Genomic DNA, 57671 nt, shown 5'->3' with positions numbered 1-57671 from the left:
TCACAGGTGGCAATGTCCTTGTTAAAGGTGCTGTTCCTGAGCATATAGCTTCATTAATTGCAAAGATGGCAGAAATGGGCGTCACAATTCGTGAAGAAGCAGACGGCGTACGCGTCATCGGGCCTGAAAAATTAAAGGCTGTCGATATTAAGACAATGCCGCACCCGGGCTTTCCAACTGACATGCAGTCACAAATGATGTCTTTACTGCTCAGAGCAAAAGGAACAAGCGTGATTACTGAAACCGTTTTTGAAAATCGCTTTATGCACGTTGAAGAATTTAGAAGAATGAACGCTGAAATTAAAATAGAAGGCCGTTCCGTGATCGTGAACGGACCATCCGATCTGCAAGGAGCAGAAGTTGCCGCAACCGATCTTCGCGCAGCTGCCGCTTTGATCCTGACAGGACTTGTAGCAGATGGAATGACCCGTGTCACAGAACTGAAGCATCTTGACCGCGGCTATGTCAACTTCCATGATAAATTAGCGTCGCTCGGAGCTGACATCGAAAGAGTCCGCGACGCAGACGAAACGACTGTGCTTGAAGAAAAAATCATTTCTGATATGAACGCATAATACACGAAGCCGGGAACTATCTCCCGGCTTCTTCATTGTTTTGCGGCATGCGCGCATAATCCAGTTGCGAAACTTTCCGATGTGTATTGCGCTCGTAAATGAGCGGTCGTGGTCATGATGTAGTTTCGCTCGTAAATCGAAGGACATTTCCCTGGCTCACATAGCTCATCTTGTCCTTCATAGCCTGGATGAAGGACATTTCCCTGGCTTACTTAACTATTTTTGTCCTTCATTATCTGGAGAAATTCCGCTCGTAAATTTTGAGATCCGCGAAAAAAACTCCAATACCCCGTTCTAAGGTCAGGAACATTCAAACTAGTGAAACCGACTCCCACTATGAAGCAGCCATTCACTCATGAACTTATCAAGATATATCTAATACACGTAAATTTATCACCGAGTAGGAATTTACGCTGAAGAAACCGTATCCAATTATTTTTCTGACATATTTGGTTAAGCTCCTCCATATTATGAATGGAGACGGGAATCAGCGACTATCCCGTTTACATTTCGTATGGGGGCTTAATCATGATAAAGATCAAACCATTCATTGTACTAGCAGTCATTCTATTCGTGATCACCTTAATGGTTCCAACAATGCTTGTCCTCCCATTTGCAGAGGAAAACGCAGCCGGAAAGCTTGGAGAAGAGAAGAATCTACGACCACAAGCAACTCACGGTGAAAAGGCGGCTGAGCCGGCAGTCGAGGTAGCCGTTTACAGAACTGCTGCAAAACAAATTGAAAAAATACCTCTTGAAAAATATTTGATTGGCGTTGTAGCTGCAGAAATGCCGGCACAGTTTGAAAAAGAGGCGTTGAAGGCGCAGGCATTAACAGCAAGAACTTATATTGTCAGCCAAATGATCAGCGGTGAGACAGACGGAGTACCCGAAGGCGCTGATGTTACGGACACGGAATTGCACCAAGTATACAAAAATGATCAGGACTTGAAGAAAATTTGGGACAAAGACTATGACTGGAAACTGAAAAAAGTCACAGCCGCAGTTCAGGAAACGGCCGGCCAGATTTTAACATATGAAGGTTCACCGATCACACCAACTTTTTTTTCAACGAGTAACGGGTTCACCGAAAACTCGGAGGACTATTGGAAAAATGCATATCCTTATTTAAGAAGCGTTGAAAGTCCATGGGACAAAGAATCCCCTAAATTTACTGACCAGAAATCGATCCCTGTGGCACAGTTTGAATCGACGCTGGGCGTAAAGATTACTGATCCCGCCAACTTCGGGAAAACGATCACCGAAAGAACAGCAGGGAAACGAGTTGGAAAAGTAAGGATTGGCGAAAAAGTACTGACCGGTAAAGAAATTCGGGAAAAACTTCAGCTTAAGTCATCCGATTTTAGCTGGGTGTTAAAAGGAGAAAATGTCGTTATCACGACAAAAGGATTTGGACACGGGGTAGGAATGAGCCAGTATGGCGCCAACGGAATGGCATCTGACGGAAAAACCTATCAGGAAATTGTCGAGCATTATTATCAGGGAGTGGAAATAACTCAATCTGATTCACTTTTGACAAAAATAACTGCACAAAAATAACACCGAAGCCTCGCGCTTCGGTGCTTTTAAATTTGTTTTAATTTTTGTAATACAGCAGCTATGACAGGAAAACGCTTATGAAAATAAGCTGCTCTTATGATCCACCAGGCGGTGATCACACCAATTACGTCTTTTACAAAATCAATCAAAGTCGCCGAACGGTATGGGACGAAATACTGGTGAATTTCATCGAGCAATCCATAAGACGCTGCGATGAGCGCGCAAATAAGATTTGTCCTGGCTGAAAACTTCCCTGTCGTTATATAAGCCACTGCAAGCAGTACATGCAATATGCCAAATTCTATTAAATGAAGCGATTCCTTCAGGAAGCGGTCAATCGAAGAGGAAGGAAGTTCAACGACGGCATTATCCGGCAAACTCGAAAGAATCCAAATCAACGCCATATAAGCGAGCGGCAGAAGCCGTATCGTCCACTTTACAATCATCATGGCAAAAACTCCTTATAAAAATTTTGAAAATAAATGCATAGATTTAAATTTTTGTCGAAAAATAAGCAGAAAAAAATATTTATAGAAACGTATATATTTTTCCTTATCTGTTCAAACTGGTTGCTGAGGTGATGAAAATGAGAGAGGAAGAAAAGAAACGATCTTCTCAAGGTTCCAGTTTGAAGCGCTTTTTTAAAAAGCGTTGGGTATTTCCAGCCATTTATATTGCAAGTGCAGCAATTATCCTAACCGCGGTTCTCTGGTATCAACAAAGCAACAATGCAGACACTGACAAATATGATTACAGTGCCTCCGACGTACCAGGCAGAAGCGCCAGTGATGAGCCTGCAGTAGAAGTGAACCGCTCGATGGAGAACTTTGTAATGCCGGTGACGGATCCTGACTCAGTTGTAATCCAAAAACAATTTTATGATTACGAAGGAGATGCGGAAGATCAGGAAGCCGCATTAGTATTCTACGACAATACGTATCATCCGAACACGGGTATTGATATTGCAATGGAAAATGGCGAGACATTTGAGGTTGTCGCTGCGCTTAGCGGGACAGTTACAAAAGTCGAAAAAGATTCCTTATTGGGAAACGTCATCGTAATCGAACATGATGATGAAATTGCCACACAGTATCAGTCAATAACAGACATAGGCATTGAGGTTGGCGACAAGGTCGAACAAGGACAAGCTCTTGCCAAGGCTGGACAAAGCTTGTTCAACAAGGATGCCGGAGTCCATGTGCACTTCGAAATCCGCAAGCAAAATGAACCTGTAAATCCACTTGATTATTTTAATAAACCATTGAGCACACTGCAAGAAGAAACATCTGCTGAAGACAGCAAAGCTTCTGAAGAAAAAGGTGCTGCCGATGACAGTGGAGCTGCAGAAGAAGGCGAACCGGCTAAAGACAGCAAACCTTCTGACGACACAGGCTCTCAGGAAGAAGAGACTGGTGCTGAAGACAGCCAGTCCGGCCAGGATGAAGGCGACAGCACAAAGAGTGACGAAGGCAAATCTGACAAACCAACTGAAGATAAAGAAAAACAAGATGATCAGAATAAAGAACAATCTTCTAAATCATCTGATGCATAAAATTGATCGAGCCCGCTCTTTAGCGGGTTTTTTTCTGTGCAATCGGATGAAAGCAGTTGGAAACGAAGCTCGCCACACCCCTTATCACACTGCCACAAAGATAATTCTGACCCGAAAATATTGTGAAAATATCAACAAATAGCTAAAATGGAATAGTCGGAAAAATTAAAACGAAAGACAATCCAGAGTAGTTAACTTGAACTAGTAATGTTACCCCTAAAAGCTTTTCAATCGAAAAACCTCCCATTATCGGGGCGAACTTCCCCTGCATTCTCCAGCGCAATAAACAATAATTGCTGCGAAACCCCGCATCAATAAGGAAACTCTGAAAACCGGCAGCTGCTCTTTCATTTTTACTACCGGATCGATCAGCGAGATAACCGGGCTAGAAAACCCAGCAAAAACTTTCACACATTCAAAACGCAGAAGGGTTGAGAACGATGACGAATACTTCCATCCAGACATATATGCTAAAAACGTTTGAACATTTGCACAGTAACCCTGAAATAAGCTGGGAAGAAGTTAAGACAACGAGTTTCCTGAAACAAGAAACGGAAAAGCTCGGATGCCGGGTAACCACATTTCCCGACAGCACCGGACTGATCGCCGAGATCGGTAACGGCAAGCCGATTGTCGCGATCAGGGCAGATATTGATGCGCTTTGGCAGGAAGTGAATGGAGCCTTCCAGCCTAACCATTCGTGCGGACATGATGCGCATATGACGATCGTGCTTGGCGCAATCCAAATCTTAAAGGAGCGGTCAGCTGAATGGGAAGGGACGATTCGCTTCATTTTTCAACCGGCTGAGGAAAAAGGCACCGGTGCATTAAAAATGGTCGAGCTCGGTGCCGTTGATGATGTCGATTTTTTGTTTGGCGTCCATTTGCGCCCGGAAAATGAAATGGGTGACGGATATGCCGCCCCGTTCCTGATCCATGGGGCCGCCCGTTTTATCAGCGCGAGCATTTCAGGCGAAGATATGCATGGTGCGAGGCCGCATCTTGGAGCTAATGCAATTGAGGCAGGTGCTGCGCTCGTGCACATGCTTAAAAACATATACGTCAATCCGCTTACCCCGGCCTCGATCAAAATGACTAAATTTATCTCCGGCGGAGAAAGTTCCAATATTATCCCCGGCAATGCAGAATTCAGCCTTGACCTGCGTGCACAAACGAACGAGGCGATGGACCACCTCCAGAACAAATTGGAGAAGGCCTTTAAAGCAGTTGAAAGCTTTTATGATGTCAAAATCTCTTTTTCAATCCCGGCGACGCTCCCGGCAGCAATCAAAAACGATGAAGCTGTAAGCATTATGAACAATGCGATTATAAATTCTTTATCAGAAGAGCGATGCTTGCCACCAATTATCACTACAGGTGGGGATGATTTTCATTTTTATACGATCAAGCGCCCGCATCTGAAAGCAACAATGCTTGGCTTAGGCTGCGGACTGATGCCCGGACTCCATCATCCCGACATGACATTCAGAAGGGAAGCGATGGTAAAAGGAGCAGAAATCCTGACAGAGGCAGCAATTCTCGCATTGGGAACAGGAAGAGTAGATTCTTAAACGCATAGTCGCTTGACCATTATGTATTTGTCTAAATCTTTCGACATAACATTGCCGAGTCTGCTATAATATTTCGATAGACGAAGTTTTATTGTAAAGGGGGAAAAGTTTTGTCATACCTTACATATCCGTATACATCGCAAAGAATGGCTGCCGTTTCCCGTAACGGCATGGTGGCAACTTCACAGCCGCTTGCAGCACAGGCAGGCCTGGATATTTTAAAAAAGGGCGGAAATGCCATCGATGCTGCGATTGCCACGGCTGCCTGCTTAACGGTAGTTGAACCAACTTCGAACGGGATCGGCGGCGATGCATTTGCCCTCGTTTGGGTGAAGGATAAGCTTTTCGGATTGAACGGGAGCGGTCCGGCTCCGCAAAGCATTTCGATTGAAAAAGTGAAGAGATTGGGACATGAATCAATGCCGATTACCGGCTGGACCCCGGTTACCGTACCCGGTGCTCCATCTGCCTGGGCCGAACTGTCTGAACGGTTTGGACGCCTGCCACTTACGGAAGTATTAAAGCCGGCAATCGTTTATGCCCGCAATGGTTACCCGCTCACACCGATTCTAGGCAAGTACTGGGAGAGAGCTTTTACCGCCTATAAAACCCGTTTGAAAGGGAAAGAGTTTGACGAGTGGTTTCGCGTTTTTGCACCACAAGGCCAGGCGCCAAAAATCGGTGAAATGTGGAAGTCGGATGGCCATGCCGATACATTGGCGGAAATAGCCGAAACAAAAGCGGAAAGCTTTTATCGCGGCAGTCTCGCCGAAAAAATTGCTGATGCATCAAAAAACGCCGGTGGATTCCTGTCCAAGGAGGACCTGCAAGCCTTTAAGGCTGAGTGGGTCGAACCGGTATCTGTAAACTACCGCGGCTTTGATATTTGGGAAATTCCGCCGAACGGACAGGGCCTTGTCGCCTTAATGGCCCTAAATATTTTAAAGGGCTTCGAGTTTGTTAGCCGTGAAGATGCAGAAGCTGTCCATTTGCAGCTGGAGGCGATGAAACAAGCATTTACGGACGGAAAAGCCTACATCACTGACCCACAAACGATGAAGGCGAAAATAGAGGATTTATTATCTGCGGAGTATGGGGAAAAATGCCGCAACGCGATAAAGCCGACGGCCCAGCTGCCAGAGCCGGGGACACTGCCAAAGGGCGGTACCGTTTATCTGGCAACAGCGGACGGAGAAGGGAATATGGTCTCATTTATTCAAAGCAACTATATGGGCTTTGGATCGGGGATCGTGATACCAAACACCGGAATTTCGATGCAGAACCGCGGCCATGACTTTTCGCTTGACCCTTCTCATGAGAATGCACTTGCCCCGGGCAAGAAAACATATCATACGATTATTCCTGGTTTCATCACAAAAGACAATCAGGCTGTTGGACCATTCGGCGTAATGGGAGGCTATATGCAGCCGCAGGGACATGTCCAAGTTGCGATGAATCTGATCGATTTTGGTTTAAACCCGCAGGCAGCACTCGACGCGCCAAGATGGCAATGGATTGAAGGGAAGAAGGTTGAAGTTGAACACACCTTCCCGAACTATCTTGTCCAGCAGCTGGCGAGAAAAGGGCATGACATCAAGGTCGCCCACGATTCCGGCGGTTTTGGCCGGGGGCAGATCATTCTTCGTGATCCGGACACAGGCGTATTATCCGGAGGCACAGAACCACGTACAGACGGCTCGATTGCAAGCTGGTAAAGGGAGAGAAAAAAATGAAAACATTATTACTAACCGGATTTGAACCATTTCTTGAATTTCCAATCAACCCAACCGAAAAAATCGTCAAAGAACTGGATGGAAAACAGATTGGACAATACCAGATAACAGGCTTACTGCTGCCCGTCGATTATGCGACCACATCAGCGGAAATTATCGATGCACTGCAGACTGTGAAGCCGGATGCGGTCATTTCCCTTGGGTTGGCCGCAGGCAGAACAGCGATTACCCCGGAACGGATCGCGATCAATTGCCGCGATGGCGCTCAAGACAATAAAGGGAATTCACTGCAAGACAGCCCTGTTGTTGAAGGTGGAGCGGACGGTTATTTCAGTACCCTCCCAATCAGAAAGTTTGTCAACGTTTTAACCGAAGCAGGATATCCGGCACAAATCTCAAATACAGCTGGAACGTATCTATGCAATAACACGATGTATTCGGTCCTTCACGAGCTAAATGGTTTAGGCCTGAACATTCCAGCAGGCTTTATTCACGTGCCGGCTTCACACGAGCTTGCTTTAAATTCAAAGAAGAACATCGCAAGCTGGTCAGATCAAGACCTGCTAACATCAATCGAACTAATTATTGAGGCACTCGACTAAGAAGATAAAGCCCATAGACAAGCCCCGGTTGCTTTGAATGCAACACGGGGCTGTTATTTTATATGGAGAATATAATAATGGATCCCGATAGCTTCGACAAATTTCTCGGGAAATAATTTTCTCCCTGTCTTTTTATGATCTAACCTTCACTGTAATTCCGAGGGATTTTTTTTACTCATATGTGCATAAATACGAATTAAATCTTCGTTTCTGAAAATTCAGCTGCTAAAAAGCTCTCTGCATAGACTGCTGTTGTCCAATTTCCAAAAAACTTCTTCCACTCCTTGTCCCTATTGACTTTTTCGTGCATAATCCCTTATCCAAGCTAATAAAATGTTACAAACCTTAAAAGAGAGTGTTTGAGGTGAGGAGTCGTTTGAAAGCAGCGGGAATTTACTTGGAGATATGATTATACTTAGCAAAAAAGAAAGCAGCGACTTTCGGCAGCATTGTCCAGGGACATAAGATTCCTGTGCGGAGCAGCACTATCTCACGAAGCGAAGAGCGAGTCTCATTTCACACTTCTCACATCCAACCTAGGGAGGGCGAGTGGTGTGCACGATTACATCAAAGAGAGAACTATCAAGATTGGAAAGTATATCGTGGAGACGAAAAAAACGGTTCGCGTAATTGCGAAGGAGTTTGGCGTATCCAAAAGTACAGTCCATAAAGATTTAACAGAGAGGCTTCCTGAAATTAACCCTGAACTTGCAGCTGAAGTGAAAGAAATTTTAGATTATCATAAATCGATTCGCCATTTACGCGGCGGAGAAGCAACAAAAATGAAATACAAAAAAGAAGAGGAGCCCGTCCAGCAAACGTAGAACCTTCCTCCATAAAATTATTTCCGCATATTTTCCGCGAATTATGACAAAAAGTTACTTATTTCTACCTTTTTGTGATAATATATACAATTAGGATAGAAATATGAATTCGTGAAAGCGGAAGCGAAAAGGACAAAAAGACGCTTGCTAAGATGAAATATTGATCAAGAGCATCAAGTTTTAGCAGAGCTCATCAAAAAGCCGGTTTCTAAGATGAAATTGTAAGAAACCGTTTAAACACACACAGTCCTTGGGAGCCGATGCTGGACAAAGATAAGCGGAGGCGGCTGTATAGCGTTACCTGGATAAACGATTTTAGAAGCGAACAAAAGCATTCGTAAAGTCGGTTTATGGCAAAGGTATGCATTTATGGCCGGGCGATCGTTCAAGGAGGAAATAAGATAATGTTTGCCAGGGATATTGGGATTGATTTAGGAACGGCTAATGTGCTGATACATGTGAAAGGGCGGGGGATTGTACTTAATGAACCGTCTGTAGTTGCAATTGATAAAAATACAAATAGAGTTCTTGCTGTAGGAGAAGAGGCTAGACGAATGGTTGGCCGTACGCCAGGAAATATCGTCGCGATCCGTCCATTAAAGGATGGAGTTATCGCTGACTTCGATGTAACAGAAGCAATGCTAAAGCATTTCATAAACAAGCTGAACGTAAAGGGTTTTTTATCAAAGCCACGAATTTTAATTTGCTGCCCGACGAACATCACGAGTGTTGAGCAAAAAGCGATTAAAGAAGCGGCTGAAAAAAGCGGCGGCAAGAAAATCTATTTAGAAGAAGAGCCAAAGGTGGCTGCAATCGGTGCAGGCATGGATATTTTCCAGCCGAGCGGTAATATGGTCGTCGACATCGGTGGCGGGACAACCGATATTGCTGTCCTATCAATGGGTGACATCGTTACATCATCCTCGATTAAAATGGCCGGGGATAAATTTGATGCCGAAATTTTGAACTATATTAAAAGAGAATATAAGTTATTGATTGGTGAACGCACTTCCGAAGATATAAAAATCAAAATCGGAACCGTTTTTCCTGGTTCACGCTATGAAGAGCTTGATATTCGTGGCCGTGACATGGTATCCGGTCTGCCAAGGACGATCACCGTTCGTTCAAGTGAAATTGAACAGGCATTGCGTGAATCCGTTTCGGTCATTGTCCAGGCTGCCAAAACAGTTCTCGAGCAAACACCACCGGAATTATCGGCAGATATTATTGACCGCGGTGTCATTTTAACAGGTGGCGGCGCCATGCTGCACGGATTCGACCTTCTGCTCGCAGAAGAATTGAGGGTGCCAGTACTTGTTGCTGAAAACCCGATGGACTGCGTCGCCATTGGAACCGGCATTATGCTCGATAATATCGATCGTCTTCCGAAACGTAGGCTAGGATAAGCAATCAAATAATCTGCCAAGCCGGAAAAAGGAAATTGCCTGCTTTTCGGACGGCAGATTTTTTGTTATTTACCCCCTTGCCTCGACTTTAAACTTAAAAAATGAATATTTTTTTCATCTTTTGACTATTTTCTGCAAATTTTTAATGTATCTTTGCAAAAATTTTTCTATAATAGAAAGTAAGTGCAAAAAATTTGGACAAGCCCGCTGGAAGCGAGCTTAAGTTTTTATTATATATGTTGTGTCTATGGCAAGCTGTACATAATGGCGAGGTGGATAAATGTTTAGAGGATTTTACACGGTTGCTTCCGGGATGCTGTCCCAGCAAAGGCGAACCGAAATGTTAACGAATAATATGTCGAATGCCAATACGCCAGGCTTTAAAGCCGACCAGTCGGCAATGAGGGCCTTTCCGGAAATGCTGCTGCAGCGCTTTGAGCAGCAGTCTATCCCGACAGAAAACAATTTGCGTCTGCCTTTTAACCAGATGGTGGGATCTATCAATACCGGTGTTTATATGCAGGAGGCAATGCCAAAATTCATTCAAGGCGATTTGCGCGAAACTAACATAAATACCGATGTCGCACTTGTCGACATAAATATTCCGGCAAGCGCAGAGAATGGCTTACCGGGTACAGTCTTTTTCACAGTCCGCGAACCTGGCGGTGACATTCGCTATTCACGTAACGGCAACTTCACGGTCGACGGGCAGGGATTTTTGACTTCAGCAAGCGGTATGTACATTTTAAATGATGCCGGCAATCCGATCCAGCTTTCAAGCGACCGCTTTACGATCAGTGAAGACGGGCAGTTAACCGGGGAGAACGGCGAAACAGCACGACTGGGTATCGCTTTTGCTGACAACCCGCAGCGTCTGATCAAAGAAGGGGACGGACTGTACCGGACAGAAGATGGCGCCCCGCTAGCTGCTGCTTTTGGCGCGGCAGGTGTGCAATTCAGGCTCCAGCAGGGCTTTGTAGAAGGCTCGAACGTTGATGTGTCGAGAACGATGACCGATATGCTGACCGCGTACCGCGCTTTTGAAGCGAATCAAAAGGTTTTGCAGGCATATGACAAGAGCATGGAAAAAGCCGCCAATGAAGTTGGCAGAGTTGGTTAATCGCAGTTTAGAAAACGATAAAACCGCAAAACATATTCAGCAACGACACTTTATAGAAACCAGTAAAGCCCGCCCGAGGGGGACCAATAGATGAACAGAACGATGATTACCGCAACCAACACTTTAGGTCAACTGCAAAAGCAGATGGATATGATCAGCCAAAACATGGCCAATGTCGATACAACCGGCTTTAAAAGACGTGAGGCGAGTTTTACAGACTTGCTTTTTCAGGAATTTCAAAACCAGCCGTATGGCAACTTGGAAATCGGCCGTCTGACGCCTAACGGGGTTAGGCAGGGAGTCGGTGCCAAATTAGGGCAGGCGCAAATGATCCTTAGGCAGGGAAGTATTAAAACGACAGACAGACCGTTGGATGCAGCTTTTACAAAAGAAGGGCAATTCTTTCGAGTCCTTGTCCAGAATGAAGATGGAGCAGCGGTTCGTTTTACAAGGGATGGTTCGTTTCATTTAACACCGATCGCTGATAATGAATTAATGCTGGTCACCGGTGACGGCCATGCCGTATTAGATGAAAACAATAACCCGATTTATATAAACGGCGAGCCGAATAATTTTGCCATTAACGAAAATGGCCAATTAACCGTAGCGATGGCGAATGGCACGACACAAGCCTTTAACCTTGGCGTTATCCTTGCCAACAAACCACAGTTTCTTGAGCAAAAGGGCGGCAATCTTTTAGGACTGCCTGAAAACATGGGTCAGCTTGGTGTGGCGGAAGAAGAAATCTTTACCGAATTAAACGGCCCTTTGCGCAACGAGATCAGCATTAAGCAAGGAGCGCTTGAACAATCGAATGTTGAGATGTCAAAAGAAATGACTGATCTAATTAATGTGCAGCGTTCTTACCAATTCCATTCCAGAGCGATTACAATGGCAGATCAAATGATGGGACTCGTGAATGGAATTCGCTAAAGGGGAATTTTCAAATGTCTTTAAACAAAAATAACCAGGAACCAGCTCAGAATCGCGAGCAAGTAAAAAAGGATAAAAAAAAGCAGCAGGAAAAAGCACGGAACACAAACGAACGCGTTCGCACCCGGCTTATTCCGATCTGGCTTCGGGTTATAGTTGTAATCTTACTTATCTTTGTATGCCTAGTGGCTGGCGCTATGATTGGCTATGGCGTGATCGGCAACGGTAAAGCAACCGATGTCTTTAAAGAATCGACTTGGACCCACATCGCCGATTTAATCAATGGTGAATAAAATTAAGTGGAAGGGATCAAACCCTTCCCTTTTTATGCCCTTTTTTAGTACAATAAAGAAATAATACCTAATATTATGAGGAGGTCATAATTATGCTTAATATTACCGAGATCAAAGAGATTATTCCACATCGCTATCCATTTTTATTGGTAGATAAAATTTTGGAAATTGAAGAAGGCCAGAAGGCGATCGGCATTAAAAATGTTTCAGCTAACGAAGAATTTTTTAACGGACATTTTCCAGACTATCCAGTAATGCCAGGCGTGTTAATTGTTGAAGCACTTGCCCAGGTCGGTGCGGTTGCAATGTTGAAAAAAGAGGAGAACCGCGGCCGACTCGCTTTTTTTACAGGCATTGATAACTGCCGCTTTAAAAGGCAAGTCAAACCCGGTGACCAGCTCCGTTTAGAAGTCGAAATGACGCGCGTGCGCGGCCCGATTGGCAAAGGAAAAGGAATAGCAACGGTCGACGGCGAGCTCGTTTGCGAAACAGAAATAATGTTTGCACTCGGGGATAAAACAGAATAACAACGAAAGCAACTAATGTTTAAACCGATGTTTTTTCAAATCATGTTATGCCAATATGAACAGTATGGCCTGATGATTTCAAAGCAAGCTTTTTTAAAGGCTTCCACATTACAGCTGTTTCAAGGTAAAATTTCACCTTTCCGATGCAAGTATCTACGCATTTTGGGCAATATAAGTTGAGACCAGTATACGCGGTCAAAATGAACAATTACCATAGGAAAGGGGCTTTTACTGATGAAGAAAAAGCTTTTACTATTAATCGGGGGTTCACTGTTATCCGCGATGTTTCTTGCCGGATGTGGAGATGACCAAGAGCCGCCTCCAGAAGATGATGTAAATGTGGAGGATCCAGCCGGTGATAATGACAATGGCGACGTCGAAGTCGAAGATGAGGGCATCTTAACAGAAGACGGCCTGAACGACGACGAAAACGAATAGCAACGCGGACAGGCACGCCGGCCTGTCCTTTTTAGATTGACGCAGTTTCGGGGTTTCGCTTAATTAATGGCCCGTTTCGCGCACAAAGTTTCTAAAAAGTCCTACCTGCTACCGCATCACCATCATCTTATAGCTTTTTGGAAGCAGGAATTTTTGGCCTGTTCTGCATTTTTTCCTTAAACTCGTGCAATAGCTCATCACCAGCGAGCCCACTCTGTAAAAGAGTGCCAAGCAGCAATTCGGCATAGTCTTTTTTTGTTCTTTTTAATGTTCCCTGGAGAAGGACACTCATCTTGGTTTCTAGCTGTCTGACGGAATGGACAGTCGTTTCAAAGGCAACCGGTTCATTTTCCTTTTTGGTAATCACGACCTGGACAAGCAGTTCTTTATTTTCATCAGCAAGCTTTTGGAAGAACTCGTAGTATGATTTATCTGTATAAGCCTCGAGCAGCCATGTATTTTTTTCATCTTCCTTATTAATAATCAAGCCGTCATCCAATTCAACATCGATTAAGTCAGTTCCATCAACGATCTGCAACGAGATTAATTTAAAAGTTTTCATTTTTTCCTCCCGTTATCTTTTGCCAAAATTATAACATACGATCGTTTGAATGCGAATTTGCATCCCGTGTCGAAAAATAATTGTCGAAACCACAGTTTTTCCATAACGAAGGAAAACTTTCTGCGGAAAATTTCTTTTCCCCTATAGAAAACCGAGTTTTCGCATCTTTTTTTAATTAAAAATCGGATTTTCCCCTTTTTACTTTAACAAAAGCAACCTGCTACTATAGAACTACCACTTAGGAAGGAGATGAGCCATGATTAATCAAGTTACCCTCGTTGGCAGGTTGACGAAAGACCCGGAGCTTCGGTATACACCCGAGGGCACCCCGGTTACCAACGTCATATTAGCTGTAAACCGCAACTATCGCAATCAACAGGGCGAAATTGGTGCAGATTTTGTTGCCTGTACGCTCTGGAAAAAGGTTGCAGAAAATACAGCCCAATATTGCCGCAGAGGATCTGTTGTCGGAATAACAGGAAGAATCCAAACGAGAAATTATGAAAATCAGGAAGGCAAAAAAGTGTATGTCACAGAAGTGGTTGCTGAAAATGTCCGGTTCCTGAGCGCAAAGCCCGCTGATGACCCGATAAGCCACGATGAAAAGGAGGCTTTGCCGTTTGTGTAATTCAGGAGAATCTGCCGACAGACTCGAAAAGCTGCTTGAAAGCTTAATCACAATGCTCGGGAAAACAAACGGACGAGTCGATGATCTGGCGAAACGCGTAAACCAACTGGAAATGTATGTAACGGAATCAGCAAAGAACAAACCGAATTCCCAGCGTCTACACTTTTATTTTCAACGCAGAAAAAGTAAAGTTACCCCGAAATAGCAAGATTCGAAAAAGAATAACCACATCTCAGTAACCACAAAAATCTCTTCTAAATTTTTTCTCCTAACTTCCTTTCCAAAAACCTTCAAAATAAAGAACCAATACAACTCTTCGAAATACTGCCTCGTTTTTAGATCCGGTGCTTTTTGCCGGATTTTTTTGTTTTAAAGATTAGATATGAAAACTTCACAACTTGCTTTATATTTTTAAAAATAACAAGCTCTGTTTAAATTTCAAAATTATTTGTATATTATAAGTTTAAAGAGAAAATAATGCATATGTCTTGCACTATGTATTAATGTATATTATAAGAATAAATCATACATAAATTTGTAGCTAGGATAATCCTTGATATAAGAGACTTAAACTCTGAAACAGTAAACGAAACTTTAGAACTAATTTTTAAATATAATTTTGTTTCAATTAGCTATCGCAATGTTCCGGCTTATTAGTTTTTGCAAATCAACCTTGTACTAAAACTTAATACTTCTCAATCTGCTCAGCAAGATAAACGCTTAATTTCCTTCGTGCTTTCCTCTGTTTCATCCGGTCTTCCGCGGAATTGAACAAGTATTTTTCTTCTTCGGTCTCGGGATATACCTGTGGCACTCGTTTTGGTTTCCCTTTTTCATCTAAAGAAACAAATGTGAGAAAGCTGGTAGCTGCGACAATTGATTCCCCGTTGATCAAGTGTTCAGCGATTACTTTCACGAAAATTTCCATGGAACTGCTGCCTGTATAAGTAACGAACGATTCCAAATGGACCGCATCGGTTGGCCGAATTGGATGCAAGAAATCAACAGAATCCATCGAAGCTGTTACACATTCTGATCTGCAATGTTTAGCGGCCGAAATAGACGCGACTACATCTATAGAAGCCATCAACTTGCCGCCAAATAATGTTTGATGGTTATTCGTATCTGGAGGCATCACTCTGTTTGTCTGGAATACCCTTGATTCAGAACAAGGTTTGCTATTCGGTGTGTTTGTCATATTAATCCCCTTTGTCATTTAAAACTTTGTATAGATTACATTATATAATTTCTACCATTACTACCACTAGTTAATCAAATTAAATTTCTTTTTTGCAAAAAAGAAGCTGATTTTGCTTGAAAAGTCATAGAAATTTGCGGTAACAGTTACTATCTACTCGTGCTGAGACCGCAATATCTCTTGTACAAGCCTAAATCACGACAAACACAACAAAATGATCCACACAGGAACCTTGATATCAGTGAAAATTAAATAGTGTATTCACTAGAAAAATTATATCCGCGAAAACAGCCGATATATCCGCGGAAAGACACAATATATCCGCGAAAACACATGATATATCCGCGAAAAACATAATATATCCGCGAAACACCCGATATATCCGCGAAACGAACCGATCCAAACAATCCGTCGCTGAATATACAATGTCAGCGCAACCCACAAATATAATCACCAACCAAGATTCAGAGTTCCCCCCATCCCAAATCTATCTTCTATTCTCATAAAATGGTTGTTTTTACCTATATCTAGCAATCTATAAACATTACTTTTGTACCTAACTTCAAAAAAAAGGATATGTTACCTTTTATTTATCTCTAAAATTCTGAAAATTGTGAAGGGGGTAAAGCATGAAGGTCAAGCGGATTTTACCGGTCTTATTAATTCTACTTCTCGCTTTTTCTAGTGCGGCTTCAGGGGCAGCTGTTCCTGAGAAGGCAAAGAGCACAAAGGGAGAGGAAAACAAGAGAACGGTTCAGCAAATTAAGAGTGAAGAACTTGAAAAGCAGTACAAGAGCACAGACATCGTCAGGGTTATCGTAGAAATGAAATCCGAGCCGACCGTTCTGTACGCACAAAAGCAAGGGAAACGTGTAAAAGAACTTGCGCAAGCAACAAAAAAGCAATTGAAAGCTGAAAAATTATCCGAACATAAAAAAGTGAAAGACCGCGCCAAACAATCGAAAGTAAAACTCGTTGAGCATGAAAGTTTTACGACGATTGTAAATGGATTTAGTGCGGATGTCATGTACGGGGATATCGAAACGGTCAGAGAAATACCGGAAGTATCGGAAGTACATATCGTTCATGAGTATACACGCCCGCAAGAAAAGCCGGAAATGCTTTACAGCAAAGAACTTGTCCAGGCCCAGGATGCATGGAGAGACTACGGATTTAAAGGGGAGGGCATGGTGGTCGGCGTCATTGATACTGGTCTTGATCCATCCCATAAAGACATGGTTCTTTCTGACACTACTGAACAGGATCTAACAAGTGAGGAAGTCAATAAGTTCAAAAATGAAAATGGCCTCATTGGAAGATATTATACGGAAAAAGTTCCATACGGCTATAACTATATGGATCAAAACCACGTCATCCAGGATATTGCTCCTGGTGCATCGATGCACGGTATGCACGTAGGTGGTACGGTTGGTGCAAACGGTGACGAGGAAAATGGCGGCATTAAAGGGGTTGCGCCAGAAGCGCAGCTGCTCGCGTTAAAGGTATTTGGAAACGACCCGAATATGCCATCCACCTGGGGCGACATTTACGTTAAAGCAATCGATGATGCGATCGTTTTAGGCGCTGACGTTCTTAACATGAGCCTTGGTTCAACAGCAGGTTTTGTCAGACCTGAGGATGCGGAGCAGAAAGCGATTAAGCGCGCGGTTGACAACGGAATCTTAATGTCGATTTCAGCAGGAAACTCCGCTCACTTTGGAAATGGATTCGCAAATCCGTTCACCGAAAATCCTGATATCGGTGTATCCGGATCACCAGGGGTTTCCTATGATTCCTTACAGGTTGCATCGATAGAAAATCAATTTATGGATTTGGATGCAGCCACTTATGCATTTGGAAACGAGACTGGAAAAGCTGCTTTCCTATCAGCAAGCAGTGTCCATCCAAACGATGTACCACAAAAGACGTTTGAACTTGCCTATGCCGGTCTTGGAACACCGGAAGAAGTGGCTGCGGCCAATGTTGCCGGAAAGTACGCGCTGATTAAGCGGGGCAGCATTACATTTGTGGAAAAAGCAATTAACGCGCAAAATGGTGGAGCATTAGGTGTGATTATATACAATAATGCCGATGGCTATGTGAGCATGGCCACAGATGCTGCCATAAAAATTCCGCAGCTATTTATGCTGAAAAATGATGGCGATAAGCTCCAGGCTGCGATTGCCGCTGGTGAAGCGGTAACGGTTTCCTTTACCGGCGAAAAAACAAAAGCAACCAATCCTGCTGCCGGAAAAATGAGTGATTTCACATCATGGGGCTTAACGCCAAACCTTGATTTCAAACCGGAAATTACGGCTCCAGGTGGGCAAATTTACTCTACTTTGGAAAACAACCAGTACGGAATGATGAGTGGAACGTCAATGGCTGCTCCACATGTTTCCGGGGGTGCTGCGTTAGTTCTTGAAAGAGTAGACAATGAATTCGGCGTAACCGGATTTGACCGCGTCAATGTCGCCAAAAATCTAATGATGAATACAGCACAGCAAGTCACCGATCAGGGAACTGTCAACGCTGCGTTCGGCTGGGAACTTCCATACTCCCCACGCCGCCAAGGTGCTGGAATTATGCAGCTCCATTCTGCCTTGCAAACTCCTGTTATTGTAACGGAGGCAAAGACAAATGAAGCGAAGGTTGCCCTAAAAGAGGTGGGCGATCAATTCGAATTCACGCTAAAAGCACAAAACTACAGCGACAGCGCTGTCGATTATAATGTGGCAGCCAATCTGCAAACGGACTTTGCCGCTTACGGTGAATTGGGCTGGAGTCCGAATGCACTTGAAGCACAAAAGATACTGGATGCCTCTGTTAAAGTAAACGGGGCAGACAATACGGTCATAACTGTGCCGGCAAACAAATCAGTGACTTTCAAAGTCCAAGTCGACGTCAGCAACGCAAAAGTGGTTGATCCATCAAAAACCGGCAATTGGGACACACCGGTTGCGATAAATGAAGTATTCCCGAACGGATACTTTGTCGAAGGATACGTGACATTAACGGATCCGACAGACACAAATGCAGAGCTAACTGTTCCTTATGTAGGCTTTAAAGGAGACTGGGACAAAGCTCCTGTTCTCGATGGCATGAAATATGATGAAAAGTCATTCTACGGAATGAGCGGGGCCGTAACTAAAAGTGGTACAAACTATAACTACCTTGGTTATGATCCGGTCACAGACAAATTCCGCTCTGACACGATTGCCATTTCACCAAACGGTGATAATTCACAGGAACAAATCATTCCGGTTCTTTCGTTCCTAAGAAACGCGAATGAAGTTAAGTTTGCAATCGTCGATGAAAAAGGCAAGACACTAAGAACATTGCGGACTGAGCGAAGCATCACCAAGCATTACTATGATGGCGGCCGCGGTGCCAATTATACGCTTGATGCGAACCGGGGTTGGGATGGAAAAATCAATAACCGCCTTGCGAAAGACGGCCAGTATTTCTATGAAATCCGCTCAGTCGTCGATTTTGCAAATGCAGAATGGCAAAGTGTGAAAATTCCTGTCAAAATCGATACGGCAAAGCCAAGCGTGAAAGCAGAATTAACTGATGGCAACACAGCTGTAGCGATCGAAGCGGCAGACAATCAAGGCGGAGCAGGAGTTTCGTATTTGGATATCCTTGCCGGTGAAAAATCAATTTTAACAGAGCCGCTAAGCGCTGACACAACGAAGTTTGCAATTCCTGAAACTGTAGAGTCAGGAACAGTCTTAACGGTCGTTGCAGTTGATAATGCCGGTAACCAAAATGCTGCAACAGTGACGGTTGCCGGTGAAAGCAGTGACAAGACCAATCCAGAGGTATACCTTGAGAATCCGGCTGCATTAGCGATCTATAATACAAACAACATCAACTTCACGGGCCGAATTGTTGAACAGTCAGGCTTAAAGGAATTCACTATTGCCGGGCAGCATGTTGAAGTAACGTACAATGAAGCTAAAAAACAATACGATTTTAATACTACGCTTAATTTAAAGGATGGCTTCCAAACCTTTGAAGTGAAGGCAATTGACAATGCCAACAATACAACGGTCTTTAAGCGTTCTGTCCTCGTAGATGCGACAGCACCGGGCGTTACCGTAAAAGGAGTGCCGTCAAACAGGTTTATTAAGTATAATGAAAGAAATCCGAAAGTCGATGTAACCGTTAAGGATAACTTTGATGAAATCCGCTTCTCCTTGAATGGAAGCGAAATTTTCTACCAGGAGTTTAAAGAACCATACGAGATGCGCAGCTTCGAAAAAACGTTCAGGAATATAGAGCTTGAGCTCGTCGAAGGTGAAAACGTTTTTGAATTTGAAGCAGTCGATCTGGCCGGCAATAAAACGGTTAAAAAAGTTGAACTGTATAAGCTCAAAAAAGGCCAAAAAGCTCCAAAGCGTTGGTAAACGGAAAAAACACCGGAACGAAGACTGCGTAAGCGATAAAAAATAACAAAAACGGCTGTCAGGTCACGTCTTGGCAGCCGTTTTTTTGTCGCGTTGCAGGAATTTATAACATTTTTCGATGTCCAGTTCAATGTACCACCTGTACCAGTTAGGTATCGCATTTTACCGTTTCGCTTAAATAAACATTGTTTTCGCTTGAATCGAAGCGTGTTTCGCTTAAATGACACTATTTTTCGCTTAAATCATCTCTCGGCTAATGAACTGCAGTAAAGATTTTTGCTGCAGATAGGACCGCTACATTTGCAATATCGTTTTGGAATCGACTTTTAGGCCAAATTTAGCCATTTCTGCTTCAATAAGAAGCCTCGGTAACCCTTTTTATGGTCCCGCTGACACTACTAGCGTAATAGCAATCCATCTTTACGTCAGATGCACCAGCTCGCGGAGGTCATCAGTGGACATCTCGGTAATCCAGCTTTCGCTTTGGATCACCTGGTCGTTGAGCGTCTGCTTTTTTTCGAGCATTGCATCGATTTTTTCTTCAAGCGTTCCGGTGCTGATCAGTTTGTGGACGTGGACGAAACGCTTTTGTCCGATCCGGTAGGCACGGTCGGTTGCCTGGTTTTCAACGGCCGGATTCCACCAGCGATCGTAATGGATCACGTGGTTGGCGGCCGTCAAATTCAGGCCGGTTCCTCCTGCCTTCAAGGACAACAGGAAGACGGGGAATTCGTGCTCTTGAAAACGCTGGATCATGTCGTCTCGCTGGTTCTTCGGAACGCTCCCATTTAGAAAAGGAATCTTCAAGTTATATTTTTTCTCCAGCAATGTACGGATTATTTCACCCATCTCAATATATTGGGTAAAAATTAAACAGCTTTCCTTCTGTTCAAGAACAGCTTCGACGAGCTCAGCCAATTTCTCTAGCTTCACGGAGCGTTCAAGCAGCAGTTGCGGCTTCTGTTCTTTTAAATAGAGGGCCGGGTGATTGCAAAGCTGCTTTAAGCGGCTGAGCATTTGCAGGATTAAACCTTTTCGTGCAAGGCCCGATAGCTGTTCGATCTCGGCAAAGGTATCGCGGATGAGCTGCTCATACAAAGATGCCTGTTCCGCTGTGAGCGGGCAATATTCCTTTTGCTCGAGTTTATCCGGCAAATTAAGGGCAACCTCTTCATCCTTTTTTGTTCGCCGCAATAAAAATGGCCTGATCATCCTTTGTAATTCTTTAACCTTCTCCTGCTTGTCGTCCTTTTCGATCGGGATGACAAAGCGCTTTTGGAATTGGCCAAGGTTGCCGAGATAGCCATGGTTTGTAAAATCAAAGATCGACCACAGCTCGGACAGGCGGTTTTCCATCGGTGTCCCCGTTAACGCAATATGGTGGAGCCCCTTTAGCTTGCGGACGGCCCGCGATTGCTTCGTCTGGGCGTTTTTAATGTTTTGTGCTTCATCAATCGAAATCGAACTCCACGATAACGATTCAAAATCCTCAAGATCGAGATTGATAAGCCCATACGATGTCAGCACGACGTCAGCCTCAGCTGATTTTTCCTTGAATGCGTCACCCTTTAAACGGTTTGGACCATAGTGAAGGTACACATTGAGGCCGGGCGAGAACTTCTCAAGCTCTTTTTGCCAGTTGCCGAGCACGGAGGTAGGACAGACGATCAATGCAGCCCCTGAATTTTCCTGAGCTTTTACGGTTAACAAATAGGAAATCAGCTGGACTGTTTTTCCGAGCCCCATGTCATCGGCGAGAACGGCCCCAAATCCGTATTTTCGCAAAAAGAGGAGCCAGCTCATCCCGAGCACCTGGTAAGGGCGCAGTTCCCCGTTGAAAGCCTCAGGGACCGGTTCAGCAGGAATCTCTTTTATTTCCGAAAGCTGTTTGATCATTTGTTTCCATTGCCGGTTCAGTTCAATTTGAATGCGGGCAAACGCTTTTGGATTCTCAAGATCTGTCCCTGCTTCATCCTCATCCGTTGCAAGCTGCTGCTCCAACAGGTCACGGACGTGAAGGCCTTCTTTTTCCGCCTTTTTCATTAAGTCCTGGATCTGGCGGATGAACTGCGGATCAAGCTTGATCCAACGGCCGCGAATATAGACAAGCCGTCTCTTTTCGGCAACAAGCTTGCTGAACTCCTCCTCGGAAAGGTCAACACCATTCATCGAAAAGCGCCAGTCATAGTCAACTATCGCAGACAAGCCGACAAATGAAGGGCGATGGCTTCCTGTCCCTTTTAAACGAGCTTTTATTTTTAAATTGGCGGCCTGCATTGCGTGCCACCAGGCTGGAAGCAAAATTTCAACGCCAAGAGCGAGCAGGAGCTCACTCGTTTCCGTCAGGAAAAACCAGGCTTCTTCTTCGCTTAAGGTGTTTCGGAAGCGATCACGTTTATTTAATGACGGAACAAGCAGGGCGAACCGCTCGAGTTCACGATCAATTTTTTCTGCGTGAAGCTTCCATTTGTGCGGATAGGCTGAACGGTCATCGACGTCAACAATCGTGTCCGGATTATTTTTATCGCGAAGAAAAGCACCCAAACTCCATTCATCATCCACTTCCTCAGGCTCTTGCAGCCGCAGTCCGATTGTAAATGGCGCAGTATCTTCTTTAATCCCGATCCACTCCGCCCATCTATCTTCATCAAAAAACTCGGCAAGCTGCCTGGCATCGATCTGGTTGCTTTTCAAAATCTCCAATTTTTTTTCGAAAAGCTCTTTCATACCCCGGTTCCGGCTCAGATACGCATCAAGGGAGCGGGCAAACCACTCATGAATGAACGGGCGGACAGGAACCGGCTCTGAATGCTCCCAGAAGGACGGATCAAATTCTTTGTAAACACGCTCGGGTAGCGCCCACTGAAAGCTCTCCTGTTCCCATGCAGCAAAATCGGGGATCCAGTCCTTTTCGACGATCGCCTCATGAACGGCGGGGGCAGCCGCAATGCAGAGTTCAGCCGTTTCATTCCAGTCCCACTCGATTAACCGGTTGAATTGTTCCTTTGCAAACAAGGTTGCCAGCTGCCAACCGTTCACGGCAATACCCAAAATGCCTTGATGCCTTTCTATATCAAGAACGGTTCCGAAATAGCTTTCTTCATGGCGGTGGAACAAGAGGCTCTTCCATTTGCCCGGGTCGAGCAGCTCCTCCGCTTCATCCTCAGCCGTTATTAAATAACGGTTGTCATTGATAGTCTGAACATTTATTTTTAAATACCTCGTTTTAAGCATGGATCAGTTTACTCCTTTTACATTCTTCATGAAAGGCGCGCAGCCGTTTAGTCCTGAAGAGCAACTCTTCCATAAATTCTTCCCACTCGCTGACCAGGCCGATTTTTTTATAAATCGTCCGCAGTTTTTTCAAATAGCGGACCGCCTCCTGGTAATTGCCCCTGCTTTTCATATCAATATTCTTTTGAATCGATTGATGGTAAAGGGGAAGGAGGACCGACGGGCTCTCCTTCTGGATCGACTTTATACGCTCATTTGAAACCAAGCCGATGTCGAAGCCGATATAAGAGATGAGCTCACCCCATTTTTCATAAAGGCCGTGTTCAAATAAGAATTGTTCATATTCCATATAACTGTATGGCAGAGTATACAACAGGGCCCGTTCATAAAGATCCGTGCGCCCGTTCTCTGTGCAAAATCGCATAATTGCCCGAAGCGACAGTTCAGTAAATTCGCGGCTGACACGATACTCCCTTAGCGATCGGACATATTCCCTTAAGTATTGGATAAAAAGTTCGGTATAAGGAACCATCCTTTTCCACGCTTTTTGGCCGGTGAGCATTTCGAGCCAAACAAGGTAATAAGGGGCTGCTTCCATGCCAAGAGAATTCAAAATGTCGAGAGCAGCTTCATCTTTACTTGTAAGCACATATTGATGAGCAAGCCCGATACTCAATGAAATCGAACCGTTTATTTTGCTAAGCTTCTCAAGCTTGGCCGTTTCCTGCTCGCGCCAACCGCCGCGCTTGAAAAAATTTGTCCACAGGAACCGGTATAAATAAATCCCTTCATACCAAAAGGCGGATTCATTTTCATCTTCGAGGAGCAGGATCGAGTCGTCTTTTAGCCTCGACACAAAAGCATCAAATGCAAACGGCAAAGAATGAATCGACAATTTATTGACCGCATCCTCGATTTCTTCTATTAAGAAATGGGAGACATGTCTGTAATAGCGGTTAATCATTTCTTCTGTATGGCCAAAATCTTTACTAATCCTTGATACATTGCTAAAAGCATGCAAGGCTCCAACAAGTTCATAAAGGGTCCGCCATTCTGCTTCAACCGGGGCACCGGCTCTGAGCCGCCGCACATAAACTTCAAAAAGCTCTTTAAATACATAAGGCTTCGGTTCGCCGTTTCCCGTCATAATCGAATTAAAGCTTTCCGTAAAAGCGTTGACCCACTTATCATAATCAGGTTTTAAGCTGCCGGTTGATTTTAATAAATCCTTGGCCCGCTGCATGCCCCAAGTTGCCGCAGCCTTCTTATCCTTCACTGGCTGGCGCCACTCTTCAATCCATTCGGCGACACTCCCGACATGGGAATAGGCCTGGAAAAAAACCGCGAGCTGATGGCGGCAAATCCCTTCACCGGGGCAAGAGCATTCACTCAGCTCCGGAAAGCTCAGGTCGAGGTTGACCCGAGCCGGCGTTACATCCTGAACAGAGGCATGCGCAATCTCCTGGTCCATCTTCAGTTTAGAAACCAGTCCTTGCCGGTAAAGCATAAACCCTTTTTGGACGAGCTTGTCGTCTCTTTCATCCCCGGCGATCAGCAAATCGTTCATTTTTGCCGCTCCAAACTGGAGCAGCTCTATATAGTAATCAGGAACTACAGTCATGAAAAGAACCTCCCGTTGTAGCAGTCCAAATAAAAAAAGTCATATTCTTTTATTATACCTAAAAAAGCAGGGGTTTAGGAGAGGAAGAGCGAATAACGAAACAAAGAACTAACAATTAAGTCAATTACACAATATAACAAGCTAAACCGAAAAACGAATGAAGTTGTCTAGATATCAGGAGTATGCCGTAGGAAACGAACGCTTAACTTTAAGTAACTGTTCGTTTTTCACTTAAAGAATGCTATATAAAATTCATTCAATTGAAAGTTTTAATATAGGAGAAAAATTAAATTTCAATGGTTAAAAGCTTGTTTATAAAAGAATTCATAAATAATCATATCTGAATTCTCCATTTTAAGTGGAATTAATTGATAGATATGAGACCATTTACATTTACCATTATTTAGCTTTTAGGTTAAAATGATAGCAGAATACCTATTTGGAGGACCTGTCATGTTTTTTCAAAATAAGCTTATCAAAGGCTTGCGGGATCCAGCCCGATTTTTCTACCAATTGACTGAGGCGGAGCGGGTGACAGGATTGTGGAACCGTGCAGTTCTATTAGTGCTGGCAAGCATGTTGATTTTCGGGATCAGTACATATACAGGCATAGGAACGGAAATTTTATCGAAAGAAATAACACAGCTGCCAATTAGCGAATTCGAAGCGCATAAGGCACTCTTTGCTGTCGGTCAGATCATTTGGGGCCTATTTTATGCAGCTTTGGTTTTATTTGTCCCTTCCTTGTTTTTTTGGACACTCACCGATACCGAATATAAAAAGCTGATTGTTGTCCAAATGCTCGTCCTGCTTATTTTGTTAGTTGAAAAATTAATATTGATTCCTTTCCAAATTACGTTTGGTCTCGATCAATTTTCCTCGCCTTTTTCATTGGGAGTTATCGCGCAATATCTTTCGATCCATCCGTTTTTTGTTTATTTTCTGGCCTCGATAACAGTTTTCAAGATATGGGGCATGGCCCTTCAATATAAAGCTCTTAAATTATTATCCGATAAAAATCCAAAAATCCTTCTATTAATGATCATCTCTATCAATCTCGCAGCCTGGTTATTTTCAGCTCTTATTGCATACATAGAATTTGAAAAGGTCTTGTAAGGAGGGGAGAATCTTGAAGTGGAGAATAAACTGGAAAAAAACCTCACTGATTGCTGGCTTAATCTTGTTCCTTTCAGCCAATCTCTATTTACTTTTTAAAAGTGAAAGTGAAATCATTAGGGCTGCGCGCGTCGAAAAGTGGACAACCGTGAAACAACAAAACTTGAGAGAAACGATGAAAGCTACCGGCAAGGTCGCCCCGTTTGAGGAATTTCATGTTTATTTTAATAAAGAACGCGGAAATTTGAGCGATATTTTAGTAGAAGAAGGCGATGCAGTCGAATCGGGCACACCGTTAATCGAATATTCTTCGAGTAATACGGAGAATGAGATTAGTAATCTCGAGGCGGAAATTACCCGTGCAGAAGAGGAGATCTCCCGCCTCGATGACCATATCATGGAGCTGGAGTCTCTCCAGTCTGATACTTCTTCCTACGACTCTTATGATTCATCCAGTTCATTCGATGACTCAACCGACTCGTTCGATGATACATCCGATGACTTTGATTCCGCCGATTCATACGGGTCCGGCAATAGCTCGAACGAAGTGATAAACTATTCAATCCAGCAAGAAATTCTCAATAAAGAGCTTAGAATTGCGGAGCTTGAAGCTGAAATCGTCAAGTATGAGGAAATCATAACGGCGCTTGAGGAAGGCTTAACAGAGATGACCGTCAACAGTGAGCTGGATGGCTGGGTAAAGAGTGTGCGCCATGATTTGGGCAATCCAATTGTAAAGATCATATCGAACCAGCAAAAAGTAGAGGGCATGTTGCCTGAAGACAAGTTTTTGAAGCTGTCAGAAGGAATGAAGGCGTCTGTCACCTCTCCGATTGTGAGTGGGAAACGTGAAGGCACTGTCGAGAAGATCGCCGGCTTTGCTTCAGACAATCCCGAAAATGGCCAAGCCAGCAGCTATCCGTTTCAAATTCATCTTGAAGAAAACTTTAAAGGCCTGGTGCACGGCTCCAATGTTGATGTCACCTTAATAACGAAGGAAGCAAAAGATGCGCTCACCGTCCCGGCGGCAAGCATTAAAAGAAAAGGCAGTGTCTATGTAATGGCCGGGAACGGCAAATTAAGCAGGCAAGCTGTCCAGCCGGGATTGGAAGTGAACGGCACGAAAGAAATTGTCAAAGGAGTGAAACAGGGCGAATTCATCGTGCTCGAATCAACTTCCAAACTGCGCAACAAAACTCCTTTCTATACCCCGGTGGAAACAGGAAAATGGAGCAAAAAAGCGTTCAAACAGTTGGATAAAAAGGAATATATCAAGTATATTATTACAGGATTTTTGCAAATGTGAGCAGGATGATCCCTTTCATCAGAGAGGGATTTTTTCTTGTAAGAGCAGGTTTACGATTGTGAACTGAGTGGTAATAAAGATAGTGCGCAAAAAATGTTCCTCATTGTGTGTATTAAGAGAACAGCAAATTCGATTATATAATTTCAGATAACAAAGCAGATAGATTATAGTTGAGCACTCAATATTTATAGTCGCGAAATCGGATTTACGAGCGGAACACCAGATTTACGAGCGAAAAATCAAATTTACGAGCGAAAAACCAGATTTACGGGCGAAAAATCAAATTTACGAGCGAAAAACGAAATTTACGAGTGAAAACCATATTTATGATCGAAGAAAGACTGACTATGTTGCATCCTTGCGTAAAATTCGAGCTTCGCGGTCAAAATCTAGCAATAAGCAGCCGTAGTAAAAAAGACACCCGCCGACTAAGTCGGCAGGTGCAGCTAAAAAATTAATAGAATCTCTTAAAGCCATCAAAATGGCTTTGGTAATAGCTATTATTAAGGTTCGAGATTGAGACGCCCTGCGATGAGTTGGCATGGATGAACTCGTTGTTTCCGAGATAAATTCCCATATGCGAGATTCCTGCTTTATATGTATTTTCAAAGAATACGAGATCACCTGGTTGCGGTTCGTTTACATAATATGAGCGGCTGTAATATCCTTCTGACGATAAGCGGGCGATTTGTTTGCCTGATTGCTTAAAAACATAAAAAATAAAACCGCTGCAATCAAATCCTCCCGGTGCTGAACCTGCCCACTGATACGGGGTTCCGAGCAAGCTTTTAGCTGTATTTAATAAGCCTGAAACCTCACTAACGGGATTCGAAGGCTGTACGACAACCGGCGGCAGATTGGGAGCAACCACTGGAGCAGCAGCTGTTGCAGTTATCTTTAACTTTTGGCCGACATAAATAAGGTCTGAGGAAAGACTATTCCAGGTTTTTAGCTGCTGAACCGAAACGCCAAAGCTTCTGCCGATATGTCCTAAAGTATCACCCGGTTTTATAACGTATTCCGTTACGTTTGCAGGCTCAGCTTGTACAGGAGGAGCAGACACCTGTGGCGGCGTCGAAACGACAGCCGGGCCTGTGTTCAATGGGCTGGAAACAAGCAGTTTTTGGTCTGGGTAGATGAGATGGTCTTTAAGGTTATTCCATGAGGAAAGCTCAGCCAGACTGATGCCGTGCTGGTTGGCAATTTTAATCATTGTGTCGCCCTTCACAATCGTATACGTTTTTGCTGTTTGTAAAACTGGGGGCTGTACACTTTGTCCGGGGACATTGGCGGTTTGTGAAATTTTTAACTGTTGGTTGATCAATATTAAATCTGACTGCAAGCTATTAATCTGCTTAAGTTCGGCGACACTTGTATTCTTTTTTTTCGCAATCCCGGAAAGGGTATCCCCTTTTTGAACCGTGTATGTATTGGCGGAAACAGTAGCCGAGAAGCCAGTGGTTAGTACAGCAACAGTAGCCAGTGAAGCCAGTTTCTTTTTCATAATCTTTGATATTCACTCCTTTTTTTCTATTATTGCAACTATTTTATCACATGTTTCGTCTAATAAATGCAATAAGTGACAAACTTTTCAGCAAGATTTAAAAAAATGCAAAGGAAGATAGACTAATGATTGATAGCAAACAGGACCAAGACTGCTTTTCTGAGATTATCAAAAAAGCGTACGAAAAAGGTTTGAACGAAAAGGACATAACGGTTGATCAAATACTTCAAGAACTCGAATTGGACTTGCAACTCATTTTTTCTAGAAAAATCTAAAAAAATGGTGACCTGATTCAGTCACCATTTTTTTATTTTGCTCTTTATAAAATGGATGTACTTATCAACCTTTTGCAGTTCAAAGATAATCAATGCCTTTTCCATATAGGTTTTTGCCAATGAAAAATCGTCTTGCAGCTCATAATTGTAACCAATATGGTAATGGAATTCCCCGAGCAAGTACAGATTGTCCCGTTCCAAACACCAGTCGATTGCTTCTTTGCAGGCATCGTTTGAAGCTTTGTAGTGCTGCAGCCTTGTGAAGGTACGCGCTGTGTTATATAGAACCCTGCTTTTGATCGTTTCGTCCTGTACATGGGGAAGCAGTTCTAAATGTTCTTTTGCTGGAAGATAGACGTCCAGCGCAGCTTCCAACTCTTTTTCTTCGAAGTAGATATTGCCTTTGCAAATTTCAATTTCGATTTCCCGTTCCTTCCAGACCTTTTCATGGGTCAGCAAAATCGCTTCATCAAGAAGAATAAACGCTTTTGTCAGGTTTTTGTTTAATTCATATTCACAAATTCCTTTATGCCATAATAACAGCTGCTGGTTTTTCCGGTTTTGCGAAAATAACGGATTATTTTCTTCAGAATTAATAATCTCCTTGATTCCCTGATAGTCGATATTGCGGCGAGCTTTGTTTAACAGGCGGGTCACCTCTTGAACATAATCGAGCCTCGGTGTAGTGCCGATATTGAAAAAGTAGTTTACATCAACGCCAAGCCGCTGTGAGATTAAATACAGTGTCGAGGCGAACGGGAATACATCCCCTTTTTCGATTTTGCTGATTTGCGCCTGGGTACAAATACCCTTTGCTAATTCTGTTTGTGACAACCCCATAAGCTTCCGTAATTCTTTAATTTTTTCACCAATCGCTAAAAAATCCATTATTCCACATCCCGAAAATATGCCTAGAGTTATATTATTTTAGAAAAAGGAAAGGAAACAGCAGAAAACTACAAAAAAATCCGCTATAAACGCTCCTAATCCAGAATCAATCAAATTTCTAATTATGTTTTAATAGGCTTGTAAGCAATTGTTACTACCTCAAGCTTAGCAAAAAATCAAATGATTTTGAAGGAGGGCTTGTCATGAAAAAACGATTCATCGTGTTTTTAGCTGTAATGACCATCGTATTTGGCGCTGGCTTTGTTGGATCTAGTGTTGGAACCAACGAACTTCCAACAGTGTATCACGAGCTTCCAACAGTTTACTAAGAATTTCTGCTGCAGCTTTCTAATCTTATTCACCCAGTATGTTTTATCTGTTTTACGAACAATACCTTTTAATCTCCTTTTGCCGCTTTGGAAACAAGGCGGCCTTTTTATACAAATTTATAGGTTATTAACATTTACATAGGAAAAATATGCTTATAATTATATAAATAGCTGAAAACAGTGGAATAGAAGCCGGTAACACCGATAATCAGCGACAAAAGCGCTATATAACTGAAAAACATGATTTTTTCACTTCTGTTAAAGTAAAATAAATCCTTTTCCAAAAAGAGGTGTATAAATTGAAAGATATCGAAATGAATGTCTTCCCCACATTTAAAGAAGACGAGTGTGCGATCATTTTCTCATTTCATTTTAAGCAAGAACACCACAAAATTGGCGAGGCTGTCATTTATACAACCACAGAAGGATTCAGCACAAGATATGAAGTTGATAAAAATCAAAGCGAGCAAGTAAAAGAAACTGTCGCACGGCTTGATCGGCTGTCGGTAACAGAAGAGTATAAAACGGTTTCGATGGAAAAAATCTATCAATTTCTCGAATTGATCGGCGTTCAAAAATGCTTTGTGGATCAAGAACCTTCAATAAACTATCTTAAATCGCGTTACTTAGTGCAAAAGTAGAAAAAGGATTATCCTGCCCACCAGCTTGCGGATAATCCCTTTTTTTGTCGAAAAAGGTTGACAAATATTTGAAACTCCAAATCTCGCTTTTTCGTCTAATGAAGAGAAGGGAAAAAGTCCAGTGAGGAGAAATGAACTTGATGATTTGGCTATATTCGGCGATCGGTGTTTTTTTGTTTATGGTCATTCTTGAAGAAGCGGTTAATTATTTTTGGTCCCGCTATCTTTACGGAAAAAATGACAAAGGGGCTTAAATTGGGGATCATGCTACGGCTTTTATTCATGTTTAATTTATGTTTGAATATACTTAAGGGGTTGGTTGAAACTTCAGCCAGCCTATTTTGATTTGAGATTTTGTCGAATGTTATTTAAAATAGAAAGATAGAATGGGAATTTCAGACAGAGGGGGAGAACCTTGAGGAAAACTATTTATTTTTTCGTAATTGCCCTTGCGGCGTTACTGGCCGGGTGCAATAACGACCCGACTCCGGAGGATCGGTTCAGTAAATATGTTGAACTGTGGAATGAGCAAAAATTTGAAGACATGTACGATTATTTAACCGCTGATGCGAAAGAAGCGGTAACAAAGAAAGAGTATGTCGAACGCTATCAAAAAGTTTATAGTGATCTCGAAATATCTGATTTAAAGATCAAATTTGACCCTCCTGAAGAAAAAGCAGAAGGGGAAGAAGCTAGATTTTCATTCTCGGCAAAAATGAACAGTTTGGCAGGCCCTATTTCCTTTAAGCACCAGGCTCCGTTGAAACAGGAGACCCAGAATGAGAAAGAGAACTGGTTTGTCGATTGGGATACGACGTTTATTTTTCCTGAGCTTGGAGCGGGGGATAAAATTGGACTCTCATCGGTTCCGTCGGTAAGAGGCGAGATTGTCGACCGAAATGATAATGGGCTTGCGGTCAACGGGACCGCCCTTGAAATCGGTATCGTGCCTGCGCAAATGGAAGGAAACCGCGAAGATATTATTTCCAGAGTGGCGGGCTTGCTTGGAATCGAAGCCGCCCAGATTGACAAGGCTTTGAATGCCGAGTGGGTCCAGCCGGATTACTTTGTGCCTATCAAGAAAATACCCGTGGAGAATCAAGAATTGCTTGCACAGTTGATGGAAATTCCATCAGTACTCAAAAAAGATGTTCCAGCCCGTGTCTATCCTTACAAGGACGCAGCTGCACAGTTGGTCGGTTACGTAGGGCCGGTAACAGCTGAGGAGCTCAAGGAATTAGCGAGTAAAGGCTATTCGAGCAATGATGTGATCGGCAAACGAGGAATGGAGCAGGTTCTCGAGGAAAGATTGAAGGGACAGAACGGTTCAAAAATCTATATTAAAAAAGAAGACGGCTCTGAAGTGCTGCTTGCCGAAAAAGAAGTCGCCAATGGCGAAAACGTCAAGCTGACGATCGATATCGGTTTGCAAAGCACGATGTTCAATGAGCTCGCCGGCGAAGCGGGCACTGGTACAGCAATGAACCCGGTAACCGGAGAAACATTGGCACTAGTCAGCAGCCCTGCATTTGATCCGAACACAATTGCTTTAGGCGCAACGGGACAATATTGGCAGTCTATTGAAGAAAACCCGCAGAAGCCATTGACGACCCGTTTTAAGCAAACATATGCACCGGGATCTGTCATCAAGCCGATCACGGCCGCAATCGGCTTAAAAGAAGGTGTGATTACACCTGAGCAGCAGATGGAAGTCGATGGGCTGCAATGGCAAAAAGACAACTCATGGGGAAGCTACAAGATTACCAGGGTAACCGACCCGAACGGCCCGGTTAACTTGGATCGCGCCTTGCTCCTCTCGGATAATATTTATTTTGCTCAGGCTGCCCTGGCGCTCGGTGCAGAAAAGTTAACAGCAGGGCTAAAAAGTTTTGGTTTTGAAGAGGAGTTTGGCTATGCATTCCCATTGGAAAACTCTAAAATCGGCGAGCTTGATAACGAAGTCCGTCTCGCTGACTCAGGTTACGGACAAGGACATATCGAAATGAACATCGTCCATTTAGCCTCTACGTATACACCTTTTGTGAATAACGGAACGATGATTAAACCGATTTTGCTGGCAGAAGAGCAAACAGCGCAGCCTTTGAAAGAAAACCTGGTTGATGAGACGGTACTAGCGCAAATCAATAATTCGTTAAGAAAAGTGGTCGAAGACCCGAGCGGTACGGCGCACTCTGCCCGGATCGACGGTTATCCGCTTGCCGGAAAAACCGGAACAGCTGAACTAAAAGAAAAACAGGGCGAAAAAGGAACGGAAAACGGCTGGTTTGTCGCATACAATGTTGAAAATCCGAATTTACTAATCGCCATGATGATAGAAGGCGTGGAAAATAAAGGCGGATCAAAGCCAGTAGTCAGCCGCGTGAAAAATGTTTTCCAAAGCAGCAGGCAATAATAATGTCGTGTTAACGAAAAAGCCCCTTTCATCACTCGAAAGGGGTTTTTTCCGTTGCATGAGCTTTATCGTTCGTACGCTTCGCATTTCGTTGTCCTACACCAATATAAATGCTAAGCAGCAAAAAATAGGACAAGAGAAGAATCGTCCATATCGATGAAGATAGATTAATCTTCTCTTCGAAAATGGCCAGGAACAGCCCTGTTAAAAAGATCAGAATGATATAGAGTAACAATCCATTCCTAACAATCCACTTCATATCCGAAGATCCCTCCCTACTTGATAAATCATAATCTTTAGTATGGCTTGCGGGAGAACATGTTATACAAAATTCAGGAGATTTCAATATCTTTTCGAGGTTGATTTCGTTTGGAAGTGAGTTAACGTTTTTGTGATTTCGGTGAGGGCTCTTCTAACTTAGTATTTAATCCATGTTACAGCAATGATAAAATCAAACCATACAAGCGCAGGGGCAGATTGATAAATAAAATGGCTAAAAGGAGTGTTCGGACTTGAAAATCAATCATATTCATCATATCGCAATTATTTGTTCTAACTATCAAAAATCAAAGCATTTCTACATAAATATATTGGGCTGCAAAGTGATCGAGGAGACGTATCGAGCAGAACGTGATTCCTATAAACTGGATCTGCGCATTGGCGAAACAGGGCAGATCGAATTATTTTCTTTTCCAAACCCAGTCAAACGTCCAACTGGACCCGAAGCATGCGGATTGCGTCATCTTGCCTTTTCTGTGTCTAACATTGAAGAAAATGTTGAATATCTTAAGCAGCATGGAGTTGCGACAGAACCGATACGAGTGGATGAACTAACAGGAAAGAAATTTACCTTTTTCCGCGACCCGGACGACCTGCCGTTGGAGTTGTATGAAGCGTAATATGAACGATGTCATATAGCGAGAAAATGTATGTGATTTTCAGCATTGAAAAATCCCCTTCACAAACTGAACTGCACGTGAGGGGATTTTAGTTTTTTATGTATTATTATCTCCGAACGAGTACACATGCTGTGTATTTAACCGAGCCATTCCATAAAAAATATCAGGATAAAAATGATCAAGGAATAGAAGGTAACATGAAGCAAAACAGTTGTTAGCGCGTATTTAATATCATCAATAAGTAAGGTTTCCCTTTTTCGGGCTCTTGTTCTCATAGTTATCTCCTCCCTAATGTTATTCTATTAAATAATGGTTCTAGTGGCAATGATTAGTACTATTGCGCTACTAGTTTTTGATTAAAAAGTCCTCAATAAATCCAGCCCAAACCTCATGACCCTTTTCATTAGGCCTGCTCTGGTCCTCCGACAAATACTGTTTAAGGTCCTCACTTTGCTGGTCAGGCCAGGCTGCCCAATGGTCCAGATACGTGATCCCGTTTTGTGCAGCATACTTTTTCAGTTCCTCGACCTGAACGGGATAATAACGCGCTGCATAGAGAGGATGCGGTGGCTGTAAAACAATCACCGTGTGTTCGTTTGCAGCTTGAATGTCAGCTATGATGGTGCTGATATTCTGCAGCGATTGATTGAGCTCAACAACACCGTTATCCAATAAAGTGAATGGTTCAAAAATAACCATATCAGCCTTTTCAGCGGCGATTTCCGCCTGGCTTTCTTGATTGATAAAATCGATTGAGTTCAAACCGTATTGAATCGAATGCACAGTAACTGTTTTCCCATAAGCAGCTTCGATTTTTTCCTTAACCAAAATTGGCCAGCCGTTATCTTCAAGTGACAGAGCTTCCGAACCAGCGAAAAGGATTTTAAATGGCTGCTTTTCAGCCAATGTTGTTTTAAACCGTTCCTGGCTTGCTTCGGGCCAGTTACCGGCAAGGTTTATATAATCGGAGTTGGAACGTTTTGATTTATTTTTAACAGGCGGTGCGGCCTTTTCTACCCGAGACGGAACAGCTCCTGCCTGATTATTCCCCGGAACAGTTGTTTTTTCGTTCCAATAAATTTGTCCCATTATTAAAATAACGGCACAGCATATTGCCAGTATAGTAGTAAAAATAGCCTTCATCAGACGAGTGACCCCCAAAAATTTATAATCTACGACAACATTATTTTTCGGAAATATTTCCCATACACAAAAAATAACTATTAAAAAGGTTCGAAATATTATTTAATAGAAGATATTGCATAATTTGATTTTAAACTAATAAGATTATGCCAACAAACACAAAATTTTACAACATATTATGATATAATACTACTATTATTTATCAAGAATTTTTGGAGGAACAAATGGAAGAGACGATCAGCTTAAGAGAATTATTTCAAACCCTCAGGAAACGACTGAATTTAATCGTGGTGATTACGATTGTTGCCGTTACCGTCTGTGCGATCATCAGTTACTTTATTTTAACCCCAATCTATCAGGCTTCAACCCAGCTGTTAGTCAATCAAAATAAAGAAGAGCAGGCGCTCTATAACGTAAGTGAAGTTCAAACAAACCTGCAATTAATCAATACATACAACGTGATTATTAAAAGTCCTGCCATTCTTGAATTGGTCAAGAAAGAACTGGACTTGGATATTTCAGTCGGCCAGTTGAATGAAAAAATCACCGTGCAAAGTGAACAAAATTCGCAGGTTGTCAATGTAACGGTTCAAGATGAGGATGCATCCCAGGCTGCCGAAATTGCCAATAAAGTAGCTGAAGTATTTCAAAAAGAAATCGTCAGCATTATGAATGTCGATAATGTCAGCATTTTAGCAAACGCGGCTATCACAGATAATCAGGCTCCTGTAAAACCAAATCCATTGTTGAATATCGCGATTGCCATGGTTGTCGGGCTAATGGCAGGAGTCGGACTCGCCTTTCTATTGGAATATCTTGATAACACGATTAAAACGGAGCAGGACATCGAAAAGCTGTTGGAGCTTCCGGTATTAGGTGTGATTACGAAAATAGACGAACAAGAAGATATCCGCTCCCGTGCAGATCGAAAAGCAAAGCTGAGAGGTGAGACAATTGGCTCTTAAAATCACAAAAGCAAAAATGTTTGAGCATAAACGTAAATTAATCGCAAAGCTGGATCCAAAATCACCGATTTCCGAGCAATACCGGACAATCCGCACCAATATCCAGTTTTCAACGGTAGACAAAGACATCCGCTCTCTAATGGTCACATCATCCGGTCCGGGAGAAGGTAAATCGACAACGATTGCCAACCTAGCTGTTGTGTTCGCCCAGCAGGGGAAAAAGGTGCTTCTTATCGATGCCGATATGAGAAAACCGACTGTGCATTATACGTTTAACTTAACCAATACATTTGGCCTGACAACGGTCCTGACTAAACAAACAGGCTTAATGGAAGCAGCGGCAGAGTCCGGCGAGAAAAACCTGTTTATTCTTCCGAGCGGCCCTGTACCGCCGAACCCGGCTGAATTGATCGGATCAAAAGCAATGGATGAAATGCTTGAAAAAGCATATGAACAATTTGATATGGTCCTATTTGATACACCGCCTGTTTTAGCGGTTACCGACGCGCAAATTCTCGCCAACAAATGCGACGGAACATTACTCGTTGTCTCAAGCGGAAAAACGGAAATCGACCATGCCAGCAAATCAAAGGAACTGTTGATCAATGCAAAGGGAAAATTAATGGGAGTGGTCCTGAACAATAAAAAAGCCAAGGATTCTGCCTATTATTATTACTATGGAACAAAATAATCAAGAATCGACAACGTTCGCTATTTACAACTTTTTCCGAATGGTAGTATGATAGATTGGTAATGTTTTTACAAAACGAAGAGGGGGAAAGACACCGATGATTGACATCCACTGCCACATCCTGCCTGGTATTGACGATGGAGCGAGAACGATCGACGACAGTATTGCAATGGCAAAGCTCGCATATCAGGAAGGGATTAGAACCATCATTGCCACCCCTCATCATCAAAACGGCAAATACAGTAACGTGAAAGAAGATATATTAGCCAAAGTGACTGAATTAAATAAGGCACTTGAAGAGGCAGTCGTCCCGGTTCAGATCCTGCCGGGACAAGAAACAAGAATCTACGGTGAGATGTTGGAAGATTACGAACAGGAAGAAATTTTAACGATAAATAACGGAAATCGTTATTTATTCGTTGAATTCCCCTCTGCACATGTTCCCCGATATGCTGAGCGATTATTATTTGATATACAGTTAAAGGGGTTAGTACCGATCATTGTCCATCCGGAACGAAACCAGGAAATCATCGAACATCCCGAACTTCTCTATCAGCTTGTCAAAAAGGGCGCGTTAACACAGGTAACCGCCGCAAGCGTAGCCGGTCACTTTGGAAAGAATATTAAAAAATTCTCCCTGCAAGTAATAGACGCAAATCTGGCCCATTTTGTTTCATCCGATGCCCACAACGTTTCAACCCGATCGTTTAAAATGGTTGAAGCATTGGATGAAATTGAAAAAAAGTATGGCGTTGACATGGTTTACTTTTTTACAGAAAATGCAGAGCTTCTTGTTGAAGGGCAAACAGTGTACAAAGAAGTGCCGGAAAAGATTAAAAAGAAGAAATTTTTAGGTGTTTTCTGAGAAAATCCAATAATATTTAAGGGGTCTTTGAGACCTTCTTGGTAATGTCTCCTAACCGATACCGATGGAGGCACTCGATCATGCCGTGGGCAAGAGAGCGACTTTTGCCTTAGACGTCAGTCGTCAATGGTGTGGTGTGAGGAGGGGTTAAATGCCCCAAAAATTTTGATTTACTAAACGAAATTATTGAGGCGCTTACATTTAAATATCTAATGATAGTGCGCGTGCTACAACGTGGATTATCATTAGCTATTTATTTTTTTATACACCCTTAAACAAGACCGGGAAAATATAAAATGAAAGGGGATTGTTCGTTGACGTACCGGAAGAGGTTAGCCATTTTAGCACTGCTTGATTCTTTGATCGTTTTCTCAGCTATTTATATCAGTTATCTAATCCTCCATCCATATTTAGGGATTTTTAAGTTGCCCACCTTATTAATAACATCGTTGACGTTACTGACATTCCACCATTTCTATGCTTCGATGTACAAGCTTTATAACAAAGCATGGGAATACGCGAGCGTTGGAGAATTGATTTCGATTGTTAAAGCGGTATTCCTCTCAATCTTCTCGACAGGGATTATCCAGTTGCTGATTTTCCAGGACGTTTATGTCCGGGCGCTGGCGATTGCCTTGATGCTCCATGTCCTGTTAATTGGAGGCTCGCGCTTTTCGTGGAGAATAGTTCGGGACCGGTACATAACAACTTTGCAACAAAAAAAGAGAACATTAATAATTGGAGCGGGTGCAGCAGGTTCCTTAGTCGCTCGACAACTTCTCCATAATCGTGATATTGAATTGCAGCCTGTCGCATTTATTGATGATGACCCCAAAAAATATCGGCTGCAAATCCTCGGGATTCCGGTAGTCGGCAACTCAACCGCAATTGCAAGTATGGTTGAAACACTGAAAATTGATAATATTGTTATCGCGATTCCTTCATTAAGCAAACCTGAGTTAAAACGGATTTCTGAAGAATGTTTAAAAACGAACGCGAAAACACAAACGATGCCAATGATTGAAGACATTATGCTCGGAAAAGTATCAGTTAACCAGTTCAGGGACGTCAAGGTGGAAGACTTATTAGGGCGTGAGCAGGTTGAATTGGATATTAACAGCATTTCAGAATACGTCAGCGGAAAAACAGTGCTGGTAACAGGAGCAGGCGGTTCAATCGGTTCAGAGATTTGCCAGCAGATTTGTAACTTTTCACCACAGAAAATCGTTTTGCTTGGTCATGGTGAAAACAGCATTTATGAAATTGATATGGAACTCCGTCAGCATTATGCGGCCAATATAGAAATTGTCCCAATCATCGGAGATGTCCAGGACCGGGAAAGAATGTTTGAAGTCATGGAAGAGTACCAGCCAAATGTCGTTTACCATGCAGCGGCCCATAAACATGTTCCGCTGATGGAATACAATCCAAGAGAAGCCGTCAAAAACAATGTTTTTGGTACGAAAAATGTTGCGGAAGCAGCGGATATGTTTGGCGTAGAAACATTCGTGTTAATATCCTCCGATAAAGCCGTTAACCCAACTAACGTAATGGGATCAACAAAAAGAATAGCAGAAATGGTCATCCAACAATTAGATAAAGAAAGTAAAACAAAATTTGTCGCCGTCCGTTTTGGCAATGTACTCGGAAGTCGGGGCAGCGTAATTCCATTGTTTACAAAACAAATCAGGGCTGGAGGCCCAGTAAGCGTCACCCATCCGGAAATGACCCGATATTTTATGACGATTCCGGAAGCTTCACGCCTGGTTATCCAGGCAGGATCACTGGCAAAGGGCGGGGAAATTTTTGTCCTTGATATGGGGGAACCTGTGAAAATCGTTGATTTGGCTAAAAACTTAATTAAACTGTCTGGCTATAAATTCGAAGATATAGGGATTAAATTCTTAGGAATACGGCCCGGAGAGAAGATGTTTGAGGAACTACTAAATGAGAACGAGGTCTTTCCTGAACCGGTTTTCCCGAAAATATTTATCGGCAAGGCAGTATTGGAACAGGAAGCAGAAGTGGACTTTCTATTAAAATCTTTTGAAAACTTTACAGCTTTGGAAACAAAAGATTTCTTATTAAATTTAGCGAATCGAAGAGAGAACAATATTCATCTAGTAGCTAAGTAGTGATAGGGGGATATCTAATTGAAAAAGGTTCGAAAAGCAATTATCCCGGCCGCTGGTTTAGGTACACGTTTTCTGCCAGCCACTAAAGCAATGCCAAAAGAAATGCTGCCGATTGTTGACAAGCCAACGATCCAGTTTATAGTCGAAGAGGCAATTGCATCAGGAATTGAAGAAATCATCATCGTAACCGGAAAAGGTAACAGAGCAATTGAAGATCATTTCGACTTCGCACCAGAATTGGAACAAAATTTAAAGGAAAAAGGAAAACTAGATTTATTAGATAAAGTGCTATATTCTACCAACCTCGCAGATATTCATTATATCCGCCAAAAAGAACCTAAAGGGTTAGGGCATGCAGTTTGGTGCGCACGCCATTTTATCGGTGATGAACCATTTGCTGTTCTCCTGGGGGACGATATCGTTCAAAGTGAAACCCCATGCTTGAAACAGCTGATGAATATATATGATGGAACTCGTTCTTCTGTAATTGGGGTTCAGATGGTGCTTGATGAAGAAACACATAGATACGGCATCATTGATCCAGCTTCGCAAGATGGCCGCACATATCAAGTTAAGAACTTTGTTGAAAAACCTAAACCTGGAACTGCTCCATCCAATCTGGCGATAATGGGAAGATATATCCTTACACCGGAAATCTTTATGTTTTTAGACCGGAAGGAAACCGGGGCTGGCGGAGAAATCCAGTTGACCGATGCCATTCAAAAATTGAACCAGATACAACGAGTATTTGCTTATGATTTCGAAGGAAAGCGGTATGATGTTGGGGAGAAGATTGGGTTTGTGAAGACTACGATTGAGTTTGCGTTACAGAATGATGAAATCAAACACGAACTGCTCACTTATCTTGAAAAAATTATGGAGATCAGCACAGTAAAATAATAAAGCAGATGGCATCAGCTCCTTTTCCTATGTCTCATCATTTTTCATAGAAAAGGAGCTGAAGTTCTTATGGCTTTGAAACCCAAATTTATGAAAGTATTTAGTGGGTTAGTAGTTAATTAGAATTAGAAGGTTCACAATCCAATTGAGTACTAAGCCACTAAGAAGAACACTTAATCTTAAACAGTGAAACCGAATAAAGTGAGGAATAAAAATGATAGATACTAAAGTCAGAAATATACCTTTTTCTCCACCTGATATTTCAGAAGAGGAAATTGGAGAAGTTGTTAAAGCAATGAAATCTGGTTGGATTACAACTGGACCCAGAACAAAAGAATTTGAAAAGAAGATAGCTGAATATGTTGGAACAAATAAAGCGGTTTGTTTAAATTCTGCTACAGCCGCTATGGAACTTACTCTTCGTATTTTAGGAATAGGCCCTGGTGATGAGGTTATTACTTCAGCTTATACTTATACAGCATCTGCGTCAGTTATTGAACATGTTGGGGCGAAAATTGTACTGGTTGATACGGCCGCAAATTCTTTTGAGATGGATTATTCTAAACTTGCTGATGCGATTACGGAAAAGACGAAAGCTATCATTCCTGTTGACATAGCTGGGAAAATATGTGATTACGATGTGATATATGAAATAGTAAACAGCAAGAAGCATTTATTTATGCCTAATAACGAATTGCAATCGTTATTTAATAGAGTAATTGTAATGACTGATGCTGCTCATGCTTTTGGAGCTCAGAGAAAAGGAATGAAATGTGGGCAAGTTGCGGATTTCACTTGCTTCTCTTTCCATGCAGTTAAGAATTTGACAACAGCTGAAGGTGGGGCTGTTGTCTGGCGTAGTGATCTTGGTGTTGATGATGAATCGCTATATAAGGAATTTATGCTATACAGCCTTCATGGGCAATCTAAAGACGCATTGGTGAAAACACAAAAAGGTTCATGGGAATATGATATTGTGTACCCTGCTTATAAATGTAATATGACCGATATTACAGCTGGAATTGGAATGGGCCAGTTAAATAGATATGAAGAAATCATGAAAAGACGTCAAGAGATTATTGAGAAGTATAATAATGCATTTTTACCGTTAGGAGTACAAAGCTTGCAACATTACGGAGAAGACTTTGTATCATCAGGACATCTTTATTTAACGAGGATTCCTGGATTAGGTGAAGTAGAAAGAAATGAAATAATCGTAAAAATGGCTGATGCGGGCATAGCATGTAACGTTCACTACAAGCCATTACCAATGTTTACGGCATATAAGAATTTAGGGTTTGATATAAAACATTTTCCTTGTGCTTTTGAAATGTATGAAAATGAAATTACACTTCCGCTTCATACTTTGTTAACTGATGAGGACGTGGAGTATGTGATAGAGAGTTTTATAAAAATAATAAGTGAAGTTAAGTAGGGTTACAGAATGTATAAATATTTTTTAAAAAGAATGTTTGACTTCTTGCTAGCGGTATTAGCGTTGCCGTTTTGGATTATTATCGTAGCTATTATTGGCCCAATTATTTATTTCCAAGATAAAGGTTCGATTTTTTATAATTCTCCTCGCCTAGGTAAAAGTGGAAAAGTATTCAAGATGTATAAGTTCCGTTCTATGAAAATGAATGCACCCGACTTAAGAAATAAAGATGGCTCCACCTTTAATGCTGAAGACGATCCAAGGTTAACAAAGATCGGTAAGTTTATTCGTAAAACAAGTCTAGATGAGACACCCCAGCTTTTAAATATAATTAAAGGTGATATGAGTATTATTGGACCAAGGCCTGACTTGCCAGAACATCGTAATCTGTACGAGGGCAATGAAGAAAGAAAATTAGAGATTAGACCGGGTATCACCGGCTATAATCAGGCATACTTTAGAAACACTGTGCCTTGGAAAGAAAGAATTCAAAATGATATTTATTACATTGACCATTTATCTTTGTGGATTGATATAAAAATATTTTTTAAAACTGTTATATCAGTATTGAAGCGCGAAGATGTGTTTATAAACGGACAGCAGAACAAAGAAAGATAAGAAATGGTATAGGTTTATGGGGGGGTTACATGACATCAGTTGACTTTTACGACCTAAAGTGGGATACAGATTTTTTTGGAGTCAAGAGTGCCAAAGCCATTTTGTACAAGCCTCTTAAAATGAATGAATGGAATGGCTTAAAAACTAAGTTTAACAATTACCAGTTTATATCAATTGAGAATCGCAATTCAGAATCTGTTAATGCAAAGTTTATTGGAAAGGATACTGCAGCATTTTTAGTAGATGTGAATATTCAGTTTAATAAAACATTAACAGGCGCATTTAACATACCACAACACGTTACAGTGCACGATTCACTAGAATATAATGAGCAAATCATAAAAATAGCTAATTTCCAATTTTCCAAGTTTACAGAGGATAATCAACTGGCGATACGTGGAGGCGATCAAGTATATCATCAATGGCTTATAAATTCTTTTGATAAGCCGGATAAGTATTACGCGTTATCTAAAGGTGAAAATGGTGATATAAATGGTTTTCTATTACATTCGTATTTTGACAATGCATGTGTAATAGAACTGATTGCTGTGTCCAAAACAGTCACTAATAGTGGTATTGGTACAAGCTTATTCAAAGCGGTGGAATATTCAGCGAATCACAAAGGCTTTAACATTATTAAAGTGGGTACTCAAGTGCGCAATTCCGAAGCTATTAATTTCTATTATAAAGTTGGTTGCAAACTGGTAGGGTGTCATCAAGTTTATCACTTGTGGAATATGTAATGCGGAATTATCTCAACCGGAGGACTTAAATGAAAAAAATTCTTATTGTGTCAACTGTAAGTAGACAGTTTTATCTGTTTGAACAAGGTAATATAGAAGTGTTAAAGTCATTAGGATATGAGGTGCATACAGCTGCTAATTTTAATGATGCTAATGAGAGGTTAAATTCGTTAGATATTATTAGACATCATATTGTTATAGAACGATCACCCTTCTCTAAAAAGAATATCAAAGCTTACAGACAACTTAAAAAGTTAATGAAATCAGAGAATTATGATGCGGTACATTGTCACTCCCCAGTGGGAGGAGTTCTTGCAAGATTAGCAACGAAAGCAGTAGGTATTTCGCCTGTTATATATACTGCTCATGGATTTCATTTTTTTAAAGGAGCACCACTACTGAATTGGTTAGTATATTATCCAGTTGAATTGGTCTTATCCAAATTAACGGATGTCTTGATAACCATTAACGAGGAGGATTACAGAGTAGCACAGAGATTTAAAGCAAAGAATGTTATTTACATTCCCGGTATTGGTATAGATACGAATAAATTTAACCAAGTTTTAATAGATAGAGGTAAGAAGCGAGAAGAATTAGGAATATCAAACGATACAGTAGTTCTACTGTCTATTGGTGAAATGATAAAAAGGAAAAATCACGAAACCGCTCTTAGAGCTCTTTCTAAGATTAATGGTCAAAACTTCTTGTATCTTATTTGTGGAACAGGTAAATTGGAAGGATATTTAAGAAACTTAGCTAACAATTTGGGGATTGAAGATAAGGTGAGATTTCTAGGATTTAGAAATGACATATCTGAAATATGTATTGACTCCGACATATTTCTATTTCCGTCGTATCAAGAAGGTCTTCCCGTCTCGGTAATGGAAGCAATGTCTGCACAACTACCGATAGTATGTTCGGCAATAAGAGGTAATATAGATCTTGTGGAAAATGGGAAAGGTGGGTATGTGCTACAGCCGGATGATGTTGATGGATTTTCGGTGAGATTACAAGAATTAATGAGCAATGCACAAATGCGTAAACGTATGGGCAGAAGCAATGCGGAAGTGGTAAAAAAGTTTGACACGACTGTAGTAAAAGAAAAGATGAGCAAGCTATATGCGGAATTATAAGTAAACAGAGTATTCACTGTTTACTATAACCGCGAAAAAGGTGCAATTAGTAGTTAGGGTTGATATTACATTGAAAGAGAGAATATTATGAAGGTAATATTTTTACGTTCCAATTCTGTCGACCCCGATTCACGGGTTGAAAAAGAAGTTAATAGTCTTATAAAAGCAGGATATAACGTAGAAATTGTTGCTTGGGATAGAGATACTAAATACAACGTTATAGAATCTTATTTACACTTAGAAGCAAATAGAGTTAAAGTACATAGATTCGGAATTCCTGCAACATTTGGTGGTGGCATTCGAAAGAATCTAAGACCGTTAATTTTATTTCAAATTAAATTATATTATTGGCTATACAAAAATAGAAATAACTACGATATTATTCATGCATGTGACTTTGACACAGCATATACTGCCTTTAAGATAGCAAAAAGATTTGATAAAAAATTCGTTTATGACATATTTGACTATTATGTTGATGCGTTTGGCGTACCTAAATATCTAAAAAAGCTTATCATAAGTAGAGATCACAAAATCATTAATTCCGCAGATGGAGTAATTATTTGTAGTGAAAAGAGAATTGAACAAATAAAAGGAACATCTCCTAAAGTTTTGGAAGTAATACATAACACACCGGCAAACATAATAAAAAATTTGGAGAAACTTAATTTAAATAAAACAAAGATAAAGATAGTTTATGTTGGAGTGTTAGGAAGTGGAAGATTTACAAAAGAGATTGCAGAAATAGTAAAAGATAATTTAAAGTATGAATTTCATATAGGTGGCTTTGGGCAGTATGACCAATATTTTGAAGAAATGTCTACTAAATATAGCAATATTATATATTACGGAAAGCTTTCCTATAAAGAAACACTCCAACTCGAAAATAGTTGTGATATCATGATGGCGATATATGATCCTAGTGTCCCTAATCATTATTATGCTGCCCCTAACAAGTTTTATGAAGCACTAATGCTGGGCAAACCTATAGTAATGGTGGCAAACACAGGAATGGATGAAGTTATTTCTGCAAATAATATTGGTGAGGTAATCAATTACGATCCTCAATCTTTAAAAAAGGCTATTGAACATATAGTACAACAAAAATCAGAGTGGAATGAAATATCGTGCAGAATGAAGAGTCTTTATGAGCGAGATTATAGTTGGCGTGAAATGGAAAAAAGACTAATAAGTTTTTATAAGCAGTTAATTTCAATACGCGACTGTAAATAATTAAACAGTATAATAGTTAGGATTTGTTGCGGATGGAAACCATGATGGATAAGAAACCAATAAATATATCAAATTCAACTGGGAGAAAAATTATAGCGGTAATACTTGCGTGTTTACCTGTTTTCGCTCCTTACGCACTTTTTGGTTTTGTGCCATTAAACATTTGGGTAATCGTATTAGGGTTTTTTGTAATGATAATATCAAGAAAAAAGGTAAACTTTAAAACCTCCCTACCTATTATTGTATTATGGGGCATACATGTGCTTCTATCTTTTCTGTCTGCTCAATTTGCAATATATAATGCTTCGTTACTTAATTCTATTTTAGTAACTAGTTTTACATTAGTTGGTATTATATACATGTGGTCCAATTGTGACTTTGAAACATTTACGAAGTTTGCAAATTTCCTAGGCATAACTAGTTGTATTTTGCTGTTTATTCAAGCAATATTTATTGCACGTGGCTCTGAACCTCCAAGTGGTAGACTATTTTCAATGGATTTACTGGATTATGCGGGGTTTGTATCTACAACATGGGGGTTCAGGTTAAATTCATTATTTTCTGAACCATCATACTTTGCGATATATATTTTACCGCTACTTGCTTTAAGTATGAGTAAAAAAAAATATAAACTATCCCTGTTGTATATTATTTCGTTAGTTTTAAGTTCTTCGACCTTAGGTATTGTGGGGGCGGCGGTAGTAATAGTTTATTACCTATTAATCGAAGAGAAAAATATTAAATTATTTATTTCAATATTGTGTTTGACGTTGATTTTGCATTGGGTGTTTTATAACACCATTCCATATTATAATATGTCAGTTAATAGAAGTTTTGAAAAAATATCTATGATTAAAGAAGGCCATAGTGATAATAGATTATATGGACAAGCATATCTTTATAATCATTTGCCTGTTATAAAACAAATTGTAGGAGTAGGTGTAAATCAGCTACAGAATTATTTTAGTAATAGATTTCCAAATATCGCTAATTATAGTAACTCGTTTATTATAACTTTGATAAATACAGGTCTAATAGGATTGATCGCATACGTATTGTTTATTATTAAAACTATCACCTTTGCACCAAAAAGAAAAAGGCTAGTTTATGCTATTATTTTTTTACTTGTAGCAGCAACTGACTATTTTATATATAATCATAATTTTTTTTATTTATTAGCTTTCATTTATTTGCAAGAAGAAACGAGGATATAAATGAAAATATTATTTATTACGCTACGAGCATTAGAAATCAACTCCTCAGTCAGCACAAGTAATATCGGATTGTTAAATGGGTTAATTCAAGAAGGATGCGAGATTGATTTATTAATGCCCGAGGTTAACCCCAATTTGATACAATATGAACCGGTTCAAGGTATTTATGATAAGGTAAATGTTATTCGTTTTCAAAGCAATTTGATTTATGAGAAATTGGTTATTGGAAAACAAAACAAACTAAAAAAATTACTTGTAGGTTATTTGAGGAAAATTTTTTATAAGGTGAGCCTATATGATAATACAATACAACTAGTAAATATGGCAGACGGAATTATTTTAGATGGAAAGAAATATGACTTGGTTATATCTACATCTGATCCTAAAACATCTCATATGTTTGCGGATAAATTAATAAAAAAGGGTCTTAATTATGACATTTGGTTACAACATTGGGGTGACCCGTTAAGTATTGATATCACAAAAGAAAATATCTATCCGCATTCATATATAAAATTAAAGGAACGGCAAATTTTATCAAATGCAGATTTAATTGTTTATGTTTCACCCATAACAGAAAGGTTACAAAAAAAAGGATTTCCTAAATATAAAGATAAAATGAAATTTATGCCGTTACCTTATGAACATGAGAAAATATATCGAAATGTCCGTAGAGAAATAATTACAATTGGATATTTCGGAGATTATAATTCTAAAGTTAGAGATATCATTCCTTTGTATAATTTTTGTTCTGAAAATCCTAACGTTAAACTAATAGTAGCAGGGAGCACAGATATATCCTTAAAAGAGAAAGATAATATAACAGTATTACCCAGAATTACACAGAAACAGATTAATGAATTAGAGGCTCAGTGTGATATACTTGCTTGTATTTGTAATAGATCTGGTACGCAGATACCAGGAAAGATATATTACTATGCCGCCACAAATAAACCGATATTGACCATCCTTGACGGTGAATACAAAGATGAAATAAGAGATTATTTATCAACTTACAATCGATTTAAACTGTGCGATAATAATATAGAAAGTATTAGCGAAAAGGTTATAGAATTGTCTGAAACAAATAACACACATATGCCGTGCGTTGATTTATCACCTAGAAAAATTGCCTCCGAGTTGTTAAATTTAGTTCGAGAAAAAATTCGGGAGAGAAAGAATGGCCAAAGTAACAGTAGCGGTACCAATATATAATGCAGAAAAGTACTTAGAGAATTGCATAAAAAGTGTTATTAATCAATCATTTAAGGACATACAGATCTTATTAATTAATGATGGGTCCAGTGACCAAAGTGGAGAAATTTGTGATAGATATCAACTAAAAGACCCTAGGATTAAGGTATATCATAATAGTAACCAGGGAGTATCGAATACAAGAAATTTTGCAATTAACAAATCCGATGGGAAGTATATATGTTTTGTTGATGCAGATGATGAAATAGATACTTACATGGTTCAGACCTTACACGAGTATATAGAGAATGAAGATGCTGATATGGTGATCTGCGGTCATAAGAGTGTATATCTGGAACACAAGAATAAACAAATTGTAAAACACAATCCTCCAGAATTTAATGGGTCTATTATAGAATTTTTGGAGAGAATCGAAGAATTTCTTAATACTGAATCTGTGCAAGGACCTTGTGGTAAAATATTCAAAACGGAACTAATTAAAAAAAATAAAATTCAATTTCCTAAGAAATTAAGTTTTGGAGAAGACACAATTTTTGTTTATAGTTATTTATCATGTAGTAAAAAAATCGTTTCAATTGAAAAATGTTTTTATTCTTATATGAAGAGAAACAACAACTCCCTTTCAGCATCTATTACACAAGATAAGGTCAAAATTTTTATTAATTTATATGATGATCTTCAAAAATTACTAAACAAATTTAATATTTACGAAAAACAAAACTTAATAGAAAAGAAAATCTGTCTGGCTGCCGTAAGTTGTATAGACGAGATATATCAGACAAATAGAAAATTATCTGCTAAAAAAAGGATCGAGTTTATATCTAACATTTTTTCGAATGAACGAGTAATAGAATGTTTTTTTAAGCAAACTCATACAAGTAAACGATATAAATTAATCGGTATTTTGGTACAAAAAAGATTATTCAGACTATTGGAATTATTATTTAGGCTTAAGACATTAATAAAAACTTTTAGGGGGATCTCTCTATTCCAACGGGAATTTAGAGCATTTTAATTAAAATGGAAAAACAAAAAATATTATTGTTTGGTTATTGGGAGAATAATTTAGGAGACGATCTTTTCCTGAAAATATTTAGTGATCGTTATCCCGACAAGCAACTATTTATACTGACAAAAAAGAAATACAAAAGTGTTTATTCATCAAGCAACATAAAGGCTGTAGCGTACGATAGTTTTTTTTATAGGGTTGCTAATAAAATTATTAAATTGTTCAATCTTCCTGATATGTTTTATACTTTTTTTGCAAAAAAGGTTGATTCAGCTGTTTGTTTGGGTGGCTCCTTATTCATGGAGAAGGGTCAATGGGTCCAGCAGATTGATAATTTAAATTACGTTGTTAAACATTGCGAAAAGACTTTTGTAATAGGAAGTAATTTTGGGCCTTATTACTCCAAAAGGTTTTTTGATTTGTATCATGAAATGTTTTCAAAAATGAAGGGCATTTGTTTTAGGGAAAAAACATCTTACAATCTTTTTTCCAACCTAACAAATGTACGATTTGCTCCAGACGTTGTTTTAAATTTGAAATATCAAAAAGCAACGCAGTTGAGAAAGAAATTAGGAAATTATTACATAATATCCGTAATAAATCTAGAAATCAGAGATGAACTACGCCCTTTAAAAAAATCATATGAGAGAAAAATTGCAGAAATTGCTTCTAATATCATAGATCATGGATCAAAAGTTATCCTTATGTCTTTTTGTAATGAAGAAGGCGATTTGTTGACTGCAAATACAATACGTTCATTATTAAAAAATAAAGTAGAAAACATAGATGTTTATTCACACAAAGACACAGGAGAGTCACTAGACATCATAGCTAATTCAAAGGGAATAGTGGCAACTCGACTACACGCAATGATACTTGCATGGGTTTTCAACAAACCAGTTTTCCCTATAGCATATAGTGAAAAGATGACAAATATAATAAAAGACTATTCGTTTGACAATGAGTACACCAAGATAAATGTAATTGATAAATTAAATGCTGAAGATGTTTATAGGTTTTTACAAAAAAAACCAAACATTCCTTCGTATATTTATGATAACGCTGAAATGCATTTTTCAGATGTAGATTATTTAAGCGAAAAGCCAACTCTTTTGAATTAAGCAAAAGAATTTGTTAGAACTATAACAAGGTATGTTGATAAACTCTTTATAAAATGCACCAACACATTATGTCATCAGATGGAAAAAGGAAGATAGAATAAACGTAGCACAGAGGCTGCAACAAGAGTTGTGATTAAGGTATTTTAGTTCTATTTTTAACCCTTTTTATTCAGCTATCGACAAGTTCGTGTCAGCTTTTCTGTACAACACCCATTTTTCTACAATTTTGTCATCACATGTTACGTTCTTCTCATAGCTGAGGCTATTGATAGCCTAGTTTAGTATGATAACGGTGGGTGCCTTTAAAAACAAGAACGACTTAGTAATAGAGATAGTAAAATTATTCCTGATAATTACGCTGAACAGAGATTTATGTCCTAATGCACAGCTGGGCTGAGAGATGAATTCGACCCGGACAATACACTGTTCCGTCAGCTATGAACGTAATCAACCTGGATGCCCTTATTTTCTGGAACAGAACCATTTTTGTGGTCTAGTTTCACTAGGCAGGGACCGGTGCCCCCCATTTAATAAGATGCTAAAACTCTACAACATTGATATCTGAACAATTGATCGGTTTCACTTTCGAAGGAGATGGACAATAAGGAATAGCCCTAGTTTCATTTTACATAATGATTAATGAAACAATTAATGCTACGTTAAAAGTTTGAAATATCTTTGAAAGTAGGAAATGTTTTTGACACTAAATCAAGTTAAGGCTGGGGCCATTTTATCATATATATCAATTTTAATAACAATTATTATATCGCTTCTATATACTCCTGTTATGCTCAGATTTTTAGGACAATCAGAGTTTGGGCTGTATTCACTAATTGGTACAATTGTCAGCTATCTTAGTATTCTGGATATGGGACTAGGGAGTGCAATCGTACGTTATACTGCTCGTAACCGAGCGCTTGGGGATAAACATGCTGAGTCAAAATTAACTGGGATGTTCTTGATTCTTTATAGCTTTATTGGATTAATAACTGTGATCCTCGGTGCCCTTTTGTATTTTAATATTGAATATATGTTCGGAAACAGTTTGACATTTTCTGAAATACACAAAGCGAAAATTATGATGATCCTTTTAATCTTTAATTTTGCAGTGTCTTTTCCATTAGGTGTGTTTGGCTCAATAATACAGGCTTATGAAAGGTTTATTTTTATTAGGCTGATTACCATTATACGTGCGATAATAAATCCATGTATCATGATTCCTTTATTGTTCTTAGGATATGGTTCAGTGACTATGGTAGTTGTAAATACTGTGTTAAATATTGCATGTTTAATCATAAATGTTATTTATTGTTATAAAGTTTTAAGGATAAATATTCATTTTGCTAGAATTGATGTTGGGCTATTAAAGGAAATAGCCGGATATTCTTTTTTTATTTTTTTGAATGTTATTGTGGATAAGATATATTGGAGTTCAGATCAATTCATTCTGGGGATTGTGTCGGGAACAACGATGGTTGCTGTTTATGCTGTAGCCATGCAATTTATTTTTATGTATCTGAACCTTTCAACTTCTATTAGTGGACTGCTTTTGCCTAGAATTTCGATGATGGCAGCTAACAACGCTAGTAATGAGGAATTTTCACAAATGATGATTAAGTTCGGAAGAGTGCAATATATCATCCTTGCGTATATTATAAGTGGATTCATCATATTCGGAAAGCAGTTTATAAGACACTGGGCTGGTTCAGAATACATTGATGCTTTTTATATAGTATTGATAATAATGATACCCTTGACTATTCCGTTGATTCAAACCATCGCATTGACAGTGCTGCAGGCAAAAAATTTACATGGATTTAGATCAGTTGTTTACTCTTGTATTGCAGTAGTAAATATTATTATTAGTATACCTTTGGCGAAAACATGGGGTGGGTTTGGGAGTGCTTTGGCTACTGCTGTGTCGCTATTAATAGGAAACGTGATAATCATGAACATCTATTACAAGCGTAAAATTGGACTTAATATACCACTTTTTTGGAAAAACATCGCATTATTATCTGTGCCAGTGATAGCAGCTTTACTGTGTGGGTTCGGCATCGGTCACTTTATTGTTGGTAATGATTTCTTACTTCTGGCTTTTAAGATGATTTTATTCTCCATTTTGTATTTTTGCTTTATATGGATTATAGGAATGAATAGATATGAAAAAAATCTATTTTATTCACTAGTGAACAGAATTTTAAGTAAAAAGAAAACTTCTAAATAATTGTTGGTGTTTGATAGAATCTGACCACTTTTACTTGTATATTTAGCTGTTTTTATTCTTGTTCGTTGCGGGGCTGTTATAGCTCCATATTGAAACAGAGTTTTTTATTCTCTATTCTTTTTCAGCTTGTTCAGATGCCCAGTGCTACTAACAATAATATGTAGTTTCACATTGTTTCTAAATTAGGGAATATGTAGTTAGGTTTATAAGACGAAAAAGCAGTCTCAAATTTAACTATTTGGTAGGTAGAGTTTGACCTTTTGACATGGGCATCATGGAGGCCTTCCAGACAAACTCCAGCACTTCGCATTGTGCACTCACCTACGTCCGAGCCAGTCCTTAAGCATTTTTTCTTAAAAAATACCTTACTGCCCTCAAATGGTCAATTTAATATCTAAAGAAAGGTGTGTTGGTTTTTCTTCAAACTATAATTTACCATGACGACAGGCAGGGGAGAAAAAAATAACTTTTTTCCCAAGTTTTTTGTGCCGGTCTCTGGTCAATACCATTCTAGTATATATTCTTGGTTGTTTAACGTGATAGACATGAAGTTTATAGTGTATGCAAATAATCCCATACCCCATATTAGTTAATAAATAACCCTGCTGAAACTACTCATACTTATCTCTTCTTTTTTCAAAACTTTTTTTATCAGTGACGGATACTCCTTCCTCGCCATTTCACCATTCCTTCCTAGTCTGCTCAATAGTCAGCAGGTTGCTCTTTTGGAAGATGAGGTAGATCCAGACTCATTCGGTCGCTATATTCACTATACTCCAGCGCATAGAAAACGTAAGCCTGTCACTGTGCGATTTTTCTTGTTTCACTTTGTTACATCAAGGACAGTAAAGGCCTGCCACAACGACAGGTCTTTAGGTATAGGGATATCACACAGTTATTTTTAGCATAGTTTCATAGCAACAAAAGAACCGTGCCTGTGTTTCTGCTACAGTCCCATTCTTTTACTTCTCCACATAAGGTCACGACAACTATTTCTTTTTTTTACGATACGCCTATTATCTAGATCAACCACAAACAAAAAGGATCTTTAGCCATTTCAACGGTCATGTCTGCTAGCTGTTCGGCGGATGGTAGGAAATAGAACTATTTTATGGATGGGATTGACCATAACCGGACACATATGTACATCGCCAAGCAGCGTTTTGGCTGTTTGCATGGCTCCTCTTAAATCAAAACCGATGGCTCTTATACTGTCAGCGAGGATTTCTAAAGGGGGCTTGTCAACAAAGAATGTTTTTTCTGTTTCCTTGATTTGCGTGCACAGTTTTGCATTGCGGCCGTAATGGCCTGTTATATACATGAAATACTGGTTGATGATGTAGTGTGGTTCAATGAACAAGTGGTTTGACTCTTTTTGAATGAAGCATGAAGCATGTGAAGCATGAAGCATGAAGCATGTGAAGCATGAAGCATGTGAAGCATGTGTGAAGCATGTGAAGCATGGGGACGGTTCTCATGCTTCCAATATAATTAGCGCAATAAGTTAAAACAAGTTGATGAAAAATTTTGTGAAGTAGTATATGATAGATTTGCATAAGGATAAACCTCAAATTTTAGCAAAAGGAACACCCGGTGTTGTCTTAAACCAAGAATGTTCCTCCTTTATTTTCAACCATTGAAGATGCTTGTCCTCATTTCTTTATTTACACTCCATCTGCTTAATAACAATTCCCATTAAAATTCAAACGACTGAATTCCCTATTAAAAACGTAATCAAGAATTGTAAATATTCCGTCTGAAATAAGCGCGAACATGAATAAATGCTTATCTGTTCCTAGTGCATTTTCAAAGCCAAGTTGTTCGTTAACGATGAAATTCTTTAAAAGTTTATTGCTATATCCCCTTGCCCCCCAGAAAAAGGCTACATCAACTCCAAATAAACCTTCGACTTCTACTGCATCTGAATATGTACGGGGTCACTGTGTGTACTCTTCTTATTTTCCCATCAGAAATATTTCCATTATCAACAAATCGTAGCAGAAAAACAACTTCTTCATATTGGAGGAATGGAAACATGTCCGCAAAAGTAACGAGTATTGGATTAAAAGGCTTGGAAGGATACCGTGTCGAAGTGGAAGTGCAGGTGAAGGAGGGAATAGATTCAATTGTGATTGTGGGACTGCCGGATGCGTCGGTAAAAGAATCTAAGGAACGGGTTTCGGCAGCATTGCATAGTTTGGGTTTCCCATTAGTGGATAAGAAAGTGATCATCAATCTTTCCCCGACAGAACAAAAGAAAAATGGTCCATTATTTGATCTAGCTATTGCCCTCGGAGTATTAAAAAGCGGGGACTTCCTAAAAGATAATATCCCAAAAGATGCTGGTTTTATCGGGGCTTTATCATTAGATGGAACCGTCCTTCCCGTTGAAGGAATGATCGCTGCCATCCTAGCAGCCAAAAGACTGAAGTTGAAAAAAATCTTTTTGCCATTCGATCCAACCATCCCTAAAGTCGATATCACCGATTTGGAACTAGTGTACATTGAGACACTGGAAGATGTGTTGCATCTTCTGGCTGGTCGTCAACTGCTTCCGTTGGTGCAACAAGTGGAGATGATAGAGGAGCATAAGGTGGTAGAAAGGGACTTCAATCAAATCATTGGGCACGAATTTGCTAAAAGGGCCCTTGAAATTGCAGCTAGTGGTGAGCACTATGTTTTGATGGATGGTCCACCAGGGTGTGGAAAAAGTCTTTTAGCTGAAACCTTCCCGTCGATTCTCCCCTCTTTATCAAAAGAAGCTCAGCTTGAAAAAATAAGCCTGTATCAATTAGCAGGTGCCCCATACAACTCACTTTCCCTTCCTCCTTACCGTCACCCGCATCATTCTGCTTCAGCCATATCGATAATAGGCGGGGGGACCAACCCGAAACCCGGTGAAGTTTCGTTAGCCCACCGAGGCGTCCTTTTCCTTGATGAATTAGGCGAATTCTCGAAGAAGACATTAGATATGCTGAGGCAGCCGTTAGAAAACGAAAAAGTAACAATCAGCCGTGTCCACTCCACCGTGACTTACCCCGCAAAATTTATTTTTATCGCTGCGATGAACCCATGCCCATGTGGATATTTAGGCTCGGACCGCCAATATTGCACATGTTCTGATAACCAGATCAAAAGCTACAAAACTCGAGTATCAGGGCCAATTTTAGACAGGATCGATATCTTATTGTCGTTAAAAGCGGTCAATCTTAAGGGACATGAATTCAGAGGGATTGAATCCTCTGAACAAATCAGAAAACGGGTAAAAGCTACCAGGGAAGTGCAATATGAACGTTATGGAAAGGAAATTTGCAATGGAAGTGCCCCTTTTGAACAGTTGATTGCAGGAAGCCCCCTCACAACTAACCAAAAACAGCATTTTCAAAGTCTATCAATCAAGCATGGACTCAGCAATCGTGTGCAAATAAAAATCATCCGCTTAGCAAGGACCATCGCCGACTTAAAGGGAGAAAAATCAATATCAGATGAAGCGCTAGGGGAGGCAATGAAATTAAGGAAGATGGACCAAAATCTATTACATCCCCGTCCCCAGTTATTGATAGGGGAGAATGAATACATGAATATTTGATAATCACGTTTGTAAATACAGTCTTCATGACTAGAGTTTGATTTTGCGGTGGAATGATTAAATGCTTGGTTGGAAGTATCAGTGAAACAGAGGAATAGATATAGACACTGCGAGTGCACTCTCCTTCTTTCGGTTTAAAAAATTGAAGTTTAAGATGAATCTAGGTAGTGGTGATGAAAATGCCTCGTAAAGCCAGGGCAAAAAGTCGAAGTGGAATATACCACATCATGTTGAGAGGTGCCAATAGGCAGGAAATATTCCACGACGATGAGGACAGCATAAAAATTCTTGATATCATCAAAAAATATAAAATGAAATCAGGAATGAGCGTTTACGCATGGTGCCTGATGAGTAACCATGTCCATCTCCTTTTGAGAGAAGGCGGTGAAGAATTAGCTATAACAATGAAACGTATAGGAGTGAGTTATGCTTCCTACTATAACTGGAAGTATCGAACATCAGGTCATCTTTTTCAGGATCGATTCAAGAGTGAAAATGTTGAAGATGATCAGTATTTTCTTACAGTCGTAAGATATATCCACCAGAATCCAGTGAAAGCAGGAATAAGTGAGCGGGTGGATGAGTGGCGGTGGAGCAGCTGTGCCGCATATTACGATAAAAAATATTATCCGGAGGAACTGCTTGATCGAGATAAGGTTTTCAAGATGTTTTGTGCCGATAGAAACATTGCCAAAGAAAGATTCAAAGAATTTAACGAAAGATATAATAATGATGAATGTCTGGAGGACAAAGTGTATAAGAGAAGAAGACTGCCAGACGAAGAAGCAAGGCTGGAAATCAAGAAGCTGCTAGGCGTGTTGGAAATCGCACAAGTAAAGAGTTTGCCAAAGCTGGAAAGAGTTGCAGTGTTGAAAAGAATAAAAACAATCGAAGGGCTAACACAACGACAGGCAGCAAGGATTTTAGGCATTTCGGCCAGTTTGGTTTTTAAAGCGTAGGGGTGGGAAGCAAGAGAACCGTCCCTTTGCTTTCCTGGAATTCAGAAACACGGGAACAGATTTTGTTTATTTTAAATGTAACGACAAAAGAAGTGGTTGTGAATACGGGAGTGAAAGGAACAAATCTTGTTGATAGCTCGCAAATAAATCAAAGTATTTCTTTAGCACCCTATCAATTTGTCTGGATAAAAGGGTAACAGGTACATGTTTTCAAATACAAAATCCGGCGCCATTAACGGCACCGGATTTTTAATTTGCGCGTGCCCAGCAAGCCGTTAATTGCTAGTTGGTGAAAGTCCAACCCGAGTAAGTGTCA

51 protein-coding genes (1 of these 51 running past the window's edge) are annotated in these 57671 nt (G+C 40.5%); 40 read left to right on the top strand and 11 right to left on the bottom strand.

Annotated features, from left to right (window positions below):
• Together murA and spoIID are read left to right on the top strand one after the other, a co-directional pair.
• Positions 1-575 carry the 3' end of a UDP-N-acetylglucosamine 1-carboxyvinyltransferase gene (gene murA, locus CVD23_RS08725; RefSeq protein ID WP_101576039.1) on the top strand. It extends 739 nt beyond the left edge of the window, so 575 of the gene's 1314 nt are visible here — the last part of the coding sequence; its start codon lies beyond the left edge, outside the window; its stop codon occupies positions 573-575.
• Between the two features lie 528 nt (positions 576-1103).
• Complete coding sequence (spoIID, locus tag CVD23_RS08720) at positions 1104-2135, top strand: stage II sporulation protein D (protein WP_101665779.1); 1032 nt, start codon at positions 1104-1106, stop codon at positions 2133-2135.
• Between the two features lie 26 nt (positions 2136-2161).
• On the opposite strand, the gene CVD23_RS08715 is transcribed toward spoIID, so the two are convergent.
• On the bottom strand, positions 2162-2584 hold the full coding sequence (locus tag CVD23_RS08715; RefSeq protein WP_101576037.1) for a VanZ family protein: 423 nt from the start codon (positions 2582-2584) through the stop codon (positions 2162-2164).
• A 137-nt stretch (positions 2585-2721) separates the two neighbouring features.
• Between CVD23_RS08715 and CVD23_RS08710 the strand changes: the two genes are divergently transcribed.
• From CVD23_RS08710 to CVD23_RS08660, 11 genes are all read left to right on the top strand, one after another.
• Complete coding sequence (locus CVD23_RS08710) at positions 2722-3687, top strand: M23 family metallopeptidase (RefSeq protein WP_101665778.1); 966 nt, start codon at positions 2722-2724, stop codon at positions 3685-3687.
• Between the two features lie 431 nt (positions 3688-4118).
• Positions 4119-5258: a M20 peptidase aminoacylase family protein gene (locus tag CVD23_RS08705; protein ID WP_374702625.1), complete on the top strand. Its 1140-nt coding sequence runs from the start codon at positions 4119-4121 to the stop codon at positions 5256-5258.
• Positions 5259-5368: 110 nt separating this feature from the next.
• Positions 5369-6973, top strand: coding sequence for a gamma-glutamyltransferase family protein (locus CVD23_RS08700; protein WP_101665776.1), 1605 nt, complete (start codon positions 5369-5371; stop codon positions 6971-6973).
• A 14-nt stretch (positions 6974-6987) separates the two neighbouring features.
• A complete protein-coding gene (locus CVD23_RS08695; protein ID WP_101665775.1) occupies positions 6988-7593 on the top strand; it encodes a pyroglutamyl-peptidase I in 606 nt (201 codons plus the stop codon).
• A gap of 554 nt (positions 7594-8147) precedes the next feature.
• Positions 8148-8417 (top strand): sporulation transcriptional regulator SpoIIID, encoded by a 270-nt coding sequence (gene spoIIID, locus CVD23_RS08690; RefSeq protein WP_101576032.1) that lies wholly within the window; start codon positions 8148-8150, stop codon positions 8415-8417.
• Between the two features lie 404 nt (positions 8418-8821).
• Entirely contained in the window at positions 8822-9823 is a 1002-nt protein-coding gene (locus CVD23_RS08685; protein WP_101665774.1) for a rod shape-determining protein, read from the top strand.
• Between the two features lie 280 nt (positions 9824-10103).
• Entirely contained in the window at positions 10104-10943 is an 840-nt protein-coding gene (locus CVD23_RS08680) for a flagellar hook-basal body protein (protein WP_101665773.1), read from the top strand.
• A gap of 90 nt (positions 10944-11033) precedes the next feature.
• Positions 11034-11876 carry a flagellar hook-basal body protein gene (locus CVD23_RS08675; RefSeq protein ID WP_101665772.1) on the top strand — a complete coding sequence of 281 codons (843 nt, stop codon included), beginning with the start codon at positions 11034-11036 and terminating at the stop codon, positions 11874-11876.
• A 14-nt stretch (positions 11877-11890) separates the two neighbouring features.
• Complete coding sequence (locus CVD23_RS08670; RefSeq protein ID WP_101576028.1) at positions 11891-12169, top strand: DNA-directed RNA polymerase subunit beta; 279 nt, start codon at positions 11891-11893, stop codon at positions 12167-12169.
• A gap of 92 nt (positions 12170-12261) precedes the next feature.
• Positions 12262-12696 (top strand): 3-hydroxyacyl-ACP dehydratase FabZ, encoded by a 435-nt coding sequence (gene fabZ, locus CVD23_RS08665; protein ID WP_101576027.1) that lies wholly within the window; start codon positions 12262-12264, stop codon positions 12694-12696.
• A gap of 234 nt (positions 12697-12930) precedes the next feature.
• Complete coding sequence (locus CVD23_RS08660) at positions 12931-13134, top strand: hypothetical protein (RefSeq protein ID WP_101665771.1); 204 nt, start codon at positions 12931-12933, stop codon at positions 13132-13134.
• A 127-nt stretch (positions 13135-13261) separates the two neighbouring features.
• Here the strand turns inward: CVD23_RS08660 and CVD23_RS08655 are convergent, their stop codons facing one another.
• Positions 13262-13696, bottom strand: coding sequence for a YwpF-like family protein (locus CVD23_RS08655; RefSeq protein WP_101576025.1), 435 nt, complete (start codon positions 13694-13696; stop codon positions 13262-13264).
• 256 nt (positions 13697-13952) lie between these two features.
• Between CVD23_RS08655 and ssb the strand changes: the two genes are divergently transcribed.
• Together ssb and CVD23_RS08645 are read left to right on the top strand one after the other, a co-directional pair.
• Positions 13953-14324 carry a single-stranded DNA-binding protein gene (ssb, locus tag CVD23_RS08650; protein WP_101576024.1) on the top strand — a complete coding sequence of 124 codons (372 nt, stop codon included), beginning with the start codon at positions 13953-13955 and terminating at the stop codon, positions 14322-14324.
• Entirely contained in the window at positions 14317-14529 is a 213-nt protein-coding gene (locus tag CVD23_RS08645) for a hypothetical protein (RefSeq protein WP_257988210.1), read from the top strand. Before ssb ends, CVD23_RS08645 begins: the two co-directional genes overlap by 8 nt.
• A 480-nt stretch (positions 14530-15009) precedes the next feature.
• On the opposite strand, the gene CVD23_RS08640 is transcribed toward CVD23_RS08645, so the two are convergent.
• A complete protein-coding gene (locus CVD23_RS08640; protein ID WP_101576023.1) occupies positions 15010-15522 on the bottom strand; it encodes an acyl-CoA thioesterase in 513 nt (170 codons plus the stop codon).
• Between the two features lie 629 nt (positions 15523-16151).
• Here CVD23_RS08640 and CVD23_RS08635 point away from each other — a divergent pair.
• Entirely contained in the window at positions 16152-19934 is a 3783-nt protein-coding gene (locus CVD23_RS08635; RefSeq protein WP_101665769.1) for a S8 family serine peptidase, read from the top strand.
• Positions 19935-20354: 420 nt separating this feature from the next.
• On the opposite strand, the gene CVD23_RS08630 is transcribed toward CVD23_RS08635, so the two are convergent.
• Together CVD23_RS08630 and CVD23_RS08625 are read right to left on the bottom strand one after the other, a co-directional pair.
• Positions 20355-23168, bottom strand: coding sequence for a DEAD/DEAH box helicase (locus tag CVD23_RS08630; RefSeq protein ID WP_101665768.1), 2814 nt, complete (start codon positions 23166-23168; stop codon positions 20355-20357).
• Complete coding sequence (locus CVD23_RS08625) at positions 23161-24789, bottom strand: SWIM zinc finger family protein (protein WP_101665767.1); 1629 nt, start codon at positions 24787-24789, stop codon at positions 23161-23163. Before CVD23_RS08625 ends, CVD23_RS08630 begins: the two co-directional genes overlap by 8 nt.
• 453 nt (positions 24790-25242) lie before the next feature.
• Here CVD23_RS08625 and CVD23_RS08620 point away from each other — a divergent pair, with 453 nt between their 5' ends.
• The gene (locus tag CVD23_RS08620) at positions 25243-25905 is read left to right on the top strand and encodes a hypothetical protein (protein ID WP_101665766.1); all 663 of its coding nucleotides are present in this window, start codon (positions 25243-25245) and stop codon (positions 25903-25905) included.
• A 13-nt stretch (positions 25906-25918) separates the two neighbouring features.
• The gene (locus CVD23_RS08615) at positions 25919-27211 is read left to right on the top strand and encodes an efflux RND transporter periplasmic adaptor subunit (protein WP_101665765.1); all 1293 of its coding nucleotides are present in this window, start codon (positions 25919-25921) and stop codon (positions 27209-27211) included.
• A 454-nt stretch (positions 27212-27665) separates the two neighbouring features.
• Here the strand turns inward: CVD23_RS08615 and CVD23_RS08610 are convergent, their stop codons facing one another.
• Positions 27666-28715 (bottom strand): C40 family peptidase, encoded by a 1050-nt coding sequence (locus CVD23_RS08610; protein WP_101665764.1) that lies wholly within the window; start codon positions 28713-28715, stop codon positions 27666-27668.
• Between the two features lie 125 nt (positions 28716-28840).
• Here CVD23_RS08610 and CVD23_RS21915 point away from each other — a divergent pair, with 125 nt between their 5' ends.
• On the top strand, positions 28841-28990 hold the full coding sequence (locus CVD23_RS21915; RefSeq protein WP_180955607.1) for a hypothetical protein: 150 nt from the start codon (positions 28841-28843) through the stop codon (positions 28988-28990).
• Positions 28991-29011: 21 nt separating this feature from the next.
• Here CVD23_RS21915 and CVD23_RS08605 read toward each other — a convergent pair whose 3' ends face one another.
• Positions 29012-29878 (bottom strand): helix-turn-helix domain-containing protein, encoded by an 867-nt coding sequence (locus CVD23_RS08605; RefSeq protein ID WP_101665763.1) that lies wholly within the window; start codon positions 29876-29878, stop codon positions 29012-29014.
• A 203-nt stretch (positions 29879-30081) separates the two neighbouring features.
• On the opposite strand from CVD23_RS08605, the gene CVD23_RS22440 reads away from it, so the two are divergent.
• The 3 genes from CVD23_RS22440 (at position 30082) to CVD23_RS08595 (ending at position 33261) form a co-directional block, all read left to right on the top strand.
• The gene (locus CVD23_RS22440) at positions 30082-30207 is read left to right on the top strand and encodes a hypothetical protein (protein ID WP_257985628.1); all 126 of its coding nucleotides are present in this window, start codon (positions 30082-30084) and stop codon (positions 30205-30207) included.
• A 299-nt stretch (positions 30208-30506) separates the two neighbouring features.
• Positions 30507-30848 (top strand): hypothetical protein, encoded by a 342-nt coding sequence (locus CVD23_RS08600; RefSeq protein ID WP_101665762.1) that lies wholly within the window; start codon positions 30507-30509, stop codon positions 30846-30848.
• A gap of 415 nt (positions 30849-31263) precedes the next feature.
• Positions 31264-33261: a penicillin-binding transpeptidase domain-containing protein gene (locus CVD23_RS08595; RefSeq protein ID WP_101665761.1), complete on the top strand. Its 1998-nt coding sequence runs from the start codon at positions 31264-31266 to the stop codon at positions 33259-33261.
• Positions 33262-33292: 31 nt separating this feature from the next.
• On the opposite strand, the gene CVD23_RS08590 is transcribed toward CVD23_RS08595, so the two are convergent.
• Complete coding sequence (locus CVD23_RS08590) at positions 33293-33520, bottom strand: hypothetical protein (RefSeq protein WP_101665760.1); 228 nt, start codon at positions 33518-33520, stop codon at positions 33293-33295.
• 253 nt (positions 33521-33773) lie between these two features.
• Here CVD23_RS08590 and gloA2 point away from each other — a divergent pair, with 253 nt between their 5' ends.
• Positions 33774-34160, top strand: coding sequence for an SMU1112c/YaeR family gloxylase I-like metalloprotein (gene gloA2 / locus CVD23_RS08585; protein ID WP_101665759.1), 387 nt, complete (start codon positions 33774-33776; stop codon positions 34158-34160).
• Between the two features lie 137 nt (positions 34161-34297).
• Here gloA2 and CVD23_RS21910 read toward each other — a convergent pair whose 3' ends face one another.
• Together CVD23_RS21910 and CVD23_RS08580 are read right to left on the bottom strand one after the other, a co-directional pair.
• On the bottom strand, positions 34298-34435 hold the full coding sequence (locus tag CVD23_RS21910) for a hypothetical protein (RefSeq protein WP_180955606.1): 138 nt from the start codon (positions 34433-34435) through the stop codon (positions 34298-34300).
• Between the two features lie 70 nt (positions 34436-34505).
• The gene (locus CVD23_RS08580) at positions 34506-35303 is read right to left on the bottom strand and encodes an SGNH/GDSL hydrolase family protein (RefSeq protein WP_101665758.1); all 798 of its coding nucleotides are present in this window, start codon (positions 35301-35303) and stop codon (positions 34506-34508) included.
• Positions 35304-35527: 224 nt separating this feature from the next.
• Here CVD23_RS08580 and CVD23_RS08575 point away from each other — a divergent pair, with 224 nt between their 5' ends.
• The 15 genes from CVD23_RS08575 to CVD23_RS08505 all read left to right on the top strand — a co-directional run bounded on the left by CVD23_RS08575 (position 35528) and on the right by CVD23_RS08505 (position 52807).
• Positions 35528-36268: a YveK family protein gene (locus CVD23_RS08575; RefSeq protein ID WP_101665757.1), complete on the top strand. Its 741-nt coding sequence runs from the start codon at positions 35528-35530 to the stop codon at positions 36266-36268.
• A 16-nt stretch (positions 36269-36284) separates the two neighbouring features.
• A complete protein-coding gene (locus CVD23_RS08570) occupies positions 36285-36959 on the top strand; it encodes a CpsD/CapB family tyrosine-protein kinase (RefSeq protein WP_101665834.1) in 675 nt (224 codons plus the stop codon).
• 97 nt (positions 36960-37056) lie between these two features.
• Complete coding sequence (locus tag CVD23_RS08565; RefSeq protein WP_101665756.1) at positions 37057-37824, top strand: tyrosine-protein phosphatase; 768 nt, start codon at positions 37057-37059, stop codon at positions 37822-37824.
• A 314-nt stretch (positions 37825-38138) separates the two neighbouring features.
• Positions 38139-39959 (top strand): polysaccharide biosynthesis protein, encoded by a 1821-nt coding sequence (locus CVD23_RS08560; RefSeq protein WP_101665755.1) that lies wholly within the window; start codon positions 38139-38141, stop codon positions 39957-39959.
• Between the two features lie 18 nt (positions 39960-39977).
• Positions 39978-40859: a UTP--glucose-1-phosphate uridylyltransferase GalU gene (galU, locus tag CVD23_RS08555; RefSeq protein WP_101665754.1), complete on the top strand. Its 882-nt coding sequence runs from the start codon at positions 39978-39980 to the stop codon at positions 40857-40859.
• A 214-nt stretch (positions 40860-41073) separates the two neighbouring features.
• On the top strand, positions 41074-42294 hold the full coding sequence (locus CVD23_RS08550; RefSeq protein ID WP_101665753.1) for a DegT/DnrJ/EryC1/StrS family aminotransferase: 1221 nt from the start codon (positions 41074-41076) through the stop codon (positions 42292-42294).
• Between the two features lie 9 nt (positions 42295-42303).
• A complete protein-coding gene (locus tag CVD23_RS08545) occupies positions 42304-42912 on the top strand; it encodes a sugar transferase (protein WP_101665752.1) in 609 nt (202 codons plus the stop codon).
• A gap of 29 nt (positions 42913-42941) precedes the next feature.
• Complete coding sequence (locus CVD23_RS08540; protein ID WP_101665751.1) at positions 42942-43655, top strand: GNAT family N-acetyltransferase; 714 nt, start codon at positions 42942-42944, stop codon at positions 43653-43655.
• Positions 43656-43684: 29 nt separating this feature from the next.
• Entirely contained in the window at positions 43685-44788 is a 1104-nt protein-coding gene (locus CVD23_RS08535; protein WP_101665750.1) for a glycosyltransferase family 4 protein, read from the top strand.
• An 87-nt stretch (positions 44789-44875) separates the two neighbouring features.
• Positions 44876-46021, top strand: coding sequence for a glycosyltransferase family 4 protein (locus tag CVD23_RS08530; protein ID WP_101665749.1), 1146 nt, complete (start codon positions 44876-44878; stop codon positions 46019-46021).
• 32 nt (positions 46022-46053) lie between these two features.
• Entirely contained in the window at positions 46054-47235 is a 1182-nt protein-coding gene (locus CVD23_RS08525; RefSeq protein WP_101665748.1) for an O-antigen ligase family protein, read from the top strand.
• Positions 47236-48450 (top strand): hypothetical protein, encoded by a 1215-nt coding sequence (locus CVD23_RS08520; RefSeq protein WP_101665747.1) that lies wholly within the window; start codon positions 47236-47238, stop codon positions 48448-48450. It begins immediately after the preceding gene.
• Positions 48416-49465: a glycosyltransferase family 2 protein gene (locus CVD23_RS08515; RefSeq protein ID WP_101665746.1), complete on the top strand. Its 1050-nt coding sequence runs from the start codon at positions 48416-48418 to the stop codon at positions 49463-49465. Before CVD23_RS08520 ends, CVD23_RS08515 begins: the two co-directional genes overlap by 35 nt.
• 5 nt (positions 49466-49470) lie before the next feature.
• Positions 49471-50580: a polysaccharide pyruvyl transferase family protein gene (locus tag CVD23_RS08510; RefSeq protein WP_101665745.1), complete on the top strand. Its 1110-nt coding sequence runs from the start codon at positions 49471-49473 to the stop codon at positions 50578-50580.
• Positions 50581-51277: 697 nt separating this feature from the next.
• On the top strand, positions 51278-52807 hold the full coding sequence (locus CVD23_RS08505; RefSeq protein WP_101665744.1) for an oligosaccharide flippase family protein: 1530 nt from the start codon (positions 51278-51280) through the stop codon (positions 52805-52807).
• A gap of 1057 nt (positions 52808-53864) precedes the next feature.
• On the opposite strand, the gene CVD23_RS08500 is transcribed toward CVD23_RS08505, so the two are convergent.
• Positions 53865-54167, bottom strand: coding sequence for a competence protein ComK (locus CVD23_RS08500; protein WP_180955604.1), 303 nt, complete (start codon positions 54165-54167; stop codon positions 53865-53867).
• 675 nt (positions 54168-54842) lie between these two features.
• On the opposite strand from CVD23_RS08500, the gene CVD23_RS08495 reads away from it, so the two are divergent.
• On the top strand, positions 54843-56396 hold the full coding sequence (locus tag CVD23_RS08495; protein ID WP_101665742.1) for a YifB family Mg chelatase-like AAA ATPase: 1554 nt from the start codon (positions 54843-54845) through the stop codon (positions 56394-56396).
• A gap of 173 nt (positions 56397-56569) precedes the next feature.
• The gene (locus CVD23_RS08490) at positions 56570-57355 is read left to right on the top strand and encodes an REP-associated tyrosine transposase (RefSeq protein ID WP_257988194.1); all 786 of its coding nucleotides are present in this window, start codon (positions 56570-56572) and stop codon (positions 57353-57355) included.
• Positions 57356-57671 lie beyond the last annotated feature (316 nt).

The organism is Bacillus sp. V33-4 (genome assembly GCF_002860225.1).
Classification (GTDB): domain Bacteria; phylum Bacillota; class Bacilli; order Bacillales; family Cytobacillaceae; genus Bacillus_BJ; species Bacillus_BJ canaveralius.
The sequence above is the reverse complement of the archived record's forward strand: the minus strand, read 5'-3'. Positions and strand labels throughout refer to the sequence as shown.

Excerpts from the sequence above, each read along its gene's own strand:
- spoIID (WP_101665779.1), top strand. The coding sequence starts at position 1,104 with ATGATAAAGATCAAACCATTCATTGTACTAGCAGTCATTCTATTCGTG.
- CVD23_RS08715 (WP_101576037.1), bottom strand. The coding sequence starts at position 2,584 with ATGATGATTGTAAAGTGGACGATACGGCTTCTGCCGCTCGCTTATATG.
- CVD23_RS08710 (WP_101665778.1), top strand. The coding sequence starts at position 2,722 with ATGAGAGAGGAAGAAAAGAAACGATCTTCTCAAGGTTCCAGTTTGAAG.
- CVD23_RS08695 (WP_101665775.1), top strand. The coding sequence starts at position 6,988 with ATGAAAACATTATTACTAACCGGATTTGAACCATTTCTTGAATTTCCA.
- CVD23_RS08685 (WP_101665774.1), top strand. The coding sequence starts at position 8,822 with ATGTTTGCCAGGGATATTGGGATTGATTTAGGAACGGCTAATGTGCTG.
- CVD23_RS08680 (WP_101665773.1), top strand. The coding sequence starts at position 10,104 with ATGTTTAGAGGATTTTACACGGTTGCTTCCGGGATGCTGTCCCAGCAA.
- CVD23_RS08675 (WP_101665772.1), top strand. The coding sequence starts at position 11,034 with ATGAACAGAACGATGATTACCGCAACCAACACTTTAGGTCAACTGCAA.
- CVD23_RS08670 (WP_101576028.1), top strand. The coding sequence starts at position 11,891 with ATGTCTTTAAACAAAAATAACCAGGAACCAGCTCAGAATCGCGAGCAA.
- fabZ (WP_101576027.1), top strand. The coding sequence starts at position 12,262 with ATGCTTAATATTACCGAGATCAAAGAGATTATTCCACATCGCTATCCA.
- CVD23_RS08660 (WP_101665771.1), top strand. The coding sequence starts at position 12,931 with ATGAAGAAAAAGCTTTTACTATTAATCGGGGGTTCACTGTTATCCGCG.
- CVD23_RS08655 (WP_101576025.1), bottom strand. The coding sequence starts at position 13,696 with ATGAAAACTTTTAAATTAATCTCGTTGCAGATCGTTGATGGAACTGAC.
- ssb (WP_101576024.1), top strand. The coding sequence starts at position 13,953 with ATGATTAATCAAGTTACCCTCGTTGGCAGGTTGACGAAAGACCCGGAG.
- CVD23_RS08640 (WP_101576023.1), bottom strand. The coding sequence starts at position 15,522 with ATGACAAACACACCGAATAGCAAACCTTGTTCTGAATCAAGGGTATTC.
- CVD23_RS08635 (WP_101665769.1), top strand. The coding sequence starts at position 16,152 with ATGAAGGTCAAGCGGATTTTACCGGTCTTATTAATTCTACTTCTCGCT.
- CVD23_RS08630 (WP_101665768.1), bottom strand. The coding sequence starts at position 23,168 with ATGCTTAAAACGAGGTATTTAAAAATAAATGTTCAGACTATCAATGAC.
- CVD23_RS08625 (WP_101665767.1), bottom strand. The coding sequence starts at position 24,789 with ATGACTGTAGTTCCTGATTACTATATAGAGCTGCTCCAGTTTGGAGCG.
- CVD23_RS08620 (WP_101665766.1), top strand. The coding sequence starts at position 25,243 with ATGTTTTTTCAAAATAAGCTTATCAAAGGCTTGCGGGATCCAGCCCGA.
- CVD23_RS08610 (WP_101665764.1), bottom strand. The coding sequence starts at position 28,715 with ATGAAAAAGAAACTGGCTTCACTGGCTACTGTTGCTGTACTAACCACT.
- CVD23_RS21915 (WP_180955607.1), top strand. The coding sequence starts at position 28,841 with ATGATTGATAGCAAACAGGACCAAGACTGCTTTTCTGAGATTATCAAA.
- CVD23_RS08605 (WP_101665763.1), bottom strand. The coding sequence starts at position 29,878 with ATGGATTTTTTAGCGATTGGTGAAAAAATTAAAGAATTACGGAAGCTT.
- CVD23_RS22440 (WP_257985628.1), top strand. The coding sequence starts at position 30,082 with ATGAAAAAACGATTCATCGTGTTTTTAGCTGTAATGACCATCGTATTT.
- CVD23_RS08590 (WP_101665760.1), bottom strand. The coding sequence starts at position 33,520 with ATGAAGTGGATTGTTAGGAATGGATTGTTACTCTATATCATTCTGATC.
- CVD23_RS21910 (WP_180955606.1), bottom strand. The coding sequence starts at position 34,435 with ATGAGAACAAGAGCCCGAAAAAGGGAAACCTTACTTATTGATGATATT.
- CVD23_RS08580 (WP_101665758.1), bottom strand. The coding sequence starts at position 35,303 with ATGAAGGCTATTTTTACTACTATACTGGCAATATGCTGTGCCGTTATT.
- CVD23_RS08575 (WP_101665757.1), top strand. The coding sequence starts at position 35,528 with ATGGAAGAGACGATCAGCTTAAGAGAATTATTTCAAACCCTCAGGAAA.
- CVD23_RS08570 (WP_101665834.1), top strand. The coding sequence starts at position 36,285 with ATGTTTGAGCATAAACGTAAATTAATCGCAAAGCTGGATCCAAAATCA.
- CVD23_RS08565 (WP_101665756.1), top strand. The coding sequence starts at position 37,057 with ATGATTGACATCCACTGCCACATCCTGCCTGGTATTGACGATGGAGCG.
- CVD23_RS08550 (WP_101665753.1), top strand. The coding sequence starts at position 41,074 with ATGATAGATACTAAAGTCAGAAATATACCTTTTTCTCCACCTGATATT.
- CVD23_RS08545 (WP_101665752.1), top strand. The coding sequence starts at position 42,304 with ATGTATAAATATTTTTTAAAAAGAATGTTTGACTTCTTGCTAGCGGTA.
- CVD23_RS08540 (WP_101665751.1), top strand. The coding sequence starts at position 42,942 with ATGACATCAGTTGACTTTTACGACCTAAAGTGGGATACAGATTTTTTT.
- CVD23_RS08535 (WP_101665750.1), top strand. The coding sequence starts at position 43,685 with ATGAAAAAAATTCTTATTGTGTCAACTGTAAGTAGACAGTTTTATCTG.
- CVD23_RS08530 (WP_101665749.1), top strand. The coding sequence starts at position 44,876 with ATGAAGGTAATATTTTTACGTTCCAATTCTGTCGACCCCGATTCACGG.
- CVD23_RS08525 (WP_101665748.1), top strand. The coding sequence starts at position 46,054 with ATGGAAACCATGATGGATAAGAAACCAATAAATATATCAAATTCAACT.
- CVD23_RS08520 (WP_101665747.1), top strand. The coding sequence starts at position 47,236 with ATGAAAATATTATTTATTACGCTACGAGCATTAGAAATCAACTCCTCA.
- CVD23_RS08515 (WP_101665746.1), top strand. The coding sequence starts at position 48,416 with ATGGCCAAAGTAACAGTAGCGGTACCAATATATAATGCAGAAAAGTAC.
- CVD23_RS08510 (WP_101665745.1), top strand. The coding sequence starts at position 49,471 with ATGGAAAAACAAAAAATATTATTGTTTGGTTATTGGGAGAATAATTTA.
- CVD23_RS08495 (WP_101665742.1), top strand. The coding sequence starts at position 54,843 with ATGTCCGCAAAAGTAACGAGTATTGGATTAAAAGGCTTGGAAGGATAC.
- CVD23_RS08490 (WP_257988194.1), top strand. The coding sequence starts at position 56,570 with ATGAAAATGCCTCGTAAAGCCAGGGCAAAAAGTCGAAGTGGAATATAC.